The sequence below is a fragment of the Paenibacillus wuxiensis genome (genome assembly GCF_040195695.1).
Taxonomy (GTDB): domain Bacteria; phylum Bacillota; class Bacilli; order Paenibacillales; family Paenibacillaceae; genus Paenibacillus_B; species Paenibacillus_B suaedae.
The window spans coordinates 19,411-77,081 of record NZ_JBEFZI010000009.1; the positions used below are offsets into that span (position 1 = coordinate 19,411).

Genomic DNA, 57,671 nt, shown 5'->3' on the forward strand with positions numbered 1-57,671 from the left:
GCGGGCCACCCAACGACTTTACCATTGGCATCGTAAAACCCAAGAGTTAGATTCACTTTAGCATTGGAAATCTTTTCAACATTAATATGGCTATGAAGAACGTAATTTTTGCCTTGCTCGACAGCTATCGTCTGCATGAGGCTCATGCTTTTGCCGTTTAAAGAGGAGGCATCCATCCTTTGAGCACGCTTGCCGGCCATTACTTTGTTCTCCTCAATGTTGTAGGTTCCGATAACTCCGTCTTGCTCATAGTTTCCCCAACTATCGGCTAGCCCCAAGCTACCTGAGTAATATTCAAAATCTCCATTTTCCAACAAATTAACTGCTGTTTGCTTTGTTTTTTTTAACAAATTTCCATTGTTGTCGTAATGATACTCATACTGTTTATCTCCTTGTTTAACCAGTTTTACTTTCCCTGTTGAATCATATTTGTATTTTACTTCTCCAGCCAATGCTAGTTGATGGCTGCAGAAAACGAACATAAGTAAAAGTGATAGAAAAGCACTTCCATATTTTAAAGTATGTTTCATGTGCGACTCCTTTTAGTTGAATTAGTTGGTATTATTCTATGAATAGCTCCATTGTAGATAAAATCTGAAGCATTAAACAGAAAAGATTTGTATTAATTTCTATTGTGTTACAACCTGTAATCCATCGCCCCAATATTGTAAATACAAAATCTCATTAATTTAGCGTTATTGTCTAGGGCAAAAAATCCTGCTGAATTATACTGGCAAGATACAATTGACAGCTCATTTTCTATGGTCTAATATGATAATATGAAACTTAATAAGTATCAAAAGTTTCAAAATAAGGAGGGATTTGCATGGTTTGGATTCAGAAAAAAGACTTTGTAGTCGCTACATTTCTGTCTGCTATCCTGTTTGTGCTCTTCTGCTATCTAAGTTCAGGGTATGAGCTGATCGTCACATTTGCCCTTGGGATCGTATTTGCATACTCGATTTTTATTACGATATACAGGAGGAAAATCGAACGCATTGAACCCATGCAAATACTGCCGCTCTACTTCGGCGTACTGGCTTGGCAGTTCATCCATTTTTCCGAAGAATTCTCCACCGGATTTTTAACCCGCTTTCCTCTTATTTATGGTGGAGAACCCTATACCGCGCAATTTTTCGTTCTGTTGAACATGATCTCCTATTCCTGCTTCGCCCTTGCCGCTATCTTTGCCTTTGTCCGGCATAAGCCCGTTCTTCTTATTCCCGTTTTGTTCTTCACAGCTTATGGAGCGCTTGGCAATGCAATTGCACACACCACTTGGAGCCTTTATTTCGGCGAATATTTTCCGGGCTTATACACCGCTCAGTTGTATTGGTTACTTGCACCGCTGCTGCTGCGAAGATTGACAGGGGACTGGAAAGTAACTCTGCTTCTGATCATTCCTTATGTCGCCCTGCTTCCGTTTGCGTTAATTGCTGCCCTTGTTTAGAATGAAATTAATTCATATCATTTGATCATTATTATTTCAGAAGAGGAACCTGACATGAGCAAAAAGACGGAAGCGAGACTGTTAACGCATGCTTCATCCCAGTTCTTTCGGCACGGTTACTCCAATCTATCCGTGGACGATCTCGTGCAGGGGATTGGGATGAGCAAGGCTACGCTGTACCGCTATTTCGATTCGAAATACGATTTGCTAGAAATCGTGATCGAGAAGCTATTTCAAGAAATTGAGGCAGACATTCATGAGCTGCTTGCGAGCAAGCAGGGGCCTGAAGTGAAGCTGCGTACCTTTATGACCTTGATGGTAGAACGATTAAACGGTATTGAGCGATCCGCAATCGAGGATATAAAGCACAGCGTGCCCGTTTTATATGAGAAATTTCAGAATTTGCGCAAGTACGTCATCATTAATCATTTGGTGAAGGTATTAGAGGACGGTGCTGAGCAAGGCTATTTTCGAAAGAATATCGATCAAGGGGTTGTGGCACATATCATCTTTGCAGCAATCGAATCGCTGACCGATATGGATTACCTGGCTGAGAGCCGCTACCGGTTTTCAGAAATTTTCGACATGGTTCTAACAATTGTCATGTATGGAAATGTAGCAGGCGCGTCGAAGCACTGATGATTATTTTGTACATAACTTTTGCTTCAGCAAATTACTTGGAGCTAATAACGGCAGTTTTGTCCCGGTTAGTGTTAATGGAACTTTTAGCACTCCGTCCATTACGTTATCGCCTGGTACATACAGCATGTATTACGAGAATAAATCCGATTTTCCTATCGATTTCGATGCCTTTGTCCTTAGCTCTAGTTAGTTGTATGAATCTAGGAGAATAAGATTTATGCAGATAACTACTTGCTTCAATACTTTGGCTGTGTTAGGATGAGGATAACTTTGACAGAACGGAGGGTTCACAGTGGTAAATAAGGCAGCTAACTTCCGCTTCGGAAGAATCCGATTGAACGCATGTGTCACTAACTGAATAGTGCTCATTAGCTCTGCCTGTGTGCAGAGTAATCGGGATTGGTCTGCCTTGTTGCTACGGAACCTAATAAAATGGTTTGCGACAGAAGAGGGAGGGATCGTGCCTCCCCTCTTTTGTTGTGCCTATTGTACGTGTCTGCCGCTATTTAAGGAGAGAAGTAAGTCTCTTTGAGCATTGTCATCGCATGTATTTGCTTGTTCCTGCTCGTGTCATCAGGTTCGGGGCAATTGGGGTACATGTGTCTGATAATGCGTATACAGCTGTGCGCACCAGTGTATGCTGGCAGCGTTAACTGCGAACAGCGGTAATAGCTTCAGACTGTACAGTTGGCCATTGGGTTGTTCCAATTGGATTGAATCGCCCCTATCTAAGAGGGAGTTCGATCTAATTAGCCGCAGGGATCCTATGTAATAGGATGAAGAAGGTTGCAATCCAATATTAAGACGATTACTCCAAGCACAGGCGGGATGCCTGTGCTTTTTTTGTGCATCAAGTTGTATGAGAACCAGGCATGATAGGAACAAAATAAATAGAAACATGGAGGAATAACTTTATGGAACAACTAACAATCGAAGCGCAAAAGGCCGTACTGGTCGGCGTGAATATGAATCATCAGCCAGACTTTGCATATTCGATGGAGGAACTGGCGAACTTGGCGAGCGCATGTGATGTGGAAGTAGTCGGGACAGTGACGCAGAATCTAAGCCGCATCAATACGTCACATTATATTGGCACAGGCAAGCTGCAGGAGATTACGATTATGCTGAATCAGCATGAAGCCAATCTTGTTATTTTCAATGATGAGCTATCGCCGTCACAGCTTCGCAATCTCGAAGCGGATCTGGATTGCAAGGTCGTGGATCGGACGCTGCTCATTCTGGACATCTTCGGACAGCGCGCGAAGACGCGTGAGGCGCAGCTTCAGGTCGAGGTGGCAGAGCTGCAGTATATGCTACCGCGTCTTGTTGGCTTGCGTGAATCACTTGGCCGTCAAAGCGGCGGTATCGGCACGAAGAACAAGGGCGTGGGTGAAACAAAGCTCGAGCTGGATCGCCGTCGGATTGAGGAGAAAATTACAGCTATGAGCAGAGAACTGGAAACGCTCGTAGCGCATCGCCAAATTCAACGCAAGAAGCGGAAAAAGACTGAGATCCCTGTCGTCTCACTTGTAGGCTACACGAATGCGGGCAAGTCCACAGTCATGAATGCACTGGTAGAGAAGTTTACGGGATCGAAGGACAAATTCGTATTTGAAAAGGATATGCTGTTCGCAACGTTGGAAACGTCTGTGCGCAACATTGAGCTGGAGGATAAGAAAGAGTTCCTGCTTACGGACACGGTTGGCTTCGTCAGCAGACTGCCGCATCATCTTGTGAAGGCATTCCGCTCTACGCTGGAGGAAGTGAGAGAAGCCGACCTGCTCGTGCATGTTGTTGACTTCTCCAATCCGGAGTATGAGCAGCACATTCACATTACGAATGAGACGCTGAAGGCAATTGGGATCGAGGATATTCCGATGATTTATGCTTTCAACAAGATCGACATGAAGGATGGAGAAATACCGGAATCGCAGGACAATTCCTTGTATATTTCGGCCAAGGGCAAGCAGGGGCTAGATGAGCTTGTCACGGCGATTCGCGGCAAGGTGTTCCGCAATTACGTGAAGTGTGAGATGCTCATTCCCTATCACGAAGGACAGCATGTCTCTTACTTGAACGAGCATGCGCATGTACTTGCTACTGAATATGAGGAGCAGGGTACGAAGCTTGTTCTGGAATGCAAGCAGAGCGATTATCAGAAGTTCGCTCAATATGTCCAGCAGTCTTAACAAGTTCATATAAGCACACAGTGAGCCGTCTTGCAGACATCTGTCTGGAGGCGGCTCTTCTTGTTGCATTGCTTCTTATGGCACTTTTGTTGCGTCTGCTGTTCTACCGTCGTTGGTTGCTAATGGATAATTGTTATCCCATTGAAATATTGGAAAGAGAGCACAAATTGTCAAGAAGTCAGGGAACGGATTCAGTATGATTAGCACAAGCTGAGAATTGATTTCATGAGGATTGGAAGGAGCTGAAGCTCTTGAAGAGACACGAATATAACTTGGGGCGGCGACGCTTCTTCGGTTTGCTGATCATCTTGACGGTGCTTTCGTCTGCATATGCTCCGGTAGTGATGGCAGAGGGGCCTGTACATGGAGAAACGGAGAAAGCGGAGATACATACTTCCCTATCGATAAAAGGGACTGCGGTGGAGACGGTGCATAAACAGCAAGAAGAGACGGCAAGAACTTATCAAGCCGCACTATCTGAATGGAAGTGCTGGGCAGCAGATCATGCTTATGCTTGGAACCACATACAACCGGAACAATGGTCTCCGAACGGTGGAGCGATTGTGCAAGACAAAATGAGCGATCTAGATATGCTAATTCCGCTGTTGGCTGACAAGCGCATTGTATACTTGGGCGAAAATTCGCATGGAGTTGCTGAGTTCAGTTTAGCCAAAACGCGCATGATTCAATATTTGCATCAGACGCTTGGGTACAATGTCGTTGCCTTTGAGAGTGGATTGGGCGATGCTGCAATTGCTCAGGGACAAGTGAACAAGAATGCGGCACAGCAGACGATGAAGCGATCTATATTTGGCGTATGGTGGACGGAAGAGACGAAGCCGCTGTTCGACTATATGAAGGCAACACACGCAAGCGATGCTTCGCTGCGGCTTGCGGGCTTCGATATTCAGGTGCAGTCTTCGCTATTCCAGGATGCAGATTGGATACCGAACAAGTCGCTGAAAAATAGAGCACTGCAAGCGGAGCAAGAGGTTCAGAAATGGAGAAAGAGTACGGATCTGAACGGGTATCGCAAGGCGAAGCCGGTGTTAATGAAGGTGTACGAAGAACTGCTGCAAGCTGTACCGAACAATGCTGACGCCTTGAAGCGGGAGTATCCCAATGAGCCGCATATCGTCAAGCTGATGCAGCGCGCACTTCAGGATCGCATTCGGGTTATTCAGGAGTTCAATGAACTAAGCATCGAGTCTAATCGTTTAACGGAACAAGGCGATTATAGCGGAACACAGGCCATTATGGAATGGCGGGATCGGGCCATGGCTAGCAATTTAGCATGGTTGGCTACTGACATATATCCGGAAGAAAAAATCATCGTATGGGGACATAACGGTCATATCAGCAAGGCCCAGTCTCTTATCTATTCGATGCCGAAGAGTATGGGTGAGCTTATGCCTGAAGCACTGCGGCGGGAAAGCTACGTCATCGCTCTCTTCATGGGCAAAGGTCAAGCGGCAGAGAATACGAGGGAGCCTATTCACTTGACACCGATTATTCCTGGATCGATGGAGGATATTCTTACAGCTGCCGAACAGCCCTATGTGTTCATGGATTTGCGATATCGGGAAAATGAGCGGGGAAATTCATGGATGTTCGAGAGGTCCATTGCATCTTATCAGGTGATGATGCCGATGCCATTGGAACTTAGACGACATTTCGATGGCGTGCTGATGATCAAGCAAGTAAAGATGCCCACCTATTTGCCAAGCACAGATCAACCCTAGATCTGTTATTTAACCGAACGAAAAAACGCCCATTGATCGGGCGTTTTGTCATCGTGCTGCATTGTCACAATACGGAAGTGTAATGCTGTATCTGTATCTGTCATAATACCGCTTCAATTTGTTTTTTGTGATGGTTGTCGTGATCGTTGAATTCATGAATGACATACAGCAAAGAGTAAGGGATGCCTGTATATGGGCAGGTTGCTGCGCCGTTCGCGGCAAGCTGCTTGGCAGTCAGGTCAGGATCAGCTAATAGAGCTTCAACAAGCTGATGGCGAGTTTGCTTGAATTCGTCGAGAAGCTGCTCTTGGGAAACTCCCGAATTGGCATAATCATAAGCAATCTTATTAAATGGGTCAAAATCAGGAAAGACCATTCCTTCTCCATTTCGGATCGCAGGGATGACGGTAAAGAGCAAGTGCTTATCCCAATTCATCAGATGTGAAATGATTTCTGCAACGGTTGCTTTTCCTTCTGCGATCGGTTGTGACCAGATACGCTCGTCGATGTGATACAAGGTATCTGTCCAATCTGTAAATTGCTTATATCGTAGAAGCGTTTGTTCATTTAACGTGATCATAATCAAAGCCTCCAGTTATCAAATTGATAGGTAAACAGTCGAAGTATGTAGTGACACTTTTGAGTAAAGTAACCAATTACGAGCAGGGGCCCGTAAGAGGTCGCCCTGCTGCGAACTGAATTTTGCCGAACTTTAACGAATCGCAATATAGATATCAACCTGTGCATCCTCTGGATTGGCGCTTCGCTCATCGTAGCGCTCGAAATCTCCAGTAAAGGTGCGCTCCTCGCCAGAGGTAAGTGACCATTTCCAGATAGACTGCCATGCACGGGCAACAACCTCAGTAACAGGGCCGCGTTCTGTCGTGAATACGGCATATTTGGCTGCTGGTACTTCAACAACTTCCAATCCGCTAGGAACCTCTGCATCCCGATCGATTGCAGCACCGATCAGCGTTGTATACTCGCCCATAGCCCCATTCTCATAGTCACTGTAACAGCCGTATATTGTACCAGGATCTGTAGAATTCGGAATTTGTGCAGCAATCTGCTCTGACCAGAACTGTCCCCACAGTGGACCCAGCTTGCCATTGCCGCTCATTTCATTAGCATTCGTCGTACGCGCAGCAATACCGGCGAGCTTCATCGCATCCAGCTCTACGATTCGGATCGGTTGGTAAGAAGCTGCTTCATCCCCGTTCGCGATGCTCCAGCGCTTCAAGTTCGGCAGGAATTGCTGCATCATATTGCGGGCAGCGGCTTCTTCCATTCCGTCCTGTACCATAAATGGTACGCAGATGTCGATCATCTCTTCGAGGGTGAGATCTGGATTCGTGAACGCCCCGTCCTTATAGCAATGAATACAATACTCCTGTATAAGCTTATTATCCTTATCTGTTCCGAACTGGTTCTCTTGCGCCAGCGGCATCCCGCAGCTTTGGCATATCAATTGACTCATAATCGATCACTCCTGTATCGTTGATAGCCTCATTATAATGAGGAGAACCTGACAACTCTCTGTCAGGTTCCTAGTTTACTTTTTATATTTTTCAACAATACGAGAAGCAATCTGTTCAATCTGGTTACGAATGTGAAGCGGTTCAAGCACTTCGACATGCTGTCCAAAGCTTAATATAAAGCCATACAGCCAATTATCTACGGGAAATGGAACGGATGCGACAAGCGCCCCTGCTTCATCCTCTTGCAGATCCTCTACGCCAAACCATTCTTCTGCCAAATGGCGTACCTCTGGATCGAAGCGCAGGACGATTCTCTCGGTTCGTTCCGGCGCATGCCATTCCTGCTCCCATGGGAGATCGTGAATCGAGACCTCTTGGCGGACGAAAAACTTGTCTTCAACCAGCAAATCCTTCATTCGGAACAGCTTGAACAAGCGAAATTGGGCACGCAGCGTACAGTATGCATACAGGTACCAACGCTTGTGCTTCAGCACTAACGTATAGGGCTCTACCGTTCGGCAGGATACCTTCCCGCCTGCATTGCAATACGTGAAGGTAACCGCCTGCTGCTGCTCAATCGCATCCTTCAGCACCATCAGCTTCTGCTCCTGAACACCGTTGCTGCCCCAATTGGAGAAGTCGACGATGAATTGCTGCGTCCTCAATTGGAACTGTGCCGAATCGGCAGGTGGTATGATACTGCTCAGCTTCTCCACCAGCAGCTCATTGTCGCTGCTTGGATGGGTGGAGGAGATGCTCTGGAGCGCAGTAACAATGGCGACAAGCTCATCGTTGGTCAACAGGTTCCGATCTAGGCGGTAGCCTTCTGCTAGGCCGATGCCTCCTCCTGCTCCCTGATAGGTGACGACTGGAATGCCGGCCTGATTGATGGTATCGATGTCTCGATAGATCGTCCTCACCGATACCTCAAAGCGGTCAGCCAACTCCTTGGCCTGTACCATCTTGCGGTTGATGAGGAGAATGACAATAGATAGTAAGCGGTCGATCTTCATGTTGCGCTGCTTGGCTCGAACTGAATGTCGTATTCCATAACTTTTGCAGTTGTTCGGGCGACTTCTACTCCAAGAAGCTGCTGGACAAGGTAGAACGCCATATGGATGCCAGCGGAAATCCCGCCGGATGACACGATGGAGCCATCTGCAACATACTTCACGTCTCGCACGACTTCAACCGCTGGATACTGATCCGCTAACCAATCATAACTGGCCCAGTGCGTCGTAGCTCGCTTGCCATCCAGAAGACCTGCCTCTGCAAGCAGCAGCGCTCCTGTGCATACCGAGGTCATAAAATCGACAGCCTGCATTCGATCTTGAATCCATTTGATCATATGGGGATTATGGAGTTCCCGTTTTCTTGCTCCCAGCCCTCCGGGGACGATGACAATATCAAAATGCGGCGCATTGGAGAAGCTGAAGTCAGGAATGACCTTCAGTCCGTTGCGTGCGGTAATCATAGTGCCATCCTCCGATACCGTGCGTACTTGAAATGGCTTCAACGCAGTCGTATCAGGATTTTGATCGGGATAGGTTGTAACTGACAGCACCTCGAAAGGGCCTGCGAAGTCCAGCACCTCAACATCATCAAATAACACAATTCCTACATTCCAATGCTGCTTCATTTGGGTTCATCTCCTTCTTCTATAGAAGAACATGCCCGCACCGGGACAACCCAGTGGGGCATGATTGCGATTCGTACAGCAAGCGAATCCTGAAGCGGTTTATGCCTGAACGAGCTGCAGCTTCCATTCGCGCAAATCCAGCTTGCGTACGCCTTCCTGCACATAGGGATCATTCTCAGCCAATTGCTTAGCTTCTTCCACATTGTCAGCAATATAAATGACCATACCCCCTGAGCCATCTCCGAACGGTCCCTTGGCGAATACCTTTCCCTCTTTGCCGAGCTGTTCCAAGTACTCCAAGTGATGTGGTCGATACGTCAAGTTTTTACTCTCATCCTGCATTTCCAAGATTGCTGCAAAATAAGCCATATTGGATACTCCTCTCCTATTCCCCTAGTCGTTCTTGAATTCATTATATCAAATGGACGAGCATACGGAAGGGGTTCTATATTTCGACGAAAAAATCATTCAACTGACGTCAAGGAATACAAATCGACAGCATGTGATGAAAAAGGTGGTTGCAGTGCGGAAAAGGGCGATTACTTTTCTTGTGAGAGCAGTTGAAATCTATGTTCTCTATGATATAAATTATAGTAATAGTACCTGTATTCTAAAAGATCCTAATTTAAATGACAACTCTTCTTAGGGACTGCATCGAGTTCAATGAACGGCAGATGATAGACATCTTGATTTTTATCCATGGGAGGGTTTTCAATGCGAACTGAAATAGCAGAAGAAGTACAAAAGTACAAAGACTTTATAGAAGAAGAGCTGACACAGACTATATCAATGGATAAGTTAGTAGCTCTGTTTAAGGAAATGTCGGGTGCGGCAAGGCGAGAAATGGCGGTAGATTTGCATTTACCCTCCGTTCGCACCTCAAAAAGCATGCCCACTATTTTATTTATTAAAGAGATACGCAAATACGTAAAATCCAGACAAGATCATTTTAATCGTAAATATACACTGATTACCTCGTTGATAAAGCAGCTTATGATCGTTCTAGAAGAGGAAGATGAGAATACTCTTGAATCGTTCCTTGCACGTCGTGAAGCAATTATTGCTGAACATGGATTTTGGCATTATTATTGGTCGCTTTATTTCCATCCAGGCCGAACAGAGCAGGAAGCATTGTGGAAGCAGTCCATGGAGGAACTGGAGGGTGAGGGTGGAAGCTCGGAAGGCTCCAGCAATACCGTCCTGCATTTGACGGATGAGTCCTCCTCGTTGCCTGCGGAAGCGGAGCCGTCTATGGAATCCACAGAACCCTCACTTGAATTGGAGCAGCGAATCATTGAATTGAAGAAGAAATTGAACCATGAGACGCATTTGCGCAAGCAAGCTGAACTGTCGCTGGGGAAGACGGAGAAGCAGATTCATCGGCTGAATCGCCAATTAACTGATATCGATGCTCAGCTTCAGCTTGTTCAGCAGGAGAGCGGACAAGTACAGCAGGATAAGGACTTACATATTCAAGAGCTGGAATCAATTCTTGCGCAGCGCAACGAAGAGCTGCGAGTGATTCGTCAGGAGCGCAGCAAGCTGCAGAAGGAATCCGAGCTGATGCAGCAGGAGCTAGCCGCGAGAGAAGAACAGATGCAGTCCGTACGCAGTGAGCTGCTTGGACATGAGGAGAAGCTGAACCAACTGCGCAGACAGGTGAACGCGCTAAGGGCGGACAACGATGAATTGAACAGGCAGGTTGTACAAGCCAAGAAATCCGCTGCTGCTGCGACAGTTGAGGTACTTCGTCCCAAGTCGTTAACCTCCTCTATTCAGGATATCATTCAATTGCTGTATACCGATGTGGAAGACACCGTTCATGCGGCTCGCAATACGGTCGTCCAATCCGGCAAGGATGGAAGACAGAAGATACGAGAGTCTCTTGCGCTCATTGATGAGCTTGAGCAATTCATCGAGAGACGGAATGAGCATCCTGCTGAACGAAGCGGTTCTATTCGTGAGCATTCGGAATTGGCTCAGCAGGAAGAATGCGAGGAGCGTTCTGCAAGTATACATGCACGGCAGCGCCATGATTCAATGCCGTACGCAGAATCGGCTTGCGCATTAGAAAGCAGCGGCACTGTGGTTCTGGAGCGAAGTGAAGGCAGCGGGTATGCAGAACCCTTTGCGGCATTGGAAGGAGGCTCCTACCCTGATGGCTTGTCTGTAACTGACGAGAGCGGGCTGAATGGGACGTTCTTCCGCCGTGATCATGGCGGGTATATTGTATTGGAGACGGGACAGACGTTTAATATTACCGAAAGTCTTGTCCTGCAGCATCAATTGCAGCACGAAGCAGGAGTATTGTGCCGTCCGAAGCAGCATGATCCAACGCAATACGAGATTGAACTGCTGCTTCAAGGGGATGACAGTAACAGCTCCATTGTTCAATATGATGGCTATGTGCACCTTGGAGAGCATTTTACCTGGTATTGCGTCGATCTGAATGACCCGCAGCACCGCTTCCCGCTGCATGAACGGGATGTGGCCATTCGTACACCGAAGGATGGGGATCCTTGCTCATTTAACGTAGAGATTGGGAAGCAAGTAGCGCGCCTGTCCCGCTTATATCGGGCGCAGCCCATCTCCGAACTGGAAGCGAAGCGTACAGCGAGCAGCGGCGCAGCAGTTCAGAGTGTCGCACGTGCTGCGAAGGCACAAGCGAAGAAGGAATATGAGAAGCCAGAGCCATTCCTAGAAGGCCACCAAATTACGATTGTCGGTGGATTGAAGAAATGGTTTGAAGAGGTAGTGGCGGAGACGGGGGCTACTCTCGTACATGAGAATGGGAAAAATCCGAAGCGGATATTCCATGATCTGAAGCGTTCGTCCGCACTGTTCTTATTGCTTACGGCAACATCGCATCAAGCATACTGGGACTGTGTGGAGATCGCGAAGCAGAACCAGATTCCGTTCTATTTCATCGAGGGATCCAAATCCAATTTGCGTCATCTCTTGTGGAATAATCAAGATCAAATCATTGCACATGCCAAGGCGAATTGATTTATGTAGCTTATAATAAGGTCAGCCAGATATTTCTGGTTGACCTTTTTTATCTGTTTTTTTATATCTAGCATCCGGGGTAGAACGTATCTGCTCGGACTATATTTTATTGCTGAGGTAAGTAAATATTGAAAGAAAACGCAGCAAGATGAAGATAGAAGAAGAGAAGGATACACTGTAACTTTTTAAATGAGGTGATGACAGTGTATAGCAGTGTACTGAAGAATCGAATGATTTTGTTCTATTTGGCGGGAGCAGGGATTTCCCAATTAGGAAATGTGATTACAGGACTTGCTTTCCTTTTTCTATCTTATGAACGAACACAATCCAGCATTCTGACCACAGTTATGGCTATTACACAAGCTGCTCCATACCTTTTATTCGGACTAGCTGGCGGAGTAATTGCTGACTCCGTAAACAAAAAACGTTTATTACTGTGGATAGACATTATACGAGTACCTATTATTCTTTCATTGGTCTTTATTTATCAAATGAATCTCTTAGGTTATTGGCATTTAATCGTTGTGAGTTTCCTAATTCAAAGTCTAGGATGCTTTTATAATCCAGCTTACAGAGCTGTGTTGCCTCTCATTACTTCTGTAGAAGATCGAACAGCTACAAATAGCTTATTTGATATTGTGACAAGAGGTGTACAAATGCTTGGACCAATATTTAGTATTGGTCTGTTACATTCAGGACAAATCATTCATTTCTTCACAATTGATGCCTTAACGTATTTAATCAGTGCATTTTTCATTTTAAAACTCCATTGGAAAGATAATAACGATGCTGCAGACAACTTGTTGAATAAAACTGATGGTATTTTTAACTCTATAAAAGATTTCTTTAACTGGGTAAAAGGTGAATATACGATCAGAACATTGTTGTTTGTAACTTTTTTGATTGTGTTCTTTCATACTTGGGTATGGCAGGTCGGATTATTGTTACAACTACTGGAAACCCAAAATAATGGTGAGCAGCTTTACAGTCTTCTAATGGGGTGGTATGGTGCTGGTGTGATTACAGTTAATATCGTCATCCCTTTTGTTTGGAAAAAGCTGACCCTCACGACTTATCTAATCGGTTCTATTGTATGGGGTGTTGGTATACTTGTATTAGGATTTGCAACTCATCTGTCAACCTATTTTATTGGTATACTAATCGCAGCTATTGGGCTTCCTATTTCTGGTTTAGCACGGGTTTATCTTATTCAAACATGGATACCAGTCAATAAATTAGGCAGAGCCTTTAGTTTCAATGCAGTTCTCTTATATGGTTCTAATGTGCTCTCGTTGAGCTTGTTTGGCGCACTATCCTCTCTTGTGGAAATTCGGTATATTTTTGTTTCTTGTGGAAGTATGATGGTTATCGGCTCGTTTGTCTATTTATTTCGCATATTTCTTTCGAAAAACACTAGGCGTGATTCCGTAGAGACGTTTAAATAGCTGATTATAAACAGAGATGGAAGAAAATCCACAACTATATGAAATATCTACAATCGATTTCTTGGTATGGATAAGCATGTCTTGACTTCTGATCATGCGATATAGTTGAAGCCACGAAAAGGGCGAAATTCCAATGTACTCCTTAAAAAGATGGGCAAACTGAAATTTGCTTATATTTAAAACCCCTGCCATTTCATCTAGGCTCCAGGCATGTTGGAAGTCTTCTTTTATAACGTTCATTGTTTTGTATAGTGCAGGGTGAATTTCTTTAAATGGCTGTATGTTAATGTCAGACGAATGTGTACCAACCATAACTTTACATATCATTAATGCTAACTGAGTGAAGCTATGGTCTAAAAATAACTCTACTGAATGACTTTCGTTACCTTCTTCTATTTGTACATAATCATTTATAAAATGGACCCATTGCTGGATTAATGGATGTTTTTGAACAGTAAGAGCAAAAGAAATATTATCTTTAATACATGAAATATCAGCCGTCAGTTGATTTAAAAATGTTGGATCAAGTTCTATTACAAATTTATGATTATCCACTGAAATTTGTCTATGCAACTCATTTGGGTTAAAAAGAATAAATTCATTGTTAGATAAGAAAATGTCGCTTCTCTCGGTCTGGTAATACATAGATCCTTTTATAGAATAGATAAGCTTATAAGAACAGTCATTTCGCCATTTGCTTTCGCATTTTTTTTGATTTGTGGACAGTAACAAACCCTGTGTAGCTTGTAAAATGATAGACAATTACATCACCATCACTATACTGAAATTTACATTATAGTTTACCATGTCAAATACGATTATTGTTTCAAATAGCGAACCTTCTACGATTATTATTCGTAGAGGGTTTTGTTCTTTCTTGAGTAAGATATGCTGACTTTAGTCTTAGATTCATTTATTAAATAGGTAAGCACTTCCTATTCTCTTCTTCCTTATAGGCCAATGGCATCCAATATTTGCATTGTCACGACTTCGTGACGATGGTATTATTTTCTTAATATTGAACCATAACTTGGAACATTCGTGGAGGAATGTATGGGGCAACTAACATGTTTTCAGGTCATTTTGCCGAATGGAGAAAGACTGTGGCCTGCATCCATATTTCCTGCTGGAGATCAGCACACAGCATTAACGGAATTGCACATGGTTCGCAGATTCTTAGAACATGATGGGGAAGTAGTCATTTCCGTAACGGCATATGATGATCATGGGGAATGCCTGCATAGGCATAAGCAGCGTTTTGATGCAGCCGGACTTGCGATGATTCAAGGACCTCTTTCTTCTTACTCGCCGAATGGGATCAGTGTCAATGAAGTATTCGGATTATCGGAAGCAGCTCGGCTGTGGGGGATTGATGGCGGGGGAGCGACCATTCGCAAAGCCTTGGAGCGCGGCGAGTTCTATCCACACGAGATTCGCAAATCGGATGGCATTTTGCTTGTTACTTTTTCTGGAATGCAACGTAGATACAATGCAGTGATGAAAAACCAGTGGATGGAAATCCATACGTATTTCGTTCAAGAAGGAATCATTCTAGAACAATCTGATGACATTCATGACACACATCACAACTCCTTATCGACTATTGCACGGCGCCATCGTAAGGCATTTGAAATCTAATACACCAGCGTACACGTAACTTGTTCCTATACGATTTGCAGAGGGGGATGGAATGTTGTCCAACACAAATGTGATCAAGCTATTAGGTCTAATGCTAGTGGTAGCTGCTGTAAATATCCTCGTACTCTCACCAGGCTTTTTAGGCGTGCAGATCGGAGCGAGCGCTCTCTCCACAGCAACGGGGATTACCTTGCTTGTAGCCAGTGCAGGGATTCTCATTAATGGAATCTATCAGTTCTTGTTCAAGAAGCCTGTTGTCATACCTGTGAAAGAAATTAGAACGCATGAAGAGTATGTAGACCGCCTGTCCCAATATCGAGAAACCAAGGGTATTGAAGAAGAGATCCGCATTGGGCTGGAACAGATGGAACGGATGCAGAAGCGGAAGAGTACGTTTTTCCAAGTACTGAAGCAGAGATTTAACGAGTCAGAAATAAGCTTCTCTAAGTTCGCGTCCGTTGCACTTGATGTGGAGAACTTATTCTACCAAAATATTCGAAATATCCTGAACATCCTTAGTGTATTTGACGAGACTGAATTCGATCGGGTCGCCAATCACAAGATGTCAGGCCTATCTATTGAACTATCCCAGAAGAAAGCAAAAGTATATAACGATTACCTCACATCTATGAAAAACGCTCTTACGAACAATGAAGAAATCTTAGTCAAGTTGGATCGCCTTCTGCTTGAGATATCCAGCTTGGACAATGTGGAGCCTGAGGATATTGAACAATTAGCATGCATGCAGGAATTGGACGCATTAATCAAGCAAACCAAATACTATAAAGCGTGAGAGGTGCAGCGAATGGCGGGAAAGAAGAAGTTAGTGATATCTGTCTTTGCTTTAATTTTTGTATTTATTCTCATTTATGTAGGGGTGACATTGACCTCCAATCTAGGGAAGAGCAAATCACAGGTTACAACAGAAGATGCGGCCAAGCAGTTGAATAAACTCTATGCGAACGTATCGGTGTCGACCGAAGCTCCGGTAAAAGGTCAGATCGATATTAGTCCAGCCGATGTGGGCGATACCCTGCCGGATATATCGAAGTTCCCGATTACGGTAAAGAATACGACGAATCAATTTGTTGAGATCTTCACGTCGACGGAAAAAGGCGGCACAGGCATGGACAGCTGGCTCGCGGATGTGGCAACCGAGTTCAATAATGCGAAGATCCAAGTGAACGGGAAGCCTGTCTCTGTGAAGATTCGCAATATTGCTTCCGGTACAGCTGCGGACTATATCCGTTCCGGCAAATATATGCCTGATGCCTATACACCTTCGAATGAGCTGTTTGGCGAGATGATCAAAGCAAGCGGCGTAAAGACGGAGCTTATCAGCAAGCGACTCGCGGGCAATGTTCCAGGCATTGTGATCTCAAAATCCAAGCATGATGCACTCATCTCTTCATATGGAGCGGTAAATGTCAAAACGGTGACGGAAGCCATCTCGAACAATGAGTTCAGTATGGGATATACGGATCCATTCTCCAGTTCTACAGGAATTAATTTTCTAGTAACGGCACTCAGTACATTCGACAAGTCGAATTTGTTGAGTGATAAAGCAGTTCAAGGATTTGAGAAATTCCAAGAAAATATCCCGTTTCTCGCTTCGACAACGACGCAAATGCGTGATGCAGCGAAGTCGGGTGTGCTGGATGGGTTTGTATTGGAGTATCAAACGTACATCAATACGGATGAACTGAAAAATGAGTATGTGTTCACACCTTTCGGAATTAGACATGACAACCCGTTGTATGCAATTGGGAACCTGCCGAAAGGGAAATTGGACATCGTCAAGAAGTTCGCAGAATTCGCGTTGCAGGAGAAATATCAGAAAAAGGCGCAAGCAAAAGGTTTCAATGAGCTCGATAATTATAAATCGGAAATGCCCGTTGTGAAAGGCAGCTTGCTGGCCTCCGCACAGAAATTGTGGAAAGATAAGAAAAATGGCGGCAAGCCAATCGCGGCTGTCTTTGTTACTGACGTATCGGGAAGCATGGCGGGAGAACCGTTGAATCGACTGAAGGAATCGCTGCTTAAAGGACAAAAGAATTTAGGGAAAGACAACAGTATCGGTCTCGTATCCTATTCGAATGATGTCACGATTAATTTGCCTATCAAGAAGTATGACACCACACAGCGCTCCTTGTTCGTTGGTGCGGTCAACAGCCTTCAAGCAGATGGCGGCACGGCTACCTTCGATGGAATTATTGTTGCCTTGAAGATGCTGCAAGAAGAGAAGGCCGTCAATCCGAACATCAAGCCGATGATCTTCGTGCTGAGTGATGGCGAGACGAATCGCGGCCACTCGCTTAAGGACATTAAGGAGCTTATCGAGACGTTCAAAGTTCCGATTTACACCATCGGCTATAATGCGGATATTCAAGCGCTGCAGAGCATCTCCAGCATTAACGAGGCAGCGAGCATTAATGCAGATACCGATGATGTAGTCTATAAAATCGCAAACCTGTTCAACGTGCAAATGTAGCATGAGTCTAAAGGGGGATTCCGATGTCATTTACGATGGAAGTTGCAAGTCCGGAAGAAATTCAAAAGGAAATTGAGCAAGAGGTAAAACCAGTTCCTGAGGAAGTTGCGAAGCTTCAAGCGCAAGCGGATTCGAATGTGGCAGCAATTATGAATTTAGATCTGGATTCCTTAGAGAATCGAAAGGATATTCTACAATCGATAGACAGCTTCGGCATGAATACCATGCGTTCCTCTTCGACGAAGAACAATGCCTTACAGGTTTCCGTAGGCGATTTATCGAAAAAAGGGGACGAAGGGGGCCCGGTTGCGAAGGGACTGGTCGAGCTGCATCAGCAGCTGAAGGATCTCGATCCGAGCGTCATTGACTTTACGAAAACTGGGTTTCTAGGGAAGCTGTTCAATCCGCTTCGTACGTATTTCTTGAAGTACCAGAAGGCAGATACCATGATTGCGGAAATCGTAACTTCATTGGATAAAGGGAAAGTTACCTTGAAAAATGACAACACGACCCTCGAAATTGAACAGCTTGCCTTGCGTGACTTGACTAAGAAGCTGAAGAAAGAAATCGAGCTGGGCTCCTTGATGGATGACTCGATTCAATCACAGATTGAAGCAGCGCAATCCCGCAATGAAGATCCGGAGAAAATTCGCTTCATTACGGAAGAAGTGCTGTTCCCGCTTCGTCAGCGTGTCATGGATATGCAGCAGATGATGGTCGTCAACCAACAGGGGATTATGGCGATGGAGGTTGTCATTCGCAACAATAAAGAGCTGATTCGCGGTGTCGACCGTGCGAAGAACGTTACGATCTCTGCCCTGAAGATTGCGGTAACCGTAGCCAGTGCCTTATATAATCAGAAGATTGTGCTTCAAAAAATTGAAATGCTAAATCAAACGACGAATGAGCTGATTGCGGGTACTTCGCGGATGCTTAAAGACCAAGGCGTTCAAATTCATAAGCAGTCCCTGCAAACGAATGTTTCTGCGGAAACCTTGAAGCAGGCGTTTACGGATGTCCTATCTGCTTTGGATTCGATTAGCTCCTACAAGCAGGAAGCCCTGCCTAAGATGCGGGATACAATTGACCAGTTCCGGGAGCTTGCTGATAACGGCGAGAAGCAGATTCAGCGCTGGGAACGCGGACAGAAGCTCGGCCTGTAATGATAAATAATTCATATATATTGAGTTGGGAAGGAACAAAGTGAAGACTGCCTGCGGGCAGTCTTTTTCTCGTCCATATACAACATAGTCCGTGCAATATCGATCCAGGGGCGTATGAAATCGAAATGGCAGGAATGCCGCAACGAAGAACATCAACTGACATAATGCCTTACGCAGACAGCTGTTGCTGCCTCCCCGCGTATAGCGCTCTTGTCATCAATCCCATGGAAGCAACGATAAGCGCAGCCGGAATCCAGAAAATTTGCGGCGTGACACCATCAATGAAGAGCGGCAGGAAATAGCCGATTAAGGATGCTGTTTGCGAAATGAACACGTACAAACTTGCGCCAAACCCTGCTTTATGTATAAACATGCGCTGTACGTAGCCCATTGCTACGCCGTATAGAACCGAAACGAAGAAAGAGTATAAAGGCTGCATGAGGAAAAACACCGTCAAGGAATCGCTCGTGCTGTAAGCAATATAGGTGATGAGAGCGAATAAGCCCCCGAGCATGATAATGGGTTTGCTGCCATACTTGGCTGCCCAATAGCCTGCCATGGTCATGAACAGGAGCTCGAATACGGCTTGTATGCTCCATATGAAGGACATCAATCGCGGATCGCCGAATTGCTCGTTCACCACAAGCGGCAAATACAAGCCGCGTATGGCATCCGCACACGATAGGAGCAGAATGGCAAAGAGCATGATGAGGGAGAAGGGCTCACCTGCTTTGGCGGATGCAATTGACGAATCAAGTGTAATCTCCTTATAGAACAAGAGCAGCAGGAACAAGGAAGCGTATCCTGCAAGATTGCCCCACAGTACGCCGTGGAAGGTCGCCAGCAAGTACAGGTTGGCCCCGACGAGCAGCCCGGTAAAGAATCCGACGCTGTACGTGGCGCGCATCCAGATTTGCGCCATCTCTACAATATCAGGAGCAAGCCGCGTGACATGATTCCGCGCCATCGCGAACAGCTGTCCCATAATCATGCCGGAAGGAGCAGTGGCGAGAGCCATCCCGATCAGCGCCTGCGCATAGCTGTCTGCATTCATATAGATGACGAGGCCGATCATACAGACGACGGACGCGAGCAGTGGAATTGTCTTCTTGCGTTTCATGGAGTCGCTAATAATGCCGACACCAATCGTAAGCACCATGTTCAGAAATAGGGATATTGCAAAAATAGACGCAATCTCTATCTTGCCAAGCCCTAATGATTCCCGCAAATAAATCGCGTTCATGGGGGCTAGAATCCCCATGCCGATGCCGTACAGGAACAAGGTAAGGACGAGATGCAGAGCGCCTTTTACTCGCAGGAAGAGCTTGAAATCGTGCCATATGCGCATGGAGGGGAACACCTCGGATTCTGAAATAGATTTAGAGCGAGAGAGGAGGAATCTTGTGAGCTTCCGCTCTTGCTTCTGTCTTATTCTCCCATTATGCGGCAGTAGAACGGGGAGAGCAATACGTTATTGCGATAAAAAAAGCAGTAGAAGCGTTCTGCTTCTACTGCTTTGCTTGCTCAATATTAGATTGCCCAGTTGCCCTTGCGGAAGATTGGCTCTGTTGTGCCATCCTTAAGAATGCCGTCGATGTCCATGTCCGCAGAGCCGATCATGAAGTCCACGTGCGTAATACTACGGTTCACGCCGTTCTCTTCCAGCTCTTCCTGAGACATCTTCGTTCCGCCTTCTACGTTGAACGCATAGCCGCTGCCGATAGCCAAGTGGTTGGATGCATTCTCATCGAACAACGTGTTGTAGAACAAGATGTTCGATTCCGAGATAGGGGATTGGTGCGGCACAAGCGCCACTTCACCCAAGAAGTGCGAGCCTTCGTCTGTGTCGACGAGCTGCTGCAGGATCTCTTGACCTTGTTCAGCTTCTACCTTCACGATACGACCATTTTCGAACGTGATCTTGAAGTTGTCGATCAGGTTGCCGCCATAGCTAAGCGGCTTCGTGCTGGACACATAGCCGTTTACGCCGAGCTTATGAGGCACTGTAAATACTTCTTCTGTTGGCATGTTCGCCATGAACGGCACATCTTTCTCGTTGACGCTGCCAGCGCCTACCCACAGATGCTTCTCAGGCAATTCGATCGTCAAGTCCGTTCCAGGAGCTGTATAGTGCAGCTTGTGGAAGTGCTTGCCGTTCAATACTTCAACTTTCTTATGCAATGTTTCGTTATGTTCCGTCCAAGCTTGAACCGGGTTGTCGGAATTCAGACGGATGGATTGGAAGATCGCTTCCCACAGCTTCTCAACTGCTTCTTCTACAGCTACGCCAGGGAATACTTTGGCTGCCCAATCGCGGGAAGAAGCTGCAACAACTGTCCAGCTTACTTTGTTCGCTTGAACGCAGCGGCGGAAGTGCTCCAGTGCTTGTCCAGATGCCTTTTGGTTATTGCCGATCCGCTGTGGATCCACACCCTTCAGCAAGTCTGGGCTGGAGGAGACGATAGAGATGAATGCAGCACCCTTATCCACGAAGGTATTGCGCTTCAATGCTTCCCATTCCGGGAATTGAGTGAACACGTCGTCTGATGCCTTCTCGAATTTCAAGCGAGTTGTAGCCTCATCCGACCAATCGATATGTACGTTGCGTGCGCCTGCTTCATATGCCTTGCTGGCAACGAGGCGGGCCAGTGGAGCGACTTCGATAGAACTGTTAACGAATACATCTTGATCCTTCTGTACGTTGACGCCGACCTTTACGATAAGTTCAGCATACTTTTCTAATTGTTGCTCGAAATTTACCATGGGTAGCCACCTCTGTTCCTTGAATTCATAAATCTGAAGTCATTTCTCAGTATGTTCTCAATATACCATTATTGTAGGGGTTGCAGCAAAGTTTCTGGTGCAATAGTCTGTAGGCTATAACATGAAAAAGGGGCTGAACCTCAGAACATGAATTCTGAGATCCCACCCCTCTACAGGCTTACACACCCATACGCTTGCGTTGATTGTTAATCTTCTTCGTATTCTGGCTCTTCATTGTTGGTTGGCCAGATTCCTGATGCTTGTGCACGCCTTGCGATTTCCCTTGGGCCTGCTTCTTCTGCTGCAGCATGCGCTTCGCGGCATCCGCCAAGCTTACTTTCTTGCTCTCCGTTGCTTCAGCATTACCCTGGTTCTCCATGTGCTCAGTCATCGTATCACCCCCGTGCGGCAAATAGATCGGTAAGATGTTGACTCCATCTCATCCCCATTATGAATGATTCTAACTGAAATGAATAGTAGGAGTTGTCGAAACTTACTTCTCAATTGTACTTTATCGGATTTTACCGTAACGGGACTTGGAATTCAAGCTCCTTATAAAAGGTCGCTTTGCGCAGCTTGCTTGAATACAGCTTAATGGGCATGTCTTTTTGGAACGGATATTCGCCAACGTACGAATATACGCTGTTATTCACACGCAGCAGCTTGGAATTGTCGCTAAATACTCGTTTTCCGTCTTGGATGAACTCCATGGCAAGTTTCTGGCCTACAGGGTCGTTGCCGTTCACATCATATTGAATAATGACTCTGTCTTCTTCGAATGCCATGCTGTTCACCGTAACAGAGCCAACCTCTCCCTGCTGGAGCGTCAGTGGAAGCGCATTTGGATTCAGCGTGATCGCTGCATCGCCATACCGTCTTCCCGATTTATAGGGCTTGAATATGAGCGTCTTGGAGCGCTCGGGTATTGGATCATACTTTTTCGTATGTATCATCTCTGCAATATTCGTTTGCATTTGATTGCCTGGCCCGCCTGAACCGCCTGCAGATGAAATAATATATCCGTTCTCATCCACAACCATATAGTCGCTGTTGAATCCGCTCCAGCTAGAAGAAGTCGAAGGGTAGGCTTCTGCGGTCTTGAATCGAATCTCGGTTCCTAGCGGCGAAGTAACGACGGACTGAAGCGTGATGGATCCAATGCCGTCAGGCGCCTTATTGGTCTTATTAATAGGAATTTTTTTCGTCAGTGACGCATTCCATTTGACGGGAATTTCGAATTTCCAGTTTCCTTCCACATCTCCGACCTTCTTAATCGTGATCGGCAGTGGGAATTCTTTCGATATTTTGGCGTCTCGATCCGGTTCCGTGCCGAGCATCGACTCAAACGATAATATTCCGATGTTTTGCGTGGAGGTTTCCGAGCGCACATTTGACCAAGCATGGGACCAAATATCCAGCGCATGTGTTGGATCCTCCTGAGTCCTGCTCTTCACAATTTCATATCTGTCCGACCGATCCAAAATAATAGGAAGCTTGCTCGTCGAGCTTTCCTGTATGCCAAGCTTAATTTCCACGCCGTCATACAACACCTCGGTAATGGTCAGCGTAATGCCTTGATCCGTTGCGCTTAGATTAACGGGAAGGGACAATCCTTTCCGATTCGCATCCTGCAAGGCGTTATCGCCGAGTGCTTCAAAGATTTGACCGATGAACGGCACCTTTCTGAGCGTCTCAGCCATAGCGGGTGAAATGAATCCGGAAGCTAATGTTCCCCCGATCGCGAGCACGACTGCGGCCGCAACGAACCAAGATTTCCGATGGCGGGAATGAGTCCGATGCTGCATCGGCATTGATTCTGTCTCCAGCAATTGCAGCGTTTGCTCCAAACGTGATCGTACGAGCTCTGGGATTTCGGAGCTGAGATTTCCGGTTAGGTGCGTACGGATTTGTTCGTCGATATTCGAATTCATTAAATCATTAGCTCCTTTCCATTCTCACGTGAGATATGAAGCATGTCCGCGAGCTTGTTTCTGGCGCGGAACAGGCGAGACTTCACGGTGCCGACAGGCTGATCCAGCATATCGGCTACCTCCTTGAGCGGTAAATCCTCAATATAGAACAGTGTTACAACGATTCGCAGATCTTCTTCCAGCGCGTTGACGATTTCCAGTGTTTCGATATGTTCGTACTCGCTAGTTTCGGCTTTCGAATGCTGAAGCTCAACGAAAGGTACGGTTTGTTTTTTCTTTCGCAGCAATGCTCGGCATTCATTTACAAGGATGCGAACGAGCCAGGTTTTGAAATATTTCGGCTCGCGCAGCGAATGGATGGATCGATATGCTTTGAGCACAGCTTCTTGTATGGCATCTGCGCAATCTTCATCGGAATGTACAATCGACTTGGCCACTCTGTATAGGGGGGCTTCATAGGTGCGAATGAGCGTGCCAAATGCGTCCTTGTCCCCTTTGCAAGCTCGTGCTGCGAGTTGTTCTGGCTGCTGCACAGTAATGATCTCCTTTTTTTATAATGGGGCCAAGGCCCATATCATGGTGCGAGATAGAGGTCGTGACACAAACCCTATTTGCTCGATTCATTTGTTCAAGATTCTGTTGGAGCAGTAAGGGACATGCTCCAGAACTTTCCTTTTTGATTGATCTTACCATAGACGCTTGGTTTTCCTTGTTTTGTGAATGTATACTGTTCTTGCTTGACGTGAACCTGATAGCCTTTCAAGTCTAGGTCGAAATATTGCTTGACCGTTGGAGCAGCCGCTGCAATGGCTTTGTCACTCGTATAAAAAGGCTTGGCGAATGCCTTCTTGCGTGCTTCTTCCGATGCATAACGGGTAATTTCCTCAGAGTTGGCAAAGGACATCAGCTTGCCTGTAGCAGCATTGATTTTGATAAGATAGCGGCCGCTTTCATCGGAGAAAGAGGCTGTTTTTTGGTTTTCTGCTTTCATGTTTATGTACACTTGGACGAAATTGCGGAGCTGCTTGCTTTTGTCTGCTGACAGGGATTGAATTGTTTTCTTGGCTAGCGAGCTCCACTTTGAATCGATTTTCGCCAAGTCATAATCCGTTGACACGTACGTTGCTTTGCCTGTGACTGCATCAATCACGCCTGAAATATTGCTGCCGTTGAATGTCCAATGGTTCATGTCTGTATCGGTTTTAACACGAGTAATTTGCGTAATCTTGAATTTCTGTTGTGCATCCAAACTTTTCATTGCTTTTTGGATAACGGACTGAAGCGAAGTATCGAGCTCTTGCCATGTGAAGTTGATTTCGCATGCTAAAATATCGCCCTTTGCCTTGCCGATCATGACGCGCGCCTGATTGTCTTTGTCTTCGATTAACAGCCGATCCTCTCCAAGATATTCATAGCCAGCCTCGGTACCGTTGTGCAAAGCAGCTAGTTCCATCGTTCTTTTAGGAGCTAGCTCCTGCAGAGCCTTCTTTGCTTTTTCGAGCATTGCGGGATCAAGCTTGTCCAATGCCGATGCTTCGATTGCAGCTTTTTTTGCAGCTTCGTTTGTCGGCTGTTCCGCCGCATATGCGGTATGAAGCGTGAAGTTAGCTGGCAGGCTTGTGATGAGCAAGCTTGCAGTGATAGCAGCGAGCATGAGTTTATAAGATTTCATATTGAATCCTCCTGAATCGATTGGTTTTGGTTAATGTACCCATTAGATGGCTCGAAATGGTGAGGAGGTTCACGAGAAAATAAAAAATGATTTTATAATAGAATAGATGAATGAATGGGTGCGTTTATTTTTGGTAAGGTAGAAACGGAAGGAGGATGGAATATCATGCATATACGATCATTTGAATTAGAAGATATCGCGCAGATTGTCGCCTTATTCTTCGATACGGTACACACCGTTAACGCACAAGATTATACTGCTGCACAATTACAAGCCTGGGCGCCGGCCGATGAACAGGAAGAGAAGCTGGTTCGCTGGACAGCGTCGTTAAGCCAGCACATAACGTATGTAGCGATTCGGGACGGCGAATTGGTCGGATTTAGCGATATGGATGCTGGCGGGTATTTGGATCGGCTCTATGTTCATAAGGATGTTCAGAAGCAAGGTGTTGCAACGGCATTGTTGTCCAAGCTGGAGCAGGAAGCGAGGAGACTGGGGCTGTCCGAAATGAGAACGGATGCAAGTATTACGGCCGTTCCCTTCTTCGAGCGGCACGGGTTCTGCATCCTTCAAGCTCAGACGGTGCAGCGCAGAGGGGTTGACTTGGTGAATTACAAGATGAGCAAGCGATTGTAAATCAGGTTAATAGGAGAGAAGAGGCCCAACAATTAATAGGAAAGAAATAGCCGCTCCCTTAATTGTAAGGAGAACGGCTATTTGTGTTGTTCGTTTGCGATATCATATCGTATTCTGATTCGAGGAGATTAGCGGCGCTCTCTTCTTGGCGCGGGTACTCCGTCTTGCTGCAATAAGCGGGTAAATGGCTTCGGAATGCCTGTATCGAATCGAATTGGCTTGCCTGAAGTTGGATGAGTGAATGCCAGGATGCGCGCATGCAGACCTAGTCGTCCCAATCCTCTTGATTTGGCGCCGTACTTCTTGTCACCTACGATCGGATGACCGAGATCCTCCATGTGAACGCGAATCTGATTTTTGCGCCCCGTTTCGAGATGAACCTCCAGCAGGGAGTAAGCGCTGTTGGCTTCCAGTGTTTTATAGTGCGTAACCGCATGCTGGCCATCGTTCTGATACGGACTGGAATACATTTTTAATGTTTTCATTTCCTTCAGCCAGGAGGAAATTGTACCTTCCGGCTGGCGAACCTTGCCTTCAACTAGCGCAACATAGGATCGTTCCTGTACGATTTCTTTCCAATTATTTTGCAGTTGCTGCTTGATGTCTTCCTTCTTAGCGAACATCATGACCCCGGACGTATCCCGATCGAGACGATGCACGACAAATATCCGGTTGCTCGGATGCTGCAAGCGAACATGCGTCGTTAGCTGGTGGTAGGCAGTCAACTCCTTCTCCTGCTCGGAGGCAATAGACAGCAGACCGGCTTCCTTGTTGATGACGATGATATCGTCGTCCTCATGCAGTATCGACAAACCTACAAATGGAGGAGCTTCAATGATTTTCTCCTTCGACAAGCTTACAACTTGTCCAGGCTGGAGTGGATGATTATAGGCAGTTACGGCTTGTCCGTTGACAGAGATTTGTCCGCGTGCCAGTGCGGACTTGATGGAGTTACGCCCCATATTTTCCACCGTATTTAATAAGAAGCTGAGCAATTCGGCTGGTTCCTGAACCGTATATTCGCGAGCCTTCGGCGGTGTATGATGGGTTGGTTTAGTTGGTTTAGTTGGTTTAGTTGGTTTAGCTGATTTGACTGGCTTGCCGGATTGGTAAGCTTTAGCCGGCTGATTCTTCTGCGGGCCTTTTCTCGGTTTATGATTCTCTCGCTTACGCATTCGTAAGACCTCCTTGATGAGTAGACAACACTATACAGAACAGTGCGCTTCACAGATGGCGCTGGTGGCGCGCTGTAGGACATGTTCTATGGAATGCTATCACTATAGCAGAAAGTTTGGGCAGATTCTATTCAGAATAGGCAAAAAGACGTACATATGGCCAGAGAAGCGTGGAGTGGAAGCTATTACCTCATAGGAAAAGCCCATGTTATAATGAAGGACAGGAACAACGGGTTGCCGCAAGGGAACGGGGAAAAGGAGTCTACGCACATGTTTACAATGGACCAAGCGCGAAGCGCATTGCAGCGAGTATACGGCTACGATGGCTTCCGCGATGGACAACGGAAAATTATTGAACATCTTGCCGAAGGCAATGACACGGTGGGGATTATGCCAACCGGCGGGGGAAAGTCAATTTGTTATCAGGTACCAGCGCTGCTGCTGCCTGGAGTAACGCTGGTAATCTCGCCGCTTATTTCATTAATGAAGGATCAGGTGGATGCGCTGCACAGCTTGGGAGTCAAGGCTGGATTCATCAACAGCACGCTTGAGATGGGGGAGGCGGGCCGTCTCATGTGGCAGGCGCAAGAAGGACGCATTAAGCTGCTCTATGTAGCGCCGGAGCGGTTAGAGACAGAATGGTTCCGAGAACGCGCAAAATCGATTCCGATATCGATGGTAGCGGTAGACGAAGCCCACTGCGTCTCGCAATGGGGACATGATTTTCGCCCAAGCTATCGGACAATTGCACCTTTCATTCAGGAACTTGTGCAGAGTGGCCGCGAGCGTCCGATTGTGGCGGCATTTACCGCAACTGCGACGCCGGAAGTAACGGAGGATCTTATTCATTCCTTGGAACTGCTGGAACCCGAACTTGTCGTTACGGGATTCAAGCGGGATAACTTGTCGTTTACGGTGCTGCGCGGCGAGGAGCGGAAGGCGTTCACGCTTGATTATGTCCGGCAGCGATCGAGCGAGTCAGGCATTATTTATGCGTCGACGCGGAAGGAAGTCGAGGACATCTATGACATGCTGAGACGTGCAGGAATAGCTGCTGGCCGCTATCATGCTGGACTCGAAGATGAGGAGCGGGCAAAGATGCAGGAAGCCTTCCTCTATGATGATGTGCGTGTCATTGCAGCGACGAACGCGTTCGGCATGGGCATCGACAAGTCCAACGTACGGTATGTGCTGCATTACAACATGCCGAAGCATATGGAAGCCTATGTGCAGGAGGCAGGACGCGCGGGACGCGATAGTGAGCCGAGCGAATGCGTGCTATTGTTCCATCCGCAGGATATATTGACGCAGAAGTTCTTCATCGAACAAAGCGAGGCGACTCCAGAACGGAAGGCGCATGAATATAAGAAGCTGCAAGTCATGATCGATTATTGCTATACGACCGGCTGTCTGCAAAATTATATGGTTCGTTATTTTGGAGAAGATGGAGAGCAGCCATGCGGCGTATGCGGAAATTGCAAGGACGAGCGTGAGTCGATTGATATCACGATTGAAGCGCAGAAAATCTTCTCCTGTATTTACCGGATGCGTGAGCGATTCGGCGTATCTATGGTCGCTTCCGTACTGAAGGGATCGCGCAACAAGAAGGTCATGCAGTATGGATTCGAGAAGTTGTCTACGCATGGCGAAATGCGGCATTTGGCGGAGAAGGAAATTTCGGATCTCATCTATGTTCTTATTGCCGAGGGGTACTTGCAGCTTAGCGAAGGGCAGTATCCGGTTGTGCGGCTGCTGCCGCTGGCAGCGGATGTATTGAAGGGCAAGCGAACCGTTGAACAGCGGGTTGCGAAGTCGTTGAAACCGAAGGCGGGCACTGCCATTGATGAGACGATATTTGAGCAGCTTCGTCTCATTCGGCGCGAACTGGCAAGCCAGGCTGGAGTACCGCCTTACATTGTGTTTAATGACAGCACGCTGCGGGAATTGGCGGAGATGCAGCCGACGACCGAAGCAGGCATGCTCCGTATTAAAGGGGTCGGGGAAGCGAAGCTGAAGCAGTTCGGCATGCCGTTCCTTGAATTTTTCCAACAGCGGGAAGAAGAAGCGGGTCGCTACGATATGGAATAGGGTTAGGGATTGCAGATAAGGTCGAATGTTCAACCGCGAATAACAAATGAAATGATGAAACGGAAATATTTGGGCAGAAGTGGCGTATATGGACATCCGAGGATAGATACGAGACACGACGATAGATAGGAAGCTTGAAGAACGGGTACTACCATTGACACGATGAATTGCGTGAATAAGGGGTTGAATCATGATGCACGAGTTTAATCTGGAACAAATCAAGGATGAAGCAAGCATTCAGGACTTTATGAAACTCGATATACGTGTTGGAACGATCGTGGAGGCAGAGCCGTTCGAGAAAGCGCGCAAGCCCGCGATTAAGCTGTCAATCGATTTCGGACCGCTCGGCACGAAGCGATCAAGTGCGCAAATCACAGCTCGGTATACGCCGGACAAGCTGGTAGGAAGACAGGTTGTTGCTATTGTGAATTTCCCGCCGCGCCGTATCGCCGGCTTCGATTCTGAAGTGCTCGTATTGGGTGGAGTGCCTGAGGAAGGCGATGTTGTTCTACTAAATACAGATGAGATCATTCCAAACGGCACACCAATTGCATAGTGTGATTGATTACGAGGAAGAGGTACACGATGTTGAGCAATGATCAAGAGCTTGCGAACTTTTTAGTAGATGCGAAGCAATGCACGTATGCTGCAGCGGACAATAACACATCTGTCCAACCGATATTACCTGGCTCCGTGCAGTTGGAATACCGCAGTGGAGACTATGTATATTGGGATGTTTACTTTGGTCAAAAGAGATCATAGCGTTTACGAGCTGCACTATAGTGGCGGCATGATTCGATAATCCGTTTTCGATTGCATTGACACAGAATAAAGCAAGCTGCCTGCAGCTTGCTTTTCTGTTCAAGGTGGTTTCTTGGATGCATGCATGTCGAGATCTGCCTTTACTTTGGTTATAATGGTAGAGGCTGATCGAGCAGCTTGGTCACTTTAAGGTAGTGTCTGATGAGAGGAAGGTTTAAATGAAAGTTGTACTTGCAACATTAAATGCTAAATATATTCATACCTCGCTGGCAATACGCTGCTTGAAGGCGCATTGCGAAAGCGAGTTCGATGTCGACATTGCCGAATATACAATTAAGGATCCGGTGATGAATATCGTCTCAGATCTGTACCAGCGAGAGCCGGATGTGATCGGGTTCTCCTGTTATATATGGAACATTGAGGAAACGATTAAGGTCGTCAACATGCTGCGCAAGGTGCGGCCGGAGATCCGCATCGTACTTGGCGGCCCCGAGGTGTCCTATGACACGAAGGAATGGATGGAGCGGCTGTCGGATGTTGACTTCATCGTTATGGGTGAGGGAGAAGAGACGCTGCTTCATTTGCTGCGGGAGATCGAAGGCGAAGGGAAGTATCATTTCGTATTCGGGGTGGCGTATCGGAACAAGCAGGGCGAGGTCGTTATCAATCCGCCCCGCCCGAAGCTGGACTTGAATGAAATTCCATCCCCCCACCGCTTTGCGGAGGATATTCCGAGCCTCGGCAAGCGTGTTGTCTACTTCGAGACAAGCCGCGGCTGTCCGTTCAGCTGCCAATTTTGCTTATCCAGTATCGAAGTTGGCGTTCGTTATTTCGATATTGAACGGACGAAGGCGGACATCTTGTATCTGATCGATAATGGGGCGAAGCTCATTAAGTTCGTCGATCGGACGTTCAACATCAAGCGCGATTACGCAATGGAGATGTTCCAGTTCCTCATTGAGAACCATCGCGGCTGTGTATTCCAATTTGAGATCACGGCGGACATTATGCGCCCAGAGGTGCTTGATTACTTGGCTGAGCATGCACCACCCGGGGTATTCCGCTTTGAGATCGGCGTCCAATCGACGAACGATCCAACGAATGAGCTTGTGAAGCGGCGCCAGAACTTCACGAAGCTGACCCGAACCGTAATGAAGGTGAAGGACAGCGGCAAGATTGATCAGCACTTGGATCTGATTGCAGGGCTGCCGCTTGAGGATTACGATACATTCCGCAAAACATTCAACGATGTATTTGCACTGCGTCCGGAGGAATTACAGCTCGGATTCTTGAAGATGCTGCGTGGTACGGGGCTTCGTCTGGATGCTGAGAAGTACGGCTATGTCTTCATGGATCATGCACCATACGAAATGCTGTCGAATGATGCGCTTCCGTTCCGTGATGTCGTGCGATTGAAGCGTCTGGAAGACGTACTGGAAAAGTATTGGAATTCGCATCGCATGGATCGGACGATGGAGTATTTAATGCATATCGAATTCGACTCACCGTTTGATTTCTTCCAAGCATTCGGCGACTTCTGGGAAGCAAATGGCTGGCAGAAGATTGGACATCAATTAGAAGATTTGTTCGTAAGACTGCATGCCTTTTTAACCGCGCACGGACTCAAAAAGCCGCATGTGGCATTGGGGTTAATGAAGCTCGACTACTTCATGAACCATAAATATAAGCCGCGCAAAGTATGGTGGCACAGACAGCTTCAGAAAGAGGAGGCTTCGCGCGTTCTGCAATGGGCGGCAGTACAGGCTGAGCTTGTGTCTGAGCAATTCGCAGCTCTAGGTCTTTCGGAGAAGGAGCTGCATAAGCACGCTGTTGTAGAGATGATCCCGCTTGAGGCAGTTGTTCGCAGCCGTTCACTCGGAATGTCCCAACATACGGAACATGGTTTCGAGACAACCGACGAGGGGTTAACAGATGAAGTGTACGGCATTTTCTTGTATCAGCAGACAGATGATGAAAAACCGTTGCTGTTTACGGTGAACCAATCCATGATGGTTATTGTTGAATAGGACTTTAGTAGCAATCTTAGGTATTAGACCTAAGATTGCTTTTTTTATCTCTTCTCGTCTAGTCCTATCAGCAAAAATAAAATAGGATGGGGTAGGATCTGGAAATGAAAAACATACCAAAAGTCTCAAGAAAATTACGGTTTGTCACTTTGTATAATCAAAATGTGGGCATATGTACTTATTTTCATACATTCCTTCTTCCGGTATAGTTTGTCGAGAGAAAAATAGAGAGATATTCTAGGAGGTAAAAGATTGTGATGAAATGGTTCAAAAAAACAGCCGTCATAATGGGGTGTGCTGCACTTCTTATGACAGGATCGATGCCTGCACATGCTGAGGGTACTGCGAACTACACTGTCGGGGCGGGACAGGCGGTAGAGCTTGATCAAGGCATTGCGACCGTGACTTTGAAAAAAGGAATGGAATACATAAATGGCACGGAAACGAAAGCCATGATTACGAGAAATGGCGGCAAACCTTCCGGCTCCGAAATCGGTACGGTTATACCAGAAGACGGGCGCTGGTTTTTGTATTTTGAGTACACCGATTCCGGACATATCAAAGATAGCGATAAAAATGAGATCGATGCAGATGAACTGCTGCAAAGTTACAAAGACGGTCAAGAAGAAGCAAACAAAGAAATGACCCCTGAAAATCATCTATTCGTGGATGGTTGGGACGTAGCGCCTAAATATGATGAAACGGCACGTAGAGTTGTATGGTCGCTATTACTGCATGACAAAGACAATGCTTCAATGGTCAATTATAACGAGCGTATATTGACGCGAGAGGGTTATGTGTCGGCGATCTTGGTTTGTGATCCCAAAAAAGTAGAAGCATCGCGCAAGGAAATGAATGATTTGGTCTTGTCTACACTGAAAATCAAAGAAGGCAAGCGCTATGAGGATTTCAATGAATCAACGGATAAGGTGGCGGAGTATGGCTTGGCTGGACTTATCCTTGGCGGAGCGGGTGTTGCCGTTGCCAAAAAAGTTGGATTAATCGCATTGGCGCTCGGCTTGTTCAAAAAGTTCTGGATCGTTGTCGTGGCTGTCATTGCTGGCTTGTGGAAGCTCTTAACAGGCAAGAAGCGCAATAAGGAGCAGGAAGAAGAGGACGTGCAATCTGCCGCAGGTGATGAACAATCAGCTTCTCAGCAATCCTCGCAGCAGCCTCCATCTCAACAGCCGCCAATGTCATAAATTCAAAATGAACAGGATCGTATCCTATATGGAAAGAGGCAGACTAGACAATGATGTCTATCTGCCTCTTTTTTCTACGTCTTTACAAGAAGCAGGATATCCTCATAAAGCTACATGTCTCTGCGGTTGAAATAAATAAGACCACTAAGTAGAAAGAGCAGGAATCCACCGACAATGACGAACAAAAGAGTGCCGAGCGAGACATTGAATGCCCCGTATTTCTCCACGCCGTTCATCGCGAGTGCAGGCTGTGCCCAAGGATACCAGGGGCCGTACTTTTCCGAATTGACGATGAGCATATTCGGCAGTGTCAGCATCACGTTAATAGCAAGCGGAGCCGCGAAGCTTGACCATGATACGGACACGAACAGCTGAAGCGCGGCAACAGGCAATGTAGCCAGCCAGCCATTGGAGAAGGCTCTCAGAAGTTCAGTCCAAGGGATAGGTGCTGTATATCCTTTTAATAAGCCGACAGCAATTGCACCTAGCAGGAACAGTACTTGTGTTAGTCCCAGCAGCAGTGTAACATGGGCGAATTTCGCCAAGTATAGGCTGGAGCGGGACACAGGCAAGGAAAGCATTTGTTTCCAACCGCCTCCCGCGTGCTCGTACCGGCATATAAATGCAGAGAACACGCCAGCCAACAGCGGTAAGAACAACATCGCGTGCGCGATTGACATCGTCGACCATAAATAGAGCCACTGGATTTCGGGCGGCTGCTGCTCAGAAATGAATAGGCCGACGAGCATGGCCAGCAGAGGACTGATCAGGGTAAGCAGTCCAATATGGGACTTGCCCAACTTTAAACGTTCAGATTGAAATAATCGCAGCCATGTTGCCACATCAATCCACATCCCTTCTAATGAAGTGAACAAGGCTGAACAGAAACACGACGAAGCCGATCAAGATACCTGCGATGACGGAGTACTCTGGAATATTGGCTTCATTTACAAGCAGCGGCCACTTGTACGGCATCCAATCCGGCATTCTAATCGAATACACGGATACGATCGTACCTAGAATTCCGCAAGTAAGTGGAATGGCTTGGTTGCTGATAACGGTAGATAACCATAGCTGCAGTGCGAGTATGGGCATAGCCGCTAAGAATGGATAGAAGCTGTTCATGAGCAGCAATGACCAAGGAATATTTGTGCCGAAGCCGAGAAGAAGGCCGAGCAGTACAGATCCGATAGCAAGCAGCAGCGATGCGGTGAACATCATGAACAAGCTCAGGATGTATTTAGATGTGAAAATACTGAACCGTGACACAGGAAGCGCGAGCAACTGCTTCCATGAGCTTTGGCGATGCTCGATACTTGCAATTAAAGAAGTAACGAGCGTTATGCCAAACAATAGGGCTAGAACGGCCAATAATTTAATGTCGCTAAGCAGCCCGAACCATACTTGATCTTTCAGCTTGGATACGAGGTAGTCATAACGCAAGCTGTAATTGAGTGCCTGCAGGCTGATAACACCGAATGGGCCTAGAACAATGAGCAGCCATATCCATGTATGGCGTATTTTTACAAAGTCAGATGACAACAGCTTCCCGATCATCGATTGTTCCCCTCTCCAGTCATTGAGAGGAAGATCTCTTCCAGCGACTGCCGCTGTTCTTCTACTCGATACACGGACAGTTGGTTATGGACGAGCAGATCAACGAGGGAGGCGACCTGACTGTCTGGCATGTAGTTCATCAAGACGCTTCCTTCCTGCTGCTCTACAGCACATCCAGATGCAGCGAGCAGATTCGCTGCCTTGACAGGATTCGAGACTGCGAATCGAATACGATGCTGCGCCTGATCCTGCAATACGCTGATGGAATCCTGAAAGACCATACGTCCATGTTGAATAATGCCTACGCGCGTAGCCATCTGTTCAATCTCACTCAATAGATGGCTGGATACAAGAACCGTAATGCCATGCTGATGGGGAAGGCTCTTAATCAGCTCTCTAATTTCCAGAATCCCAGAAGGATCGAGGCCATTGGTCGGCTCATCCAAGATGAGCAGCTCTGGATTGCCCAGCATAGCTGCGGCGATGCCAAGCCGCTGCTTCATGCCCAGCGAATACCCCTTAACTGGGCGATTGGCATCGTTTGTGAGACGAACGATGGTAAGCACTTCATCGATCCGCGACTTCGGCACATCGATAATTCTGCGTATGGCCTCTAGGTTGTCCCGACCAGTCAGATGAGCATAGTACGATGGATATTCAACCAGCGATCCGACCTTGCGCAAGATTTCCAGCCGATGGGAGTGCAAGTTCTTGTTGAATATTTGAATGTTGCCCTTCGTGGGGCGAATAAGTCCAAGCAGCATGCGGATCGTCGTTGTCTTGCCTGCGCCGTTCGGGCCAAGGAAGCCGTATATATCCCCGCGTTTAATCGTAAGCCGAAGCTGATCAACTGCTCGGCGGTCGCCATATGTTTTCGTCAACCCTTCGGTTTGAATGATTGTTTCACTCAATGTATATCACCTCGTCAGTTAACGATACAGGTCGAAGGTTAAAACAAAAGCGGCTGCTTGTTTAAATTCTGTTTAAGAAAGGATCTGTTTAAAAAAGGAGAAGAAGAAGCCCATGAATATGATCACGTCCATGGGCGTAGTGGGGGGTGCTTATTCATACGGATACTTTAGACTTTCGGTAGTTCGGTTTTTCGAGTGGAAGTAATTTATATTGGTCTGGATTCAGTTGGGTTCAATTGATTCTTATGTTACATAAGGTTTATTGAGTTTATAGAATTTATAGTATATTGATTTCAATGAATTCATTGGATTTCATAATTTCATTGAGTTCCCTTTAGTTTGAGACGCTAGTTGCCTTTATAGGCTCTATCCTCATCCTTGTTCCTTCTGGACTGCTCGTTACTTCCCATTGCAGCTGCATTTCTGCGGTCATCAACTCGACAATCGTCAGCCCAAGGCCAACGCCTCTACTTGCGGACGCAGCGCTCATACCAGGTCCGTGATCCTCAATCACAATTGCAGTCTGCTCTCCATGCGCATGAATCGCAATTCCAATATACCGGCCTTCTGCGGCATGGCGCACAATATTTTGAAATAAATTATCGAGGATGCGCGTCATCCACTGTGAATCGACCCTCCAAGCAACGGGCTGCTCCGGGAGATCAATATGAATCTCAAAGCCTTCTTTCTCCCAAATCGGGTACCAACTCGCCGCAGAAGTTCGGACAAGCCGCAGCATATCCGTTGCTTCCATCTTCAGCGAATACTTGTGAGCAGACAGCAGCGTGTACGCCAATAAATTATCAACAAGCTGTCCCAAATCATTGACCTTCTTATCGATAAGAACAAGCGACTGCTGACCTTGCTCAGACAGTGGCTCTCGTTGGAGCGAATGGGCATGTCCCCGAATCGTAGTTAGCGGTGTTCGAAGATCATGGGACAAATTAGCGATCAGTTCCTTGCGCAGCGTTTCTTCCTCTTGTTCCCGTTGACGGCTAGAGGTGAGCTGCTTGATCATTTGGTTGAAGGTATGCTCCAATTGACCAATTTCATCCCACTTTGTTATCTCAATTGGCGAAGGCAAGCCATTGGCGTTATCGGGAACCATCGCCTTGCCTAACCGCACAAGCCGACCCCGAAGTCTATAGAAGAACCACCAAGAGGCAACTGTAAATAGAACAAACACGAGGGCGATGATGATAAGAGCGTGTGTTGTGCTGTATCCCTGTCTATCCGATACCATCAAATTTCGAGCGATTTGCATAACCATGAATCCTTGCTTCGGATCCTGCCCGATAAAAGCTACGACGGTGAACGGATCTCCATCGTAGCTCTTCTTCATAAAGGTGATGGCGTCCCCAGCATTCCATTGTGCTGGCAGGCTGGGCTGTACAGGAAGCTGAAGGCGAGTAGTACCGCTGTTATCTACCCAGAATAATTTGGCTTCTGGGTACTCCTTCTTCAGCTCATGCAGTCTCTGATCAATCGCAGCCCGATCGGCTTGCTTGAATTGAGCAGCTTCTTGGTGCCATCTCTCTTCCAACTTGGCCGCTACCGCATAACGATTCTCGACGGGTTCCCCTCCATTCTGCAAGAGAGATACATAATAGAGAATCGTAGAGGTTAATGGAAAAATAATCGGCCATATCATGAGCGCGACAAATACTAGCGTCAAATACCGGATCAGCAGTGATTTGCGCAGTGGAATACGGGAATTCATAGCTTCACCCGATATCCGATGCCGCGAATCGTTTCAATAATTTCCGGCTGGCCTGGATCGTTCTCGATTTTCTCCCGCAGATGTCGAATATGAACCATGAGTGTCTTATCGCCCTCCATGTAGGGTTCGCCCCAGACGCTCTCATAAATTTGTTCCTTCGTTAAGATCTGATTGGCATGACGCAGCATGAAGGCAAATATATGGTGCTGTTTGCCGGTAAGTGTGATTTCTTCTCCGGTCAAGGTATGCACAATGTGATTGTCATGCAAGGATATGCGCAGATGCTTCAACTCGATGGAAGCAGGGGTCTGCTTCTCGAAGCGCCGCAGCAGTACCTCCACTCTTGCAGCAAGCTCATCCGGATGGAAGGGCTTCGTTACGTAATCATCGGCGAATTGCAGCCCCTGCAGCTTGTCGTCAATAGACGTGCGGGCTGACAGCAGCAAGATGGGCGTACTTGGGTGTTCGCGCTTCAGACGCTGTCCCACCGTAAAGCCGTCCAATCCAGGAAGCATCACATCAAGTATGATCAGATCGCTATCAGGGACGTGCACCAGTGCATGCTCGCCGGACAGCAGCCACATTACCTGATAGCCTTTATCTTGCAAATAACTGCTGGTCCATGTTCCGATTTCTTTGTCATCTTCTATGTATAATAGCCGTTGACTCATTATGAACGATCTCTCCCTATCGTGTCTTCGTGTCATTGAACATTATAGCTCAAATGAAACCAGATGATAGAGAAAGAATGCAATAGTTGTACGATAGCCGTGTAGTACATCCTAGATTACATCAGCCCTCGCTACTCGTACCGAATAGGAGGCAGGCCGAATCTACTTCTACTGCATCGCCGCCTGATTATTGATCGGTTGCGGGCTGTGCAGCAGGCTGCGGAAGATAAACAGGGATGCTGTATAGCACAGCATCGTAACAACTACGATGGAAGCAAACCCCGCGATGCGTGCATAGAGAACACCAGCCAGAACGGATCCAAGCATCGTTGCGAAATACATCGTGCTGTTCGCCAGCGCGGATACGGTTCCACGTGCATTCGGCTGATCCTTCTGAAGAGTTCCCATTAAGAGAGGGAACAGCATGCCGCCGCACAAGGCGATCAGCGCATATGCGATACTAATGAATGCAATAAGATGGCTGGTCATGACGATCACATACATCGCAATCATGCCAAGGAGTGAATATGTAACAGTTCGCCGAATGCCGAGCGTGCGTTCCACCCTCGAGACGAGAAGACTGCCGAATAAATTGCCGATCCCAAAGCCAAGGATGAATAATCCCGTTTGCTGTACAGTAAGAGAAAAGTCATCAGCGAGCCAATTCCCCAGATAGGAGAAGGTAGAAAAAGTACCTAGCTGATATAAAAAATATCCGAGAAAAGCAAAGGTGGTGCTGCGGCGCGAGAAAAGAGCGCGATATTGTCGTCCAAGAGAGCTCAGCGAACTTCGTTGTTTCGTCGCTGGTGGGATAGAAGGGAGCTTTAGCGCCAATATGATGGTAATGAGCAGCGCAGTTACTCCGATGGCATAGAAGGGCAGTCTCCAACTGCTCGCGGCAAGCAGGCTGCCAAGAGGTACGCCGAGACATTGCGAGACGGCTAAGCCAGCAGTTGCGGCGCCCATCGCTTTGACGATCTTGTGCGGTGCTACTAATTGAGGGATGGATGCCCATATTTGCGGCGAGGCGATTGCCGCGCTTATTCCCGCCAAGGCGCGGTAGGCGAATAAGAGGGTGAAGCTTGTTGTTGAACCGCACAGTGCTGTGAACAGAGAGAATCCCAGCATCCCTCCAAGGAGACAAGACTTGCGATCCAGTCTGTCGGATAGCGGTCCGGCGATTAGGGCGAAAAGGGCGTATCCGAGTGCATAAGCAGAAATAAGCCATCCTGATTGTTCGACAGAGATATGCAGAACTTCTCGTAGTGTTGGCAGCATAGGAGATACGATAAAGGTATCTGTACCGATGATGAACATCGTGGCAAAGAATAAAGACATAATAGGACGGAATGATGATGCGGCAAGCGGTTGATTCATCGTATTGCTCATTGTAACTGGCCTCCTGTAATGAATAAGCGATCTCATGCGGCAATGATGTACGCAAGATCGTTCTTAATCGAGATGATTCATAGGTTACAAATGATAGTGAATATAGGTAAGATTCACTGAATATGAAGGTGCGCACCTTTGTTCAATAGTTCGAGTGTAATCGAACTATTGAATGATGTCAATCATTTCGGTACAATAATGACATGAGAACATTATTTCATCCCGCTATCGAAGATATTGAACTTTCGCAAGTATTTTATGCGCTCAGCGAGCCGATTCGAATGAATATCGTGCTGCAATTGATGAGCATTCCGGAGCAAACTTGCGGAGGATTCGAATTATCACTGTCCAAGTCAACTATGTCCCATCATTTCAAAGTACTGCGCGAAGCAGGCATTATTCGAACTAGAATGGAGGGAACACAGCGATTCATCTGTTTGCGCAAGGATGAACTGGAGGCGCGCTTTCCTGGTTTAATGCAAGTAGTCCTGACCCAAGCCAAGGAAATGACGTCGTAGTTCTGCGAACAGAGCAAGGGCCTTATAGAGAGTCGAAGTTGAAGTGAGGAGCTCCGCATGGGTCTGCACATGCATGATTAAAAAGACGCTTCCATCCCACAATTACAGTGGTTTTGGAGGCGTCTTTGCTTATCTGTCATACAACTCTCTTATTACTGCTCTTGGAACATCAACTGATCGGTTTTTTTTTGATGTGTTTAGTTTGTGGATTGAACATTGTTGACATGGTGGCGTATGCGCTTCATGACCCATACCGTAAGCAGCATATAACAGAGAATGACAACGATGCTGTTGTCTCCCGCTACATATAAAGCCATACCTGAAGTTGGAACCGCAAGGCTGCGCAGAATACTCCACATTACGTTATGTGCCGAGTGGAAGATAGAAGCTGTCCATACGCTGGATGAACGCAATCGAATATAACCGATGACAGGGCCTAGGAACAGGCAGGATACGACAATGAATAGGCATGCGAGAATCGGATTTTGATCTTGGTGGTAGATGGAGGACAGCAATATAATCGGGATATGCCATAGTCCGTGAATCAGGCCGGTGGCGAACAACGCCTTTCTCTCTCCCAAGCTGTTTACAAGAAGCGGAAGCAAATAACCTCTCCAGCCAAGTTCTTCACCAAGTGAGCTGATAAGTACGGCGCTGACAAATTGTATCGCAACAACGAACGGGAAGGCGGACCAATCATAACCTGCATAGTTGGGGGGAACCTCGATATCTAGGGCACCAACTACCCAAGCGAATCCATAGCTCAGCGCTACAATGCCAGCTGGAACCGTGATACATAGGAGCCACCATTTTAACCCGAATTTTCGTAATCCAAGCGCGGCCCATCCGGATCGCGATCGACCGTCCTTCGTCACGAACAGGAGCATAATGAAGGCAGCCACTGTTGGAGTCAGCATATAAAGTAAGGAATTGGTGTTCGGAACGATACTGACACCTATAGCTAGAATGAAGACGATTGCTGTGTAAATCAGTGCTTTTGTATGGCTGTGTAAATTAGAAAACATGCTGCATTCCTCCGGTTTCGCTTTTTTTCATGGGCCTATCATATTACAATAAGGATGGTGCTCCCAGTGAGGAACATCTGAAATGCTGTCATATGAATATCCTATCTATCTTGGATGTAGAAAATGCCGTAAATATATCTGGCTGAGTGATTAGAGAAGTATGTTACTTACGTGGAAAGAGGCAAGTGAATGGAGCAACGACAATGGCATTGGATCGACACAGCACTAATGGGCTTATACATTCTCTGGATTGTATCAGGGGCAGTTTATATTGCCATATCACCGGACTTTAGTACGGTTCATACCGGACGTACAATCGTACCATTTATATTGTGTTCTGCGCTGCCTTTATGGTTCTGGAGACCTGGCAGCATTCACCCGTCGAAATTTATTGCCTCGGAAATAATTTTGTCGGGAGGCATTAACATTTCCATGCATTTGTCGATGCCTCTATATCTCGACAATATGGTGTTGCCTGCACTACTCGTTGGATTTATGACGTCAAGGAAGAGTGTATGGTGGGGAGGTTCGATTGTAGGACTTTTTCCTTTCATTGGTTTATGGAGCGGCAAGTTATCTTGGCTTCAGGCTTTGGACTCGTCTGTTAATCATTTCATATTGTTCGGGATAGGTGCTGGCTTTCATGTGTTTCTGCATTCACAACGAAGAATGAAGCAGCTGCTTCAAGAGAATGAGCATCAATTCAATATTATTCGTCAATATGCGGAGCAAGTGGAGCGGCTTACCGTTCAGGAGGAGCGCAATCGCGTAGCTGGAGAATTGCATGATACATTAGGTCATTCACATGCATCGATTGTTATGGGGTTGGAATCGGTCAAGGTTCTTATGGGGGACGACCCTGAACAAGCAAAAAGTAGGCTTGAGAGTGTGATTGTACACGCACGGAGCAGCTTTGAAAAAATACGACATCACATTCATGATATCGCTCCTTCTGAAGAAGGGGAGCGAACATTGGATGAGGTATTGAAGCACTTGCTGGACACGCTTGGCAATCAAACTGGTATTGCATGTAATCTCAAAACAGAAGGCATCATCTATTCTATTCCTTATGCACACCGTATGGTATTAGAGCGTTGTGTGCAGGAAGCCGCTACAAATGCAGTGCGTCATGGTAGAGCATCATCGATCGAGGTTAACCTTGTCTATGACGAGACAGAAGTATGCTTATCGATTCGGGACAATGGGCTAGGCAATGAGAAGCTAACCTTTGGCTATGGTCTGTCATCAATGCAGGATCGCCTGCATGCTTATGGTGGGCACTTAATGGTGCGTTCTTCATTGGGGAACGGCATGGAAATTGTATGCAAGGTTCCGCGCAAGTTGCATATAGAGGGCGATCAGCCGATCCGCTTGCTCATTGCTGATGATGAGCAGCTCTTTTGTGAGAGTTTGTGCTATTTATTCAGCCAAGAAGATGATGTCTATGTCATAGGTGCAGCGGTGGATGGGAAGGAAGCGATTGAATATATGGAGTGCGAGCATCCTGATGTCGTGCTCATGGATATTCGAATGCCGCGAATGGATGGCTTGGCTGCTGTTCGTGTGATGAAGGAGCGATGGCCGGATGTGAAGATCATTCTGCTGACAACGATTGAGGAATCAGATTATGCCGTACAAGCGATTGATGCGGGAGCGGAAGCGTATCTGCTAAAGTCCATGCATCCGAAGGAGCTGCTTGCCAGCGTCCGTCTTGTACATCAAGGGGGAACGCTCCTATCGCAGCCGATCGCACGATTGATGACCGATCAATTATTGCAAATGGATCACGCTGAGGATCGAAGTGAAGCGGCAGGGAGTATGGGGCCGTGCATAGAAAGCAGTGAAGATCCATTCGGCTTAACTGAACGTGAGAAGCAGGTGCTCTATTATTTGGCACAAGGAAAGAAGTACCGTGAAATTGCTCAGATTCTCTATTTGTCCGAAGGAACGATCCGCAATCATATCTCAAGCCTATATGCCAAGATGGGAGTAAACGATCGGATGTCTGCCGCGAATGCAGCACGGAAAGCACGTCTTATATAAAATGAGAGAAGCGCTTAGTGAAGTCACTAGGCGCTTATTTGTATATTTGGACAGTTATTTTCGTACTCGTGCTACAATAGCTTGATTGACACGCACCATTTCTTGAACGGAGATTCGCGTCAGTGAATAGGGGGAGCCCCCGCCTGTATATACGAATTCCTGTTCCAGAACTTTCGGATCGATAAGAAATGTGGCTGTGAACCCAAAGGAAGGAATCCCGCCGGCAGGATATCCGGCTAGCTGAAGCATTTCTTGCTCGAGCGCCAAGCGTGGAGGGGGAATAAGCAGTGCCTTGCCAACTCTGCTGGTGCTTGCGCGGTCTTCGCCCTTGACGATGGCTACAAGTAAGTGACCTTCACCATCGATCATGCAGACATTTTTAACAAAATCAGCTTTATCGGCTTGCACCGCTTGAGCAGCATCCTCAACGGAATGGCACAGTGTATGTAGACGCAGATGTTCAGCAGCCATTTGATTCGCGCGGAGATAGGAAATAAGCTTGTTATCATATTCATCTGTTGACTGTGGTGGTTCCGGATTTTCTAGAAATTCCTTATTCGCATTCATCTATGTTCCTCCATTCAAAAGAAAAAAGCTCGTGTAAATGCAAGTGAACGTGCAAGTGTAGGCACCTTGCTAATAAAATGGCACCCGGTCTCCCCGTAAGGAGCCGGATGCCAAGTCAATTATGCGTGCATTAAGGAGCAACAGAGCGCAATACAGTGCAGTTGCCATCAAGCGTATATTCACCAAGGTTAGCTGGAAGCAAGAAGCATTCGCCTGCTTTGAATGCGATCTGCTCGTCAGCAGTTGTAAGTGTGCCTGTTCCTTCGCACACAACAAGAATGACGAAGCTCTCTTCTGTTGTTGCGAGTGCCCATGGCTTCTCAACGATGCCTTTTTCTACACGGAAGTACGGAGACTCCGCGAGCACCAGCCACTCATTAGCGACAGCGCCATTTGTAGACATGCGAGTTGCGCCCGCGCCTTCGTATGCGATGACATTCAAGGAATCCTCAATGTGCAGCTCGCGCGGCTTGCCGTCGAGACCTGGACGGTTGTAGTCGTACAAGCGATAAGTCGTATCGGAGTTCTGTTGAATCTCAGCGACTACGACACCTGCACACAGCGCGTGAACCGTACCAGCTGGAATGTAGAAGGTGTCCCCGGCCTGGACGGATACTTCTTGCAGAACTTCCATAATGCGGCCTTCTTCGATCGCCTCTGCCATTGCTGCGCGATCAATGCCTTCCTTCAAACCGTAAATGATTTTCGCGTCTGGCTTCGCATCAAGCACATACCACATCTCTGTCTTGCCCAGTTCGCCTTGCGGCAGACCTTCATACGTGTCAGTAGGATGCACCTGAATAGAGAGATCATCATTGCAGTCCAACAGCTTGATAAGCAATGGGAATCGGCCGTTCTTCTCAGAGAAGCCCTTGGAGCCGAACCATTCCTTGCCGTATTGTTCACGTACTTCGTCCAAGCCAAGTCCAGCCAGTTCACCGTTAACGACCTTCGTCGTACCGTTCGGATGATCACCGATCATCCAGCCTTCACCGATATGTCCTTCTGGCAAATCCAGTCCAAATTGCGTCAGAGCACGGCCGCCCCATACGCGTTCTTTGAATTCAGGTTGAAACTTCAATGGATAAGGTCTTGTCATGTTCTCTCACTCCCGAGTTGTCTATTATCTAGTTGTTTGGAAAAACTCAAGTCTCTCGCCGTCCGGACCCTTAAAGAAAAAATAGCGGCTGCCGTTCGGCAAGGTAACCAGTTCTTCATCAATAAGCTCAACTTGAGGCAGGCTCTTCATTCGAGCCAACTCAGCCTCTATATCGTCAACAGTGAAGGCGATATGGTGAACCTTGCCTTCTTCCGTTAAGCTTCCAGAATAACCTTCTACAAGTTCAACTTCCGTTTCGTCAGCACCGTCCCATCCGAGAAAGGCGAGGCGAATGACACCATTCGTATGAAGAAGGGTTCCTTTCAGCTTCAAGCCGATGACTTCCTCATAGAATCGAATGGATAGTTCTATATTGCGAACCATGATCCCAACGTGCTCTATTTTGCGAACTGCCATTTCACAACAACTCCTTCAACATGGTGAACAGGATGGTGGGGCAGATATCGAAGCGGAAGCTGCAATTGCCAATCCAAGTGGGAAAGGCTCTACACGCGATCAGATGTTATTTTCGTTTCTCTACCGCAATGACATAAGGTGCATCTGGACGCTGCAGCATTCGATAAATAACGGCTTGCCCAAGACGAGCTGGAAGAGACTCCGCCCAAGCTCGCACTTGATCGGCCTCATCATCGCCGCCACTGTGTCCGGGATAGAGTACAATACTAAGCACTCCGCCAGGACGCAGCATAGATAAACCGTTGTCGAGTGCTGTAAGTGTCGTCTCAGGGACGGTCATAATGCGCTTATCTGCCTCATTCGTAGGCAGATACCCAAGATTGAACATGATGGCAGCGGTTGTACCGAACCATTCTTCGCCCAGCACTTCATTCATGGCATGATGGCTTGCCTGAAGCAAGCTGACATGTGCGTATTCGTCTTCGCCCAGCTCACGATGAAGCCGCTTACGAGTCAGCTCAAGCGCTTCTTCCTGGACATCGAAGGCGGCTACTGAGCCGCGCGATCCAGTTAGGCGGGCGAGAAATAAGGTATCTACACCTGTTCCCATCGTTGCATCAATTACGCGTTCACCGGGCTGCACGCGCTCCTTCACCACTTGCTGTGCATAGCCGAGTACGGATAGAAATCCCATCTTATGACTCCCTCCAATACTTGCCCTGCCATGTGTTGCGCCGTTTCAGCTCCGCATCGATGCCATTGAGCACTTCCCATTTTCTCATGCTCCACATCGGTCCAATAATTAAGTCCCGTGGTGCGTCACCTGTAACGCGGTGGACGATCATCTCCGGAGGAAGCATTTCAAGCGAATCGACGATAAGCTTGATATACTCATCCATCTCCAGGAAGCGCAGCAATCCAGCTTCATATTGCTTCACCATCGGGGTCTTGCGCATGAGATGAAGCAGATGAAGCTTAATGCCTTGCACATCCATCTGAGCGACAGCTTGGGCCGTCTCGAGCATCATACTATGCGTCTCTTGCGGTAGTCCGTAGATGATGTGAGTGCAGACGCGAATATTATGCTTGCGCAGCTTCTCTACGGCTTCGATGTAGCATGCCGTGTCATGCGCGCGGTTAATAAGCTGAGATGTCGATTCATGAATTGTCTGCAGTCCCATCTCGATCCATAAATACGTGCGCTTATTAAGCTCTGCCAAGTATTCGACAACATCGTCCGGCAAACAGTCAGGCCGTGTCGCAATGGACAAGCCGACGACACCAGGCTGCTCAAGAATGACTTCGAAGTAATCTCGCAATACGTCCACTGGTGCATACGTATTCGTATAAGCTTGAAAATAGCCAATATATTTGGCGTTTGGCCATTTCGCATGTTGTCTGTCTCGAATGGTGTTGAATTGAGTGACCAGATCGTCGCGCCGACGACCGGCGAAATCTCCGGAACCACGAGAGCTGCAGAACGTACAGCCGCCAATTGCGATGCTTCCGTCCCGATTCGGACAGGTAAACCCAGCGTCGAGCATCACTTTGAATACCTTTTCTCCGAATTGCTCGCGCATCTCATAATTCCATGTATGAAACCGCTTGTCTCCCCACAAGAGGGGGGAAGTCGATTGTGTGTGTATGAAGCCGTCCAATGGCATACAAGCCCTTTCAATTGCAGTGTAAGTTGATTGTTATGCAAAACGTACGCCGTCCATAACGGAAGCTTATCGATAACAATCCCATTGTATTATTGTAGCAGATTTAGCCGTAAAAGCGAAGACAGCGGGCAAGCTCTGTTGTTCTTATTTGCCTGCATCGCCGTCTTTACTTTTTATCGCTTGTCATGCACAATAAGGGCTTGGAGCATAATCAGTATGGAGGAAAGCACACATGCGCTTACGTGGCAAAAGAGGAGCAAAAGAGCTGCTTGCAGAGCAAACCGACTTGGTCGTGCTTGAGCCGGAGCAGTTGAAGGGCAAATGGAGTGAGGCGTTCGGAAATGACCGCCCCATATATGTTGAGCTGGGAATGGGAAAAGGGCAGTTCATCAGTAAGATGAGCTTGAAGTACCCAGACATCAACTTCATCGGTGTGGATATGTACGATGAGTTGATCGCTCGCGGATGTGAGAAGGCTCGATTATTTCGAGAAGAAGCAGGAATGCAGGAAGCGTCCAACCTGAAGCTGGTGCGCGCGAATGTTGAATTTTTGGAGCAAATTTTTGCAGAAGGCGAACTTGAGCGCGTATACTTGAACTTCAGTGATCCGTGGCCGAAGAAGAAGCACGCACGCCGTCGCTTGACCCATTCGCGTCTTGTTGAGAAGTATCGTTATGCATTGAGCAATACAGGTGAGATTCATTTCAAAACGGATTCAGAGACCTTGTTCGAGTTTTCCTTGAACTCCTTCGCAGAGATGGGGCTTCAAATGCGGAATATCTCCTTGAACCTGCATCGTGATGGCATCAATGAAGAGCATGTTATGACAGAGTACGAAGAGAAATTTATGGGCAAAGGCATGAATATTCATCGTGTCGAGGTGCTCGTTGGGGATCAGGCGTACAAGCAGTACCGCTCTTCCTTGCCTCACAATGAGCCTTACGCATCCCGTTAATTCCGGGTCGAAATCATATATGGATGATCAAAAAAGCCGCTATTCCGCATGAATGATAGATGACAGTGCTTCATCGTTCGCATGCTTGATAGCGGCTTTACTGTTATTCGATTGAAGTAAATGGCACATTCATCATTTGTAGGATTGCTTCCGCACATACCTTAGGATGATAACGAGATGCCTTCTGCTCATGCTCTAAGCGGCGTGCGGAGACCTCATCGTAATGATGTACAAGAAGATTCATCCATTTCGTAATCGTATGTGCAGACTCGATCGACTCGCCATATCCCTTCTCCGTGAAGTAGTGGGCATTCTCTTCCTCTTGGCCGGGGAGCGGCTGATAGAAGAGCATCGGGATTCCCTTGGCCAGCGCTTCAGTACAAGTCATCCCGCCTGGCTTGGTAACGAGCAGGTCGGACACATCCATCAATTGGTCAACTTCCTTGGTGTAACCCATCAGATGAATATTCTCATACTGGAAGCGAGGATTCTCCAGCATACGACGGCGAAGTTTCTCATTATTCCCGATACAAAAAATAAACTGTACATCTTTGCGCCAGCGGGTGAGCAGCTCTGTGGATTGTGTCGAATCCATCATTCCCCAGCCACCGCCCATGACGAGCACAGTCGGCATGTCTTTCAGCCCGAAGCGGGCGCGGATGGATGATTTGCCCATTCCATCATGCGGCTCCCAGAAATTCGGATGGACAGGAATCCCTGTCACTTGTATGGAATCGCTGCTTACGCCATGCAGTTCTAGCTTCTCCTTCACCTCTGGCGTTGAGACGAAATAGCGATTCACAGCCGGACTCACCCAGGCTGCATGCGCATCATAATCGGTAATGACCGTACAGAGCGGGACATTAAGTCCAAGCCTGCGCAATCGGGAAATGACAGCGCTTGGGATCGGATGAGTGCATACGATCATATCAGGCTTAAGCTGACGCATAACGGACATAGCATGAGTGTAGAATACCCGGTGCAGCGCCATTGTAGTCAGTCGATTTAGCGATCTATTGTACTGTGTCTTATACATAAAGCCTACCAGCTTCGGCTGTATAAGCACAGTCTTGCGATATGCTTCTATAATGAGCGGAGCTGTCTTTGGGTTAAGGAAGCTCCCAAGCTCCATCACACGAGTTTGCACATGCGGAGACAGCTTGCGAAGGCTGACAGCAAGTGCATGGGCAGCTTGGGTGTGACCAGCTCCGAAACGCTCTGACAGCAGCAGTATACGCTTCTTTCCTTCGTGCTCGGCACCAAGAGTGATGCCGGAGGGAAGTGTAAATGTCATTGCTTGATGCACGGTATTTCACCCTTCTATTCGATCTTCTAGATATATCATAATTTCTATACCCTACTATACCCGATGTCCGTGATTACACAATAGGCCATAAAGCAACGGTGCTTACGGCAGCGCCTGTACCGATGAATGCGCCAGCAAGACAGTCGGATGGATAGTGAAGTCCTAAGTACATACGGGACAGTGCGACGATACATGCAATCGGCAGAAGTCCCCATGACAGAGTCGGGTTAGCTATTATGAGCGGGACAACGACTGAGAATATGGCTGTCGTATGTCCAGAAGGAAATGAATGGTCAACAAGCGGCTTGCGGAATGTGCGTATATTAGGCAATGCTAAGTGTGGACGCACACGCGGATACCACTTCTTAATTAAGGCGACAGGCAGATGGCTAACTGCAAGTGCAGCAACACATTGCCAGCCAACGATATTCCATGGATTAGGCGCTAGCCAGGCAAGCAGCAAGGTAAAGGCAATCGTAAAGGTTGCCCCGCCCAGATGGGTCAATGTATACAATATAATATTCATGCTCCGGTGATGCAGCCGGTGATTAATCCAAAAGAATAATTGACGCTCACGATTACCCAGCCACGCGATAACACGGGTCATGTCGGTTCCTCCGTTATCCGGTATTTAATAATATGATCGTAACAGCGTAACATTAACAGAAGATGATGGGTTTGTGAATTTTATCTGAAGTCGCTACAAGTTCAAAGAGCATCTTTAATCATATTTTCAAATGCCGAGCATTTCAACAAGTTATTCCTATTTTACCTTGAAGTGATACTGCCTGCAAAATCGCGAATTACGCACGTAGAATGCCTATTTCTTCGATTATCTTGCTGTAGTGCCCTGTAATGAATGGTGTAGCATGTACGGTAGGATTATGCGGTGAATCCGCTCTGACAGAGGTTATGAATGGTAAGGGTTCTATTCATCAGCATCTTTGGCAATGCTGTATGAAGATAATGCCAGAGACATGTTTTCCATATATTCCAAACGGGTAATAAACATTACCTGAAACTTTCTTCCGTTGTAATACGTCCATAATAAGAGAGGGCATATCCCTAACACAAAAAAAAGTAAATTGTTCCATTCTCATTGTCTTTCGGATCCTGGATCAGCTTTGAAAGAACAGCAAATTTTGACGAAAAGGGGGTCAAAAGCCATAATTTCTTAGCATTTGGATGAAAATATAACATAACCTTGCGGGAAAGCATGATTCGATGCGACTTCGCACAGTAACTTCGGCGATAATGTTCATATTCAAGCGTTGAAAGCCAATAAAAGGTTTTGACAAATGAAAGCAAACATTAGAAAATCGTGATCGACCGTTTTCAGCGGGGTAAACCATATATAGAGTTGATGAGCATGCGTTCATACATAAAAAGAGAGCGCCGTGTTCGTTAACGCAACAATGAAATTGAAGTAGGGGTTATTTAAAAGGGGGACACCAAGCATGGTGGATACGTTATTTATCGTCTTGCAGGTTCTGCTGGCCGCGATTGGGGTGTACCAGTTTACCTTGTCGCTGTTCGGTATTTACCGCAAAAAAGAGAAAAAAGTATACGAACCGCAAAAATCCTTCGCTGTGCTCGTAGCAGCGCACAATGAAGAAGCCGTTATTGGAGCATTGGTTGAAAATCTGAAGGCGTTGGATTATCCGAGAGAAATGTACGACGTGTTTGTCATCTGTGACAATTGCACGGACGGTACAGCCGATATCGTAAGAGAGCATGGCGTATATGCTTGCGAACGGCATAATCCGCATCAACGAGGCAAGGGTCATGCCATCGAATGGATGTTGAAGAATCTGTGGGAAATGCCGCGTCAATACGATGCAGTTGTTATGCTTGACGCTGACAACTTGGTAAGCAAAGACTTTTTGACTGAAATGAACAACGATCTGTGCTCGGGGGCACGCGTTATTCAAGGATACATCGATACGAAGAATCCAGAGGATTCTTGGATTACAGCCGCATATGGCGTAACATACTGGTACTGCAACCGTCTGTGGCAGTTGTCCCGTAAGAACTTGAACATGGCTAACTTCCTCGGCGGTACAGGAATGTGCTTCGAGAGCAAGCTGTTGAAGGAAATGGGCTGGGGTGCAACGAGCTTGGTTGAGGACCTGGAGTTCACTGCCCGCTGTGTTAAAAACGGCATCAACCCAGTGCTGAACTACAATGCACGCGTGTTTGATGAAAAGCCGCTTACGTTCAAGGCATCGGCTCGTCAGCGTCTGCGCTGGATGCAAGGTCACTTTACCGTAGCGCGTCGTTATTTCTTCCCGCTGCTGTGGCAGAGCATCAAGGAGCGCAACTTGGCGAAATTCGATATGGCGCTATACACAATTACGGTGTATACAGTCTTGGTTACTTTCCTCATGACGGCGTTCATGTGGGTAGATGCAGCATTCTTCAATGGGCCGAACGTGGCAACGTTCTTCCAGTACCTGCCTGAGTGGGTTCCGGTTGTGTCACTTGTGCTGTCCTGTGCTGTATTCGTACTGGCGTTGATTTTGGAAGGTGTCAAGTCTTGGCGCATCTATGCATCTCTGATTACATTCCCAGTATTCTTGCTGTCCTGGTGGCCGATTACGTTCTACGCATTCTTCACTCAGAACAACAAGGTATGGAGCCACACTGAGCATACACGAGTTGTGCGCTTGGAAGAGATGCAAGGCAAGCAAGTGTAAGGCGTAAAAAAATAATAATAGTGGCTTGACTTGATCCAGTTCACTGTGATATATTATTCAAGTATTTGAAACACATATTGCAATTGGAAAGAAGAAGCCCACGCTTCTCACCTGACCGACATGTTGTTGGCTGGTTATGACTCGCACTGCCTAGGCAGTGCTCACTAGATTAGAATGTCTATGTGAGGGATGTGGGCTCGATGAGCTTGCATCCCTTTTTTATGCGATAACCAGTTAGATGCAGGAAATTCGATTATGGAGGTGGCACACCATTAGCAAGGATCATTTGATTAACGAGGACATTCGTGCAAGAGAGGTTCGCTTAGTTGGTGCAGCTGGGGAGCAGATTGGCATTACGCCGTTCCGCGAAGCACTGCAAATGGCTTACGACGCTAACTTGGACTTGGTAAACGTGGCTCCGCAGGCAAAACCGCCTGTATGTCGTATTATGGACTACGGTAAGTTCCGTTATGAGCAACAGAAGAAAGAGAAGGAAGCGCGCAAGAACCAGAAGATCGTCGATGTAAAAGAAGTATGGTTCCGCGCCAATATCGAGGAGCACGACTTCAATACGAAGCTCCGCAATGTCTTGAAGTTTTTGCGTGACGGAGATAAAGTAAAATGCTCTGTTCGTTTCCGCGGACGTGAAATCACGCATGCTGATATCGGGAAGAAAGTGTTGGAGCGCGTTCTGAAAGAAGCAAATGAGCTTTGCATCGTTGAACGTACACCGAAGCTGGAAGGCCGCAGCATGATTATGATTTTGGCGCCGAAGACGAACAGCTAATTCGGCCCGCCGCGCAGAAGAAGGCGGCGGATAAGAATACCGAACTTGAGGAGGAAACGATAATGCCTAAAATGAAAACGCACAGCAGCTTGAAAGGCCGCTTCAAAATTACGGGAACAGGTAAAGTGCGCCGCTACAAAGCGTACCGCAATCACTTGCTTTCCCACAAATCGAACCGCACGAAGCGCGTTCTTGCTACTAGCCCAGTAATGGCAGCAGGCGACGTTCGTCGTATGAAGCAACAATTGGCTAACTTGAAATAAGCAATTATACGGAAACATCGAATCGATTGGGAGGTTAATACGAAATGGCTCGAGTAAAAGGCGGATTTACGACACGTCGTCGTCATAAAAAAGTATTAAAATTGGCAAAAGGGTACTTCGGTTCCAAACACAGATTGTTCAAAACAGCTAACGAGCAAGTGATGAAATCCTTGCTGTACGCTTACCGCGATCGTCGCGTTAAGAAGCGTGACTTCCGCAAATTGTGGATCGCTCGTATCAACGCAGCGGCTCGCATGAACGGCTTGTCCTACAGCAAATTCATGCACGGCCTGAAATTGGCTGGTGTTGAAGTGAACCGCAAAATGTTGGCTGACTTGGCAGTGAACGATATCAACGCGTTCAACTCCTTGGCTACAGTTGCAAAAGAAAAAGTTAACGCGTAAGAGTGCGTTGATATAAGAAAAGCAGCGATTTCGAAACTAATTCGAAACGCTGCTTTTTTTCATATAGGGATAAGAAAGCATCATTTGCAGATCGTATGCTTCCTTTTCTCGTTATTGAAAGGAGTAAAGTGTTGTGTTGTTTACTCCCAGTACTTGCTCGTTGTTAGCTTATCCGCTAACTGTTTACTCGCTATACGTCTTACTTTGCGAAGCTCTGCTCGCTCTGTGGCCGATTCATGAAGCAGCTTCTCTTCCTCTGTATCAGGGATAACAGGGGGCACAAACGCAGCTGAGCCGTCCTCATGACGTGCTACGAAGGTCAGGAAGGAGGTAGCGGCAACAACACGCTCGCCGGTATATAGCTGCTCTGCAATGACCTTGACGAATACTTCAATGCTAGTCTTGCCTGTCCAAGTGACGAAGGACTCTAGGCAGACGGAATCTGTGGGACGAATCGGCCGTAGAAAATCTACGGAATCCGTGGATGCAGTCACGACATTATGACGGCAGTGACGCATCGCGGAGATGGATGCTGTCTCGTCAATCAGACTCATCAGTTTACCGCCGAACAGCGTCTGATGGTTATTGACATCGTTAGGGAATACACGACCGGTCTTGAAGACGCGGGATTCCTTGCAGTGTTTGGGTGCAGGAAGTGAAGATGTTGTTGTTGATTGTTGTTCTGACATAGCCTTCATTACGCCCTTTCTAAGAAGTCATAGGTATATTATAAAGGGTTCAGTCTCATTCATGCGGAAGAAAAAAATGACATTCGAGGTCGGAGAATAGACAATAGCCTGTAAGCAATCAGGTACGTATGCCGTATACAAAGAAAAGGACTGACACAAGGAATGCCAGTCCAACAAAATTTGCGGTTAGAGTATGCTTATTGCTGCTTGTTCGTGTGCTCGATTGGTTGCGTCGTTATGCCTTCTTAAGCTCTCATTAAGCCTTCAGTGCTTGCTTGAAAGAGTCAGAAAGCTTCGATTGAATCGCAGAAAGCTGGATTTTGAAGCTTTGCGATCCATCTGCTCCAGGAGCAATTTCATAACGGTCAAATGTCAGCACGAGGTACCCGTTCGATACATAGAAGTTTTGTGTTTCTTTAATTTGCTCGAAATTAAAATCGTCTTTGTTTTTCTTCAGAGCAATTTGATTGCGAACGATATTGCCAAGCAGGGCTTTATAATCGGTATCCTTGTTGAACAGATCGCCAAGCTGCAGGGCGTGCGCATTCTCTTCATTCAGGAAGGTATATGTGTCCGTACGGCTGGTGCCGTTAGCCTCTGCGCTCGTGATTTTGTACGTGTCGGCAATCAGGGACATGACATTTCCGCTCTTTACAAAGCGGAAATCAGAATTCAACACAGCCGGTTCGAAGGAAGCCTTTTGTTTTTTCGCAGCTTCAGCGGCTTTTTTGGAAGCTTCATAGACTTCAGCTTTTTCCTTCATCGCATGACGCATCAAAATATCATTTAGCTGCTCCTCGTATTTGCTGTCTTTCAAGCCCGATAGAACAGGTACACTCATATTGACATGCACAAATTTATTTGTGACTTTAATCGGTTGCTTCGCTGCCTTTGGTGTTGGAATTGCGGATATGTACATTTCGGACAATTTGCCAAAGCCTTGCAGATCAAAGAGTACGCCGTTCGTTTTCCAATTTGCCGCATAATCGGAAGGTGCCGATTTATCCAAAACTGGCTCAGATGCTTTGCCCAGCTCTTTGGAAATTTGCGGAGTCAATTGTTTTGCCATCTCATTGTCAAATACGAGCGTAACTTGGAACACTTTTTGGTTATCGTCCAGCATGTACTGAGCAGTAATCGGCTGTTTCAAGTTGAACCATTTTTCTTTGTACTCGATCATCGTAGCTTTTTTGCCTGTATATTCGATTTTCCCTTTGCCTTTGCTTTGCTGCAATTGTTTCAAGGTAAGACCAAGACCAACTTTGTTTGTTGTATATGTATTGTTTAATGGAGTCGCTGTTGTTTGAGTAGGAGTGACTGCTTTGCTTGCAACGGGGGCCGCGTAAGCTGCTGTGCCCATGTTTGCGATCATTGTGCAGGAGAGTGCAAGTGTAACAACTGTCTTTTTTGTGTTCATTGATGTTTCAATCCCTTCGTGTGTACGATCTTCTGTGATGACTGCTCTATTAGTATAGACCTTTGTGAGAGCGAAGACTTTACAGCAGAATAACAATTACGTGGGAAAAAGAAACAAACTATTCATTGAAAGCGCCTTATGTATGACGATGTATTCATGATTAATGAACAACGTAGGGAATAGGGGGATTGTGTATAGATGTGTATAAACGCATCCATAGTTGAGAATAATTATCACTGTGAGTGATTCGTGCGTAAGCAAGGGCGGCGTGTCGGCCGCCCCATTCTCCTTACAGCTTTGGTTCGAATGTTTTGCAGTCCGTGTCACCGGAATCGCCAGCTTGCTTGCCACGATTGTTCACCACATAGATAGAAGTTGCAGCGCATTTGTTGCCTGCTGCCCAGTACTTGCAGGAGTTTACTTCACATAGTACGTCTTTAGCCATGGTTGATTCACCTCCTCTCCTTACTAACTTCGCCAGCGGGCACCTCTTTTTATACATCTAGGAGAAGTTTCTATCATTTTGTAGTTTCCGAATCCTATCCTTTTTCGTTACAATAGAGGAATGTGACTTCGAGAAGAGGAGTGGGAATTACATGATCGATCTATCCAAGGTAGACATTCACCAGATGGTGATTCATAAGGTGGGCAACCAATCCAAAGATGAAGGAGTTCGTGTATCGAACGAACTGTACCATATACCGAATGACGACGTACGCGAGACGCTGCTTAAATATTTTATCTCCAGCTTTAAGTTTGACATGCATTATACGTTCCATCATGAAGCTGAGTTACCTTTAAATGAAATGTATACCTATGCGAGCCGTACATTCCAGCAGGCGGGCTCGTTCCATGAACAGTCGGTTCATATGCTGAATCATTTGTATGAGCAATCCTCGCATCCGCAAATTAAGGCTGGCGAACTGTACGTTGTGCACCTAAACAATATTTTGTACAACAATTTCAGTATTGATGCGATCGGGATCTTTAAGTCCGAAAATAAGGATGTATATATGCGAATTGATGAGCTAGCATCCGATGACTTGGGACTCCAGGTGGAGCAGGGCATTAATATTCGCAAACTCGACAAGGGCTGCATTATTTTGAACGTGTATGCGGACTCTGGTTACGTATTGGGCATCGTTGACACGTCAGCGGGCAAAGGCGGAGAGGCAGCACAGTATTGGATGGAGGACTTCCTCAATGTGAAGCTGCTTGAGGATGAGCATTATTTAACGGACAAGGCAATCGATATGTGCACGCAATTCTATGAAGATGTCATCGTTCCGGCTGCGGAAGAGCGCCCTGAGAAGAAGGACAAGCTGATGTTCATTAATAGTACGATGGAGTACTTTGCGAAGCATGAGCAATTCGAAGAGGAAGCATTCGCGGAAGAGGTTATCGGGCAACCTGAGCTTGTACCGTTGTTCAAGGCATATAAGGAAACATTTGAGGAGGCCAATGAGCTGCCTCCGATTACGGAAATTCCAATTTCGCAGCCTGCATTGAAGAAGGCCAAGCGCTCTCATAAGAACAATATCCGTACAGACACGGGGATCGATATGAAGCTCAAGCCAGAGAGCTTTCCTTTCATTGAAAAGGGTTATGATGAAGAGCGTGGCATGCACTATTACAAAGTATTCTTTAACGAAGAAGAATAGAGTGAGGGATTCATTCCACTACATCCATACCAGAATTGGTATGGATTTTTGTTTGATTGCATGGATATTTGTAGTTTTAGAACAAAAAGCCGAATTTATTGCAATATATTTAAAATGTTAATTTCACAGATTGAATATAATGTAACTCTAGGAAGCAGCAGAAATCGCAATTCAAAACAATAGGTACGAATGTAGTATCAAGTCATGTCATCGATGATTTTTTCCTTGAAGGCAGACAGGAAGGGGAAGAATAAGAGGAGGGCTTGAGTTTATGAGAAAATTGAAAACGCTGTCAATTATGCTGGTCACGCTATCGATGCTGCTCTTATCTGCGTGCGGCGGAGCGGGAGGAACAACAGAAGGAGCGAAGCAGCCGGAGAAGCAGGAGGCGCAGAGCCAAGGGAATGAGGAGAAGAAAGGGGAGACAAAGAAGAAAGAGACACCAGCCGTTCAAGAGCCAGAGAAGAAAGAGCTCCCTGCATTTGATATGGGCGGTGAACCCGTCAAATTTATGGCTTGGGGTGGCTTGCCGAAGGAAGGCGAATCCAATGCGGGCGATGAGCGCCTGAAGCGAATGAAGGAGATGGAGAAGAAATACAACACAAAGATTGATTGGATCGTTGTTCCATGGGGCGAGGGTCAGAGCAAAATTGCTGCTGGCGCATTGTCTGGTGAGGCTCCGGCAGATTTCGTGCTGATGAACATGTACTTGGCCTTCCCAAGCTTAGCGGAAAAAGGGTACTTGCGTACAGTCGATGATGTATTCAACTTCG

General features: G+C 46.8%; 56 protein-coding genes (1 of these 56 running past the window's edge). 25 read left to right on the forward strand and 31 right to left on the reverse strand.

All coding sequences use genetic code 11. The features are described from left to right. Window positions 1–530 (reverse strand): hypothetical protein (locus tag ABN764_RS20740; protein WP_446672983.1); only part of this gene is annotated, 530 nt, incomplete at its 3' end. A gap of 296 nt (window positions 531–826) precedes the next feature. Here ABN764_RS20740 and ABN764_RS20745 point away from each other — a divergent pair. The 4 genes from ABN764_RS20745 (at window position 827) to ABN764_RS20760 (ending at window position 6,023) form a co-directional block, all read left to right on the forward strand. Beyond that, entirely contained in the window at window positions 827–1,450 is a 624-nt protein-coding gene (locus ABN764_RS20745) for a hypothetical protein (RefSeq protein WP_446672984.1), read from the forward strand. Between the two features lie 54 nt (window positions 1,451–1,504). Then, window positions 1,505–2,089 carry a TetR/AcrR family transcriptional regulator gene (locus ABN764_RS20750; RefSeq protein ID WP_446672985.1) on the forward strand — a complete coding sequence of 195 codons (585 nt, stop codon included), beginning with the start codon at window positions 1,505–1,507 and terminating at the stop codon, window positions 2,087–2,089. Window positions 2,090–3,006: 917 nt separating this feature from the next. Beyond that, window positions 3,007–4,281, forward strand: coding sequence for a GTPase HflX (gene hflX / locus ABN764_RS20755; protein WP_174809776.1), 1,275 nt, complete (start codon window positions 3,007–3,009; stop codon window positions 4,279–4,281). Window positions 4,282–4,532: 251 nt separating this feature from the next. Beyond that, the gene (locus ABN764_RS20760) at window positions 4,533–6,023 is read left to right on the forward strand and encodes an erythromycin esterase family protein (RefSeq protein WP_174809775.1); all 1,491 of its coding nucleotides are present in this window, start codon (window positions 4,533–4,535) and stop codon (window positions 6,021–6,023) included. 100 nt (window positions 6,024–6,123) lie between these two features. Here ABN764_RS20760 and ABN764_RS20765 read toward each other — a convergent pair whose 3' ends face one another. The 5 genes from ABN764_RS20765 to ABN764_RS20785 form a co-directional block, all read right to left on the reverse strand. Continuing rightward, window positions 6,124–6,603 (reverse strand): DinB family protein, encoded by a 480-nt coding sequence (locus ABN764_RS20765; RefSeq protein WP_446672986.1) that lies wholly within the window; start codon window positions 6,601–6,603, stop codon window positions 6,124–6,126. Between the two features lie 132 nt (window positions 6,604–6,735). Further along, complete coding sequence (locus ABN764_RS20770; RefSeq protein ID WP_446672987.1) at window positions 6,736–7,500, reverse strand: effector binding domain-containing protein; 765 nt, start codon at window positions 7,498–7,500, stop codon at window positions 6,736–6,738. Between the two features lie 75 nt (window positions 7,501–7,575). Next, window positions 7,576–8,514 (reverse strand): helix-turn-helix transcriptional regulator, encoded by a 939-nt coding sequence (locus ABN764_RS20775; RefSeq protein WP_072727271.1) that lies wholly within the window; start codon window positions 8,512–8,514, stop codon window positions 7,576–7,578. Then, window positions 8,511–9,140: a DJ-1/PfpI family protein gene (locus ABN764_RS20780; RefSeq protein WP_174809565.1), complete on the reverse strand. Its 630-nt coding sequence runs from the start codon at window positions 9,138–9,140 to the stop codon at window positions 8,511–8,513. Before ABN764_RS20780 ends, ABN764_RS20775 begins: the two co-directional genes overlap by 4 nt. Window positions 9,141–9,239: 99 nt before the next feature. Further along, window positions 9,240–9,509 carry a YciI family protein gene (locus ABN764_RS20785; protein WP_021257568.1) on the reverse strand — a complete coding sequence of 90 codons (270 nt, stop codon included), beginning with the start codon at window positions 9,507–9,509 and terminating at the stop codon, window positions 9,240–9,242. Between the two features lie 345 nt (window positions 9,510–9,854). On the opposite strand from ABN764_RS20785, the gene ABN764_RS20790 reads away from it, so the two are divergent. After that, on the forward strand, window positions 9,855–12,146 hold the full coding sequence (locus ABN764_RS20790; RefSeq protein ID WP_446672988.1) for a hypothetical protein: 2,292 nt from the start codon (window positions 9,855–9,857) through the stop codon (window positions 12,144–12,146). A gap of 197 nt (window positions 12,147–12,343) precedes the next feature. Continuing rightward, window positions 12,344–13,591 (forward strand): MFS transporter, encoded by a 1,248-nt coding sequence (locus tag ABN764_RS20795; protein ID WP_446672989.1) that lies wholly within the window; start codon window positions 12,344–12,346, stop codon window positions 13,589–13,591. Here the strand turns inward: ABN764_RS20795 and ABN764_RS20800 are convergent. Continuing rightward, a complete protein-coding gene (locus ABN764_RS20800) occupies window positions 13,532–14,353 on the reverse strand; it encodes an AraC family transcriptional regulator (protein WP_446672990.1) in 822 nt (273 codons plus the stop codon). The two genes, ABN764_RS20795 and ABN764_RS20800, sit on opposite strands and share 60 nt — an antisense overlap. Before the next feature lie 291 nt (window positions 14,354–14,644). On the opposite strand from ABN764_RS20800, the gene ABN764_RS20805 reads away from it, so the two are divergent. The 4 genes from ABN764_RS20805 to ABN764_RS20820 are packed head-to-tail and all read left to right on the forward strand — an operon-like array spanning window position 14,645 to window position 18,883. After that, window positions 14,645–15,229, forward strand: a complete 585-nt coding sequence (locus ABN764_RS20805; protein WP_072727265.1) for a helix-turn-helix domain-containing protein — start codon at window positions 14,645–14,647, stop codon at window positions 15,227–15,229. A gap of 52 nt (window positions 15,230–15,281) precedes the next feature. Continuing rightward, window positions 15,282–16,022: a hypothetical protein gene (locus ABN764_RS20810; protein WP_446672991.1), complete on the forward strand. Its 741-nt coding sequence runs from the start codon at window positions 15,282–15,284 to the stop codon at window positions 16,020–16,022. 12 nt (window positions 16,023–16,034) lie between these two features. Then, window positions 16,035–17,720, forward strand: coding sequence for a vWA domain-containing protein (locus ABN764_RS20815; protein ID WP_315743009.1), 1,686 nt, complete (start codon window positions 16,035–16,037; stop codon window positions 17,718–17,720). A gap of 23 nt (window positions 17,721–17,743) precedes the next feature. After that, window positions 17,744–18,883 (forward strand): toxic anion resistance protein, encoded by a 1,140-nt coding sequence (locus ABN764_RS20820; RefSeq protein ID WP_072727263.1) that lies wholly within the window; start codon window positions 17,744–17,746, stop codon window positions 18,881–18,883. A gap of 169 nt (window positions 18,884–19,052) precedes the next feature. On the opposite strand, the gene ABN764_RS20825 is transcribed toward ABN764_RS20820, so the two are convergent. The 6 genes from ABN764_RS20825 to ABN764_RS20850 all read right to left on the reverse strand — a co-directional run bounded on the left by ABN764_RS20825 (window position 19,053) and on the right by ABN764_RS20850 (window position 25,249). Beyond that, window positions 19,053–20,231, reverse strand: a complete 1,179-nt coding sequence (locus ABN764_RS20825; RefSeq protein ID WP_446672992.1) for an MFS transporter — start codon at window positions 20,229–20,231, stop codon at window positions 19,053–19,055. Window positions 20,232–20,413: 182 nt separating this feature from the next. Further along, window positions 20,414–21,646: an aminopeptidase gene (locus ABN764_RS20830; protein WP_446672993.1), complete on the reverse strand. Its 1,233-nt coding sequence runs from the start codon at window positions 21,644–21,646 to the stop codon at window positions 20,414–20,416. A gap of 178 nt (window positions 21,647–21,824) precedes the next feature. Next, complete coding sequence (locus ABN764_RS20835) at window positions 21,825–22,037, reverse strand: hypothetical protein (protein ID WP_021254431.1); 213 nt, start codon at window positions 22,035–22,037, stop codon at window positions 21,825–21,827. Window positions 22,038–22,167: 130 nt separating this feature from the next. Next, window positions 22,168–23,577, reverse strand: a complete 1,410-nt coding sequence (locus ABN764_RS20840; protein WP_446672994.1) for a DUF4179 domain-containing protein — start codon at window positions 23,575–23,577, stop codon at window positions 22,168–22,170. Then, the gene (locus ABN764_RS20845) at window positions 23,577–24,110 is read right to left on the reverse strand and encodes an RNA polymerase sigma factor (protein ID WP_446672995.1); all 534 of its coding nucleotides are present in this window, start codon (window positions 24,108–24,110) and stop codon (window positions 23,577–23,579) included. The genes ABN764_RS20840 and ABN764_RS20845 overlap by 1 nt, the downstream gene beginning before the upstream one ends. A gap of 95 nt (window positions 24,111–24,205) precedes the next feature. Then, on the reverse strand, window positions 24,206–25,249 hold the full coding sequence (locus tag ABN764_RS20850) for a hypothetical protein (RefSeq protein ID WP_446672996.1): 1,044 nt from the start codon (window positions 25,247–25,249) through the stop codon (window positions 24,206–24,208). 165 nt (window positions 25,250–25,414) lie between these two features. Between ABN764_RS20850 and ABN764_RS20855 the strand changes: the two genes are divergently transcribed. Next, on the forward strand, window positions 25,415–25,885 hold the full coding sequence (locus tag ABN764_RS20855; RefSeq protein WP_174809367.1) for a GNAT family N-acetyltransferase: 471 nt from the start codon (window positions 25,415–25,417) through the stop codon (window positions 25,883–25,885). 128 nt (window positions 25,886–26,013) lie between these two features. Here ABN764_RS20855 and ABN764_RS20860 read toward each other — a convergent pair whose 3' ends face one another. Further along, window positions 26,014–27,060, reverse strand: coding sequence for an RluA family pseudouridine synthase (locus tag ABN764_RS20860; RefSeq protein WP_446672997.1), 1,047 nt, complete (start codon window positions 27,058–27,060; stop codon window positions 26,014–26,016). Window positions 27,061–27,330: 270 nt separating this feature from the next. On the opposite strand from ABN764_RS20860, the gene recQ reads away from it, so the two are divergent. The 5 genes from recQ to ABN764_RS20885 all read left to right on the forward strand — a co-directional run bounded on the left by recQ (window position 27,331) and on the right by ABN764_RS20885 (window position 33,139). Then, window positions 27,331–29,148, forward strand: a complete 1,818-nt coding sequence (gene recQ / locus ABN764_RS20865; protein WP_446672998.1) for a DNA helicase RecQ — start codon at window positions 27,331–27,333, stop codon at window positions 29,146–29,148. Between the two features lie 193 nt (window positions 29,149–29,341). Further along, window positions 29,342–29,704, forward strand: coding sequence for a chaperone CsaA (gene csaA, locus ABN764_RS20870; RefSeq protein ID WP_446673154.1), 363 nt, complete (start codon window positions 29,342–29,344; stop codon window positions 29,702–29,704). 29 nt (window positions 29,705–29,733) lie between these two features. After that, window positions 29,734–29,910 (forward strand): hypothetical protein, encoded by a 177-nt coding sequence (locus ABN764_RS20875; protein WP_446672999.1) that lies wholly within the window; start codon window positions 29,734–29,736, stop codon window positions 29,908–29,910. Window positions 29,911–30,128: 218 nt separating this feature from the next. Then, on the forward strand, window positions 30,129–31,937 hold the full coding sequence (locus tag ABN764_RS20880; RefSeq protein ID WP_446673000.1) for a B12-binding domain-containing radical SAM protein: 1,809 nt from the start codon (window positions 30,129–30,131) through the stop codon (window positions 31,935–31,937). Window positions 31,938–32,194: 257 nt separating this feature from the next. Further along, window positions 32,195–33,139 (forward strand): DUF2167 domain-containing protein, encoded by a 945-nt coding sequence (locus tag ABN764_RS20885; RefSeq protein ID WP_446673155.1) that lies wholly within the window; start codon window positions 32,195–32,197, stop codon window positions 33,137–33,139. A 110-nt stretch (window positions 33,140–33,249) separates the two neighbouring features. On the opposite strand, the gene ABN764_RS20890 is transcribed toward ABN764_RS20885, so the two are convergent. The 6 genes from ABN764_RS20890 to ABN764_RS20915 all read right to left on the reverse strand — a co-directional run bounded on the left by ABN764_RS20890 (window position 33,250) and on the right by ABN764_RS20915 (window position 39,387). After that, entirely contained in the window at window positions 33,250–33,981 is a 732-nt protein-coding gene (locus ABN764_RS20890) for an ABC transporter permease (RefSeq protein WP_185929432.1), read from the reverse strand. 1 nt (window position 33,982) lies between these two features. Further along, on the reverse strand, window positions 33,983–34,696 hold the full coding sequence (locus ABN764_RS20895) for an ABC transporter permease (protein ID WP_044353872.1): 714 nt from the start codon (window positions 34,694–34,696) through the stop codon (window positions 33,983–33,985). Continuing rightward, window positions 34,693–35,607 (reverse strand): ABC transporter ATP-binding protein, encoded by a 915-nt coding sequence (locus ABN764_RS20900; protein ID WP_446673001.1) that lies wholly within the window; start codon window positions 35,605–35,607, stop codon window positions 34,693–34,695. Before ABN764_RS20900 ends, ABN764_RS20895 begins: the two co-directional genes overlap by 4 nt. Window positions 35,608–35,941: 334 nt before the next feature. Continuing rightward, window positions 35,942–37,327 carry a sensor histidine kinase gene (locus ABN764_RS20905; protein WP_446673002.1) on the reverse strand — a complete coding sequence of 462 codons (1,386 nt, stop codon included), beginning with the start codon at window positions 37,325–37,327 and terminating at the stop codon, window positions 35,942–35,944. Next, a complete protein-coding gene (locus ABN764_RS20910) occupies window positions 37,324–37,998 on the reverse strand; it encodes a response regulator transcription factor (RefSeq protein WP_446673003.1) in 675 nt (224 codons plus the stop codon). Before ABN764_RS20910 ends, ABN764_RS20905 begins: the two co-directional genes overlap by 4 nt. Window positions 37,999–38,166: 168 nt before the next feature. After that, window positions 38,167–39,387, reverse strand: a complete 1,221-nt coding sequence (locus tag ABN764_RS20915; RefSeq protein ID WP_446673004.1) for an MFS transporter — start codon at window positions 39,385–39,387, stop codon at window positions 38,167–38,169. Between the two features lie 203 nt (window positions 39,388–39,590). Here ABN764_RS20915 and ABN764_RS20920 point away from each other — a divergent pair, with 203 nt between their 5' ends. Then, complete coding sequence (locus ABN764_RS20920) at window positions 39,591–39,905, forward strand: ArsR/SmtB family transcription factor (RefSeq protein ID WP_446673005.1); 315 nt, start codon at window positions 39,591–39,593, stop codon at window positions 39,903–39,905. Window positions 39,906–40,102: 197 nt separating this feature from the next. Here the strand turns inward: ABN764_RS20920 and ABN764_RS20925 are convergent, their stop codons facing one another. Beyond that, window positions 40,103–40,930 (reverse strand): CPBP family glutamic-type intramembrane protease, encoded by an 828-nt coding sequence (locus ABN764_RS20925; RefSeq protein WP_446673006.1) that lies wholly within the window; start codon window positions 40,928–40,930, stop codon window positions 40,103–40,105. Between the two features lie 189 nt (window positions 40,931–41,119). Between ABN764_RS20925 and ABN764_RS20930 the strand changes: the two genes are divergently transcribed. Beyond that, entirely contained in the window at window positions 41,120–42,973 is a 1,854-nt protein-coding gene (locus tag ABN764_RS20930) for a response regulator (protein ID WP_446673007.1), read from the forward strand. 54 nt (window positions 42,974–43,027) lie between these two features. Here the strand turns inward: ABN764_RS20930 and ABN764_RS20935 are convergent, their stop codons facing one another. The 5 genes from ABN764_RS20935 to mnmL all read right to left on the reverse strand — a co-directional run bounded on the left by ABN764_RS20935 (window position 43,028) and on the right by mnmL (window position 46,720). Further along, complete coding sequence (locus tag ABN764_RS20935; protein WP_446673008.1) at window positions 43,028–43,540, reverse strand: aminoacyl-tRNA deacylase; 513 nt, start codon at window positions 43,538–43,540, stop codon at window positions 43,028–43,030. A gap of 130 nt (window positions 43,541–43,670) precedes the next feature. Further along, window positions 43,671–44,639, reverse strand: a complete 969-nt coding sequence (locus ABN764_RS20940) for a type I phosphomannose isomerase catalytic subunit (protein WP_142543933.1) — start codon at window positions 44,637–44,639, stop codon at window positions 43,671–43,673. Window positions 44,640–44,663: 24 nt separating this feature from the next. After that, window positions 44,664–45,056 (reverse strand): VOC family protein, encoded by a 393-nt coding sequence (locus ABN764_RS20945; protein ID WP_268623744.1) that lies wholly within the window; start codon window positions 45,054–45,056, stop codon window positions 44,664–44,666. Between the two features lie 106 nt (window positions 45,057–45,162). Beyond that, the gene (gene mnmM / locus ABN764_RS20950; protein ID WP_174808571.1) at window positions 45,163–45,750 is read right to left on the reverse strand and encodes a tRNA 5-(aminomethyl)-2-thiouridylate-methyltransferase MnmM; all 588 of its coding nucleotides are present in this window, start codon (window positions 45,748–45,750) and stop codon (window positions 45,163–45,165) included. A 1-nt stretch (window position 45,751) separates the two neighbouring features. Continuing rightward, complete coding sequence (gene mnmL, locus ABN764_RS20955; RefSeq protein WP_072727244.1) at window positions 45,752–46,720, reverse strand: tRNA modification radical SAM protein MnmL/YtqA; 969 nt, start codon at window positions 46,718–46,720, stop codon at window positions 45,752–45,754. Window positions 46,721–46,952: 232 nt separating this feature from the next. On the opposite strand from mnmL, the gene trmB reads away from it, so the two are divergent. Then, on the forward strand, window positions 46,953–47,675 hold the full coding sequence (gene trmB / locus ABN764_RS20960) for a tRNA (guanosine(46)-N7)-methyltransferase TrmB (protein ID WP_174808572.1): 723 nt from the start codon (window positions 46,953–46,955) through the stop codon (window positions 47,673–47,675). A gap of 103 nt (window positions 47,676–47,778) precedes the next feature. On the opposite strand, the gene ABN764_RS20965 is transcribed toward trmB, so the two are convergent. Beyond that, window positions 47,779–48,969 (reverse strand): MGDG synthase family glycosyltransferase, encoded by a 1,191-nt coding sequence (locus ABN764_RS20965; RefSeq protein ID WP_174808574.1) that lies wholly within the window; start codon window positions 48,967–48,969, stop codon window positions 47,779–47,781. A gap of 85 nt (window positions 48,970–49,054) precedes the next feature. Next, window positions 49,055–49,588 carry a phosphatase PAP2 family protein gene (locus tag ABN764_RS20970; RefSeq protein ID WP_021254458.1) on the reverse strand — a complete coding sequence of 178 codons (534 nt, stop codon included), beginning with the start codon at window positions 49,586–49,588 and terminating at the stop codon, window positions 49,055–49,057. A gap of 850 nt (window positions 49,589–50,438) precedes the next feature. Between ABN764_RS20970 and ABN764_RS20975 the strand changes: the two genes are divergently transcribed. The 4 genes from ABN764_RS20975 (at window position 50,439) to rplT (ending at window position 53,131) form a co-directional block, all read left to right on the forward strand. After that, on the forward strand, window positions 50,439–51,677 hold the full coding sequence (locus tag ABN764_RS20975; protein ID WP_021254459.1) for a glycosyltransferase family 2 protein: 1,239 nt from the start codon (window positions 50,439–50,441) through the stop codon (window positions 51,675–51,677). 286 nt (window positions 51,678–51,963) lie between these two features. Continuing rightward, window positions 51,964–52,464 carry a translation initiation factor IF-3 gene (gene infC / locus ABN764_RS20980; protein ID WP_021254460.1) on the forward strand — a complete coding sequence of 167 codons (501 nt, stop codon included), beginning with the start codon at window positions 51,964–51,966 and terminating at the stop codon, window positions 52,462–52,464. A 62-nt stretch (window positions 52,465–52,526) separates the two neighbouring features. Beyond that, on the forward strand, window positions 52,527–52,727 hold the full coding sequence (rpmI, locus tag ABN764_RS20985; protein WP_005548700.1) for a 50S ribosomal protein L35: 201 nt from the start codon (window positions 52,527–52,529) through the stop codon (window positions 52,725–52,727). 44 nt (window positions 52,728–52,771) lie between these two features. After that, window positions 52,772–53,131, forward strand: coding sequence for a 50S ribosomal protein L20 (gene rplT, locus ABN764_RS20990; protein ID WP_021254461.1), 360 nt, complete (start codon window positions 52,772–52,774; stop codon window positions 53,129–53,131). 140 nt (window positions 53,132–53,271) lie between these two features. On the opposite strand, the gene ABN764_RS20995 is transcribed toward rplT, so the two are convergent. The 3 genes from ABN764_RS20995 to ABN764_RS21005 form a co-directional block, all read right to left on the reverse strand. Beyond that, entirely contained in the window at window positions 53,272–53,829 is a 558-nt protein-coding gene (locus ABN764_RS20995; RefSeq protein WP_174808573.1) for an acyl-CoA thioesterase, read from the reverse strand. Window positions 53,830–54,076: 247 nt separating this feature from the next. Next, complete coding sequence (locus ABN764_RS21000) at window positions 54,077–55,237, reverse strand: RsiV family protein (protein ID WP_446673009.1); 1,161 nt, start codon at window positions 55,235–55,237, stop codon at window positions 54,077–54,079. Between the two features lie 289 nt (window positions 55,238–55,526). Next, window positions 55,527–55,682 (reverse strand): DUF1540 domain-containing protein, encoded by a 156-nt coding sequence (locus ABN764_RS21005; RefSeq protein WP_005548696.1) that lies wholly within the window; start codon window positions 55,680–55,682, stop codon window positions 55,527–55,529. A 151-nt stretch (window positions 55,683–55,833) separates the two neighbouring features. Between ABN764_RS21005 and ABN764_RS21010 the strand changes: the two genes are divergently transcribed. After that, a complete protein-coding gene (locus ABN764_RS21010) occupies window positions 55,834–56,898 on the forward strand; it encodes a nucleoid-associated protein (protein ID WP_021254464.1) in 1,065 nt (354 codons plus the stop codon). A gap of 271 nt (window positions 56,899–57,169) precedes the next feature. Next, window positions 57,170–57,671, forward strand: the start of a protein-coding gene (locus tag ABN764_RS21015) for an extracellular solute-binding protein (protein ID WP_446673010.1). Its footprint extends 923 nt past the window's final position; 502 of the gene's 1,425 nt are visible here — the first part of the coding sequence; it begins with the start codon at window positions 57,170–57,172; its stop codon lies beyond the right edge, outside the window.

What these genes read in the sequence shown, in the direction of transcription:
- ABN764_RS20940 (WP_142543933.1), bottom strand. Translation starts at nt 44,639, where the DNA reads ATGACAAGACCTTATCCATTGAAGTTTCAACCTGAATTCAAAGAACGC.
- hflX (WP_174809776.1), top strand. Translation starts at nt 3,007, where the DNA reads ATGGAACAACTAACAATCGAAGCGCAAAAGGCCGTACTGGTCGGCGTG.
- ABN764_RS20775 (WP_072727271.1), bottom strand. Translation starts at nt 8,514, where the DNA reads ATGAAGATCGACCGCTTACTATCTATTGTCATTCTCCTCATCAACCGC.
- ABN764_RS20965 (WP_174808574.1), bottom strand. Translation starts at nt 48,969, where the DNA reads ATGACATTTACACTTCCCTCCGGCATCACTCTTGGTGCCGAGCACGAA.
- ABN764_RS20995 (WP_174808573.1), bottom strand. Translation starts at nt 53,829, where the DNA reads ATGAAGGCTATGTCAGAACAACAATCAACAACAACATCTTCACTTCCT.
- ABN764_RS20820 (WP_072727263.1), top strand. Translation starts at nt 17,744, where the DNA reads ATGTCATTTACGATGGAAGTTGCAAGTCCGGAAGAAATTCAAAAGGAA.
- rplT (WP_021254461.1), top strand. Translation starts at nt 52,772, where the DNA reads ATGGCTCGAGTAAAAGGCGGATTTACGACACGTCGTCGTCATAAAAAA.
- ABN764_RS20805 (WP_072727265.1), top strand. Translation starts at nt 14,645, where the DNA reads ATGGGGCAACTAACATGTTTTCAGGTCATTTTGCCGAATGGAGAAAGA.
- trmB (WP_174808572.1), top strand. Translation starts at nt 46,953, where the DNA reads ATGCGCTTACGTGGCAAAAGAGGAGCAAAAGAGCTGCTTGCAGAGCAA.
- ABN764_RS20975 (WP_021254459.1), top strand. Translation starts at nt 50,439, where the DNA reads ATGGTGGATACGTTATTTATCGTCTTGCAGGTTCTGCTGGCCGCGATT.
- ABN764_RS20935 (WP_446673008.1), bottom strand. Translation starts at nt 43,540, where the DNA reads ATGAATGCGAATAAGGAATTTCTAGAAAATCCGGAACCACCACAGTCA.
- recQ (WP_446672998.1), top strand. Translation starts at nt 27,331, where the DNA reads ATGTTTACAATGGACCAAGCGCGAAGCGCATTGCAGCGAGTATACGGC.
- ABN764_RS20895 (WP_044353872.1), bottom strand. Translation starts at nt 34,696, where the DNA reads ATGATCGGGAAGCTGTTGTCATCTGACTTTGTAAAAATACGCCATACA.
- ABN764_RS20825 (WP_446672992.1), bottom strand. Translation starts at nt 20,231, where the DNA reads ATGCGCATATGGCACGATTTCAAGCTCTTCCTGCGAGTAAAAGGCGCT.
- ABN764_RS20765 (WP_446672986.1), bottom strand. Translation starts at nt 6,603, where the DNA reads ATGATCACGTTAAATGAACAAACGCTTCTACGATATAAGCAATTTACA.
- ABN764_RS20905 (WP_446673002.1), bottom strand. Translation starts at nt 37,327, where the DNA reads ATGAATTCCCGTATTCCACTGCGCAAATCACTGCTGATCCGGTATTTG.
- ABN764_RS21000 (WP_446673009.1), bottom strand. Translation starts at nt 55,237, where the DNA reads ATGAACACAAAAAAGACAGTTGTTACACTTGCACTCTCCTGCACAATG.
- ABN764_RS20770 (WP_446672987.1), bottom strand. Translation starts at nt 7,500, where the DNA reads ATGAGTCAATTGATATGCCAAAGCTGCGGGATGCCGCTGGCGCAAGAG.
- ABN764_RS20930 (WP_446673007.1), top strand. Translation starts at nt 41,120, where the DNA reads ATGGAGCAACGACAATGGCATTGGATCGACACAGCACTAATGGGCTTA.
- ABN764_RS20880 (WP_446673000.1), top strand. Translation starts at nt 30,129, where the DNA reads ATGAAAGTTGTACTTGCAACATTAAATGCTAAATATATTCATACCTCG.
- ABN764_RS20915 (WP_446673004.1), bottom strand. Translation starts at nt 39,387, where the DNA reads ATGAGCAATACGATGAATCAACCGCTTGCCGCATCATCATTCCGTCCT.
- ABN764_RS20925 (WP_446673006.1), bottom strand. Translation starts at nt 40,930, where the DNA reads ATGTTTTCTAATTTACACAGCCATACAAAAGCACTGATTTACACAGCA.
- ABN764_RS20920 (WP_446673005.1), top strand. Translation starts at nt 39,591, where the DNA reads ATGAGAACATTATTTCATCCCGCTATCGAAGATATTGAACTTTCGCAA.
- ABN764_RS20840 (WP_446672994.1), bottom strand. Translation starts at nt 23,577, where the DNA reads ATGAATTCGAATATCGACGAACAAATCCGTACGCACCTAACCGGAAAT.
- ABN764_RS20810 (WP_446672991.1), top strand. Translation starts at nt 15,282, where the DNA reads ATGTTGTCCAACACAAATGTGATCAAGCTATTAGGTCTAATGCTAGTG.
- ABN764_RS20885 (WP_446673155.1), top strand. Translation starts at nt 32,195, where the DNA reads ATGAAATGGTTCAAAAAAACAGCCGTCATAATGGGGTGTGCTGCACTT.
- mnmM (WP_174808571.1), bottom strand. Translation starts at nt 45,750, where the DNA reads ATGGGATTTCTATCCGTACTCGGCTATGCACAGCAAGTGGTGAAGGAG.
- ABN764_RS20815 (WP_315743009.1), top strand. Translation starts at nt 16,035, where the DNA reads ATGGCGGGAAAGAAGAAGTTAGTGATATCTGTCTTTGCTTTAATTTTT.
- ABN764_RS20855 (WP_174809367.1), top strand. Translation starts at nt 25,415, where the DNA reads ATGCATATACGATCATTTGAATTAGAAGATATCGCGCAGATTGTCGCC.
- ABN764_RS20945 (WP_268623744.1), bottom strand. Translation starts at nt 45,056, where the DNA reads ATGGCAGTTCGCAAAATAGAGCACGTTGGGATCATGGTTCGCAATATA.
- ABN764_RS20910 (WP_446673003.1), bottom strand. Translation starts at nt 37,998, where the DNA reads ATGAGTCAACGGCTATTATACATAGAAGATGACAAAGAAATCGGAACA.
- rpmI (WP_005548700.1), top strand. Translation starts at nt 52,527, where the DNA reads ATGCCTAAAATGAAAACGCACAGCAGCTTGAAAGGCCGCTTCAAAATT.
- ABN764_RS20970 (WP_021254458.1), bottom strand. Translation starts at nt 49,588, where the DNA reads ATGACCCGTGTTATCGCGTGGCTGGGTAATCGTGAGCGTCAATTATTC.
- mnmL (WP_072727244.1), bottom strand. Translation starts at nt 46,720, where the DNA reads ATGCCATTGGACGGCTTCATACACACACAATCGACTTCCCCCCTCTTG.
- ABN764_RS20785 (WP_021257568.1), bottom strand. Translation starts at nt 9,509, where the DNA reads ATGGCTTATTTTGCAGCAATCTTGGAAATGCAGGATGAGAGTAAAAAC.
- ABN764_RS20780 (WP_174809565.1), bottom strand. Translation starts at nt 9,140, where the DNA reads ATGAAGCAGCATTGGAATGTAGGAATTGTGTTATTTGATGATGTTGAG.
- ABN764_RS21005 (WP_005548696.1), bottom strand. Translation starts at nt 55,682, where the DNA reads ATGGCTAAAGACGTACTATGTGAAGTAAACTCCTGCAAGTACTGGGCA.
- ABN764_RS20790 (WP_446672988.1), top strand. Translation starts at nt 9,855, where the DNA reads ATGCGAACTGAAATAGCAGAAGAAGTACAAAAGTACAAAGACTTTATA.
- ABN764_RS20850 (WP_446672996.1), bottom strand. Translation starts at nt 25,249, where the DNA reads ATGAAATCTTATAAACTCATGCTCGCTGCTATCACTGCAAGCTTGCTC.
- ABN764_RS20860 (WP_446672997.1), bottom strand. Translation starts at nt 27,060, where the DNA reads ATGCGTAAGCGAGAGAATCATAAACCGAGAAAAGGCCCGCAGAAGAAT.
- ABN764_RS20830 (WP_446672993.1), bottom strand. Translation starts at nt 21,646, where the DNA reads ATGGTAAATTTCGAGCAACAATTAGAAAAGTATGCTGAACTTATCGTA.
- csaA (WP_446673154.1), top strand. Translation starts at nt 29,342, where the DNA reads ATGCACGAGTTTAATCTGGAACAAATCAAGGATGAAGCAAGCATTCAG.
- ABN764_RS20795 (WP_446672989.1), top strand. Translation starts at nt 12,344, where the DNA reads ATGACAGTGTATAGCAGTGTACTGAAGAATCGAATGATTTTGTTCTAT.
- ABN764_RS20750 (WP_446672985.1), top strand. Translation starts at nt 1,505, where the DNA reads ATGAGCAAAAAGACGGAAGCGAGACTGTTAACGCATGCTTCATCCCAG.
- ABN764_RS20745 (WP_446672984.1), top strand. Translation starts at nt 827, where the DNA reads ATGGTTTGGATTCAGAAAAAAGACTTTGTAGTCGCTACATTTCTGTCT.
- ABN764_RS20835 (WP_021254431.1), bottom strand. Translation starts at nt 22,037, where the DNA reads ATGACTGAGCACATGGAGAACCAGGGTAATGCTGAAGCAACGGAGAGC.
- ABN764_RS21010 (WP_021254464.1), top strand. Translation starts at nt 55,834, where the DNA reads ATGATCGATCTATCCAAGGTAGACATTCACCAGATGGTGATTCATAAG.
- ABN764_RS20875 (WP_446672999.1), top strand. Translation starts at nt 29,734, where the DNA reads ATGTTGAGCAATGATCAAGAGCTTGCGAACTTTTTAGTAGATGCGAAG.